Raw genomic sequence first — 57,671 nt, 5'->3', positions numbered from 1 at the left:
GAATTTCTTTATAAAAAATTCCATTATTAACGTACTAATTCCTATACTTAAACCAAGTAATTGATCTAACGAAATTACATCACAAAAAATCCAACAAATAATAAATCCCACACCAAATACTAATACAAGTAGCAAACCAAAATATTTTAGTCCTACATATACATCTTCCATACCCATCAACCCCATATTTTGGAGTACCTCCAAAAAAATTCACCTCAGATACAACAAAAGAGCCTTACCTCTGTAGGCAAGACTCCACTAGTGTAGTTATCTAGTATTTACATAGCAAATAAGAAACATAAAACATATAATACCAAGTAGCAGAACCCTAATATTCCGCCTACAGCTAGTACCTGTTTAACCCAACTCTTGTATTTCAGATTACTGTCAATAATCGCTTGCACTCTTTCCATATCCGTTTCCTCCTATTAAGGAGAACCCTTAAAGACTCTCACCTCGCTATGATACCATTAAGGAATGATTAATAGAGGTATAATTTTGTCTAAACGTATAAATATGCAATATTACATATAGAAATGTATTGTTATAAACGTAAGCGCTTACTGTAATGAGAGTATAAAGATTCACCACATGTTAATACGAAAAAAATGGAAGAAAAAGATTTAAAGTCAATATCCATTACGGAGATCACAGAAAGAGCGGATTGTAATAGAGGAACATTCTATTCCCATTACGAAAGCAAAGAAAATTTATTAGAAGAAATATTTCAAGAAAAGATGGAAGACTTGATTAAAGCATTAGTTGACTCATATCCAAACGACAAGGATATCCTATTTGAAGAAATGTCTTCTGCGGCAATGGCGCTATTCACGCACTTTTGGAATAATGTTTATTATTATCAATTAATGCTGAATAAGCATGTGTATTCAGGTTTTCAAGAGTATTTGTGTGAAACAATCAATAACCATTTTTTAAAAAATCTAAGAGCGGTACGAATAAATCCAGACCATCATATTAATCATGAGATAAATTCTTATTATACAGCCTATTCCATCTTAGGAATGCTGGTCTATTGGTTTAAAAACGACCTAGTTTACACCCCTCAATATATGGCCAATCAATTAATGAATATCCTGACAAATCATCCTTATAAAGTAAATGTCATCGGATCTGAAAAGGATACGTTAGTGATTCAAAAAATAAACCACCACATCTGAATTTAATGAAAGTAAACTTTTGGAATTTGAATTATTTATAGCTCATTTTGCAATAAATTTCTCAATATTGATATAGATGTTAAATATGGGCTTTATATCGAAAATTAATAAAAAATATAATATCATAAAAATTAAGTTGGTTTGTGTCACTTGTTTTTCCCTTATGCTTAAGATAAGATCGTATTCGCCGATCTTATCTTTTTTTATAAACAGTTCCATTATTGACTTTCGTTCTTTTTCTGTATATATGAAAAGACAGACCAAATAATTGCCATCATCACACCAAAGATAATGAACCCGCAAAATATATTTTTAACAGTTAACCAAAATACACTAGGTTGGCCGCTATTTCCATTGCTACCTTCGATCTTTTTATAAGTAGCAAGCTCCATTTCTTTCCCACCTTGCACTGCGCTATACGAAAGAGTGTTGTCTTTTTTGGGTTCGAAATATACCTATGTGATTCCTTCATTAGAGATATGGTATACATCATCTTGAGCCACCTCTAAACAACCGTTCTTTTCTTTATAGTTTACGGTGTAAACTTGATTGTTTATGTTCAATTTTGCTTGGTCGTTATCCATAATTTTAATACTATACCGAGGTTGACCATCTGCACTATACTCTCCATAATAATCCGATTTGTTGTTTCAAAAAAACATGATTATAAGAGCTGCTAATAAACCAATAGATATGTATTTCTTGTTCAATTAAAAATCTCCCCCTAGATCAATCATGAATATCCTATTTTATTATTAAATTATAATAATTAAATTGCATCATAATTCCAGAACAAAAATTATAAAAACCCGCATGAATACACAAGAAGCACGTACACTACCAATACCAAATTAATGCAAACATAGAATTCCAAAACATTAAAAATCTATTTTAGGAACTGTCAATTTTCTCGTTTTGGAGGTATTTGTATTTCTTAACTTGATAGCGATGTGGCGGGTCCTCTAAATCAGCATCTCCAAAACAAAGGGACGTGCAGAATTAAAAAGAACAGACTTTTCTTTTTTGAAAAGTCTGTTCAAAAATAAATAAATTCAAGTAATTACCATCCAAGCCAAACAGTGCCTTGGTGCCATGAACCATCTGTATTTACTAGAGTTACAACATAGCTTCCTGCTTTCATAGGACCAAAGTAATTATAAACATAATCACCACCACTCATTGGCCCTCCTGTTACATTATGGGTTACGGTGTTTCCTGATGATAAACTTTTTACTACAACTTTAAAATTAAAATTTTTATTATTTTGAATAGCTACTCCAATAGTTCCGTTGTCTGCTACAGATACAGTTTTTTTCACTTGAATTGATGTAGAAAAATTATAACTACCGGAATATCCCCAATCAAATGCTGCAGCTGCTTTTTCTCCAATAAGATTATTTTTATCAGAAAAATTTGGTACAAATGGTCTTTCGACTTCATTTGTATTTTCAACTATACTTTCAATTCTATCTGAAATAGGTTTTACTGTATCAGCTGATGCTGCACCAATCCCCCCAGTTAATGCAATACCTGTTGCTAATGCCCCGACTACTAATTTCTTGAACATAAATAATCCCCCTTTAATAGTTTTGTAACTCATACCTCAAATGTATCATTTTTTGCAAAAAAGAAAATATTTAGAATTTATAGAAATATTAGTTTAATTATTAGAAATATTCAGTCTTAAATTTATCAAAGTTTACACTCATACATTGCTGTAAAATAATAAAATTTCCGTTTTTGGGATACTTGAAATTACTAGCTTGATAGCAATGGGGCACCGCCAGCATTTTGGAAAAAACCCACGCTAAGCAAAAAATAAAATAAGCCATCCATTTGGACAGCTCATTTACATAATTATCGTTATGGGAAGCTAATTTTTAATATTGGGGTAGCACCACATCGCTATCAACCTAATAAAAAGAAAAGCCCACTAAAATGAAAAAATACGTTATTCTTTCTGTAGAATCATAGGAAAGGATGGCGTTTTTTATGTCTGTTTCTGTGTCTGACGAATTACAACTATTTGCTCAAGAGATTCAAAGCTTTTTATCTCCAAATACCTTACGGAATCTTGCCAGAGATGTTGGTTTTGTACAACGAACCAGTAAGTACCAAGCAAAAGATTTAGTAGCTTTATGTGTATGGGTGAGCCAAAATGTAGCTATGACTTCTTTAACTCAGTTATCTAGCTGTTTAGAAGCATCAACAGAAGTACTCATCAGTCCTGAAGGACTGAATCAACGGTTTAATAAGGCGGCCGTCCAACTTTTACAACACCTACTAGCCGAACTACTAAGCAAAAAATTGGCCGTATCTATGCCGATTTCTTCTACATACACTTCTGTTTTCAAGCGTATTCGTATTTTAGATTCAACTGCATTTCAACTCCCGGATGTATTTTCATCGGTTTATCCAGGTGCAGGAGGCTGCAGCCATACAGCTGGGATAAAAATTCAACTTGAGTATGATTTGTTAAGTGGACAGTTCCTTCATATTCATACAGGTCCAGGTAAACAACATGATCGCACTTACGGCTCTTTGTGTGCCCCAACTGTGACAGCGAATGATTTATGTATCCGAGATTTAGGTTATTTTCATTTAAAAGACCTTCAATATATACAAAATAAAGAGGCCTACTATATCTCTCGTATCAAGTCGAACACACGTATGTATCAAAAAAATCCTAACCCTGATTATTTTCAAGATGGAAGAATTAAGAAAGGTACAGAGTATATACAGATAGATATAGAGACGTTAATGAACTCCCTTCAACCAGGACAAACGTGTGAAATAGCTGATGCTTATGTAGGAATGAATGATAAAGTGCCAGCTCGTGTAATTGTTCATCGATTAACAAAACAACAGCAACAAAAACGATTACAAGATCAAGCTGTAAGAGAAAAAAAGAAAGGAATGAAGTATTCTCCTCGTAGTAAACGACTCAGTGGTATCAACGTATATATGACAAACACCCCTACAGATATTGTCCCGATGGGACAGGTACATGACTGGTATTCTTTGCGTTGGCAAATCGAAATTTTATTTAAAACGTGGAAGTCATTCTTTCAAATTCATCATTGTAAAAAGATAAAACCAGAACGATTGGAGTGCCATTTATATGGTCAGTTGATTGCCATTCTACTCTGTTCTTCTATCATGTTTCAGATGCGCCAATTGCTCCTCATGAGGAAAAAACGAGAGCTTAGTGAGTATAAAGCCATATATATGATTAAAGACTATTTTCTTCTTCTATTCCAAACTATGCAAAAAAACATCCAAGAGTTATCAAAGGTGTTACTTCGCCTGTTCAATCTCCTACAGCAAAACGGGCGGAAATCTCATCGATATGAGAAAAAAACGGTCTTTGATATATTAGGTGTCGTTTACAATTGTACCCTGTCTTATAATCAAGCCGCTTAATTCAAAAAAATGAAACCCGCTAGGGTTTATTTCGTATGCAAATCTTTCAATCAACTACACTTGCCCTTTAGAAAAAAGAAACAATCTCGTCTAAAATTGACTTTGCATAAGCTTAGCTTGATAGCGATGGGGTAGCACCACATATCCATCAAGCTAAGATTTTTAACACTTAAGGAATTTGTAAGTATCAAGTAAGAAAAACGAGAGCTTTGTTTCTTATAATTAAAATATAAAGTGAAGGAAGAAAGGTTGTTTCTGGGGTTAATATGCTTGTGGAAAAAGGAGAAATCTACGGTTTTTAGAGTAATAATATCAGTATGTCAAAGTTTTGGAGATTACTTGCAAATATTTTGAAGTTTTTGCACCAGAACCCTAATTACCATACCTGTTTTTTACCATCACATATTGGAGGTTAAAACATGAATAAAAAAAAGAAAATACAAAAATCAGTACTTACCTTTACCCTACTCTTTTCTTTAGGTGTTTCATCTTTCCCGCTTACAACAGCTATTCACGCAGATACACGTGAGGAGAAATCTGCAGAAAAGAAACAAATCTCTTTAACGGAGCGTACATCATTATTTTTTGAATATCTCCAGCAAGGTAAGTATGCAGAGGCACTTCAGTTGACGTCTGCTGCTTTTCAATCCAAGTTTACAGCAAACACATTACAAAACTGGTGGACACAAAGTGGGATAAAAATCATGGGAACACCTGTAATAAAAGAACGAAACTTGGTCCATCAGACGGTGGAAATTCCAGGAGCTATTGAAGGAACTACCATACCGCTACTCATTAAATTCACACCTGGCGGGAAAGTAGATGAAGTTGGAGAAAGGCCGCCCCAGGAATCTTACATTCCGCATCCTAGATATGACCAACCTGCTTCCTATCAAGAACGTGAAATCGTCATTGGAAATTCTACTTATCCATTACCAGCCACATTAACAGTTCCGAAACATAAGCCTGGTGAAAAGGTACCCGTTGTTGTTCTTGTTCATGGTGCTGGCATCCATGATCGCGATGCTACCTATTTGGGAACAAAAATCTTACGAGACCTTGCGGTGGGCCTTTCATCCAACGGAATTGCAGTGTTACGCTATGAAAAACGTACCTTAGAACATGCATTAAAGATGAGTGCAGAACCTGTTACGTTGGACCGTGATACTACAGATGATGCCATATATGCAGCAAAGTCAGCAGCGCAGCAGGAAGGCATTGATCCAAATAATATTTTCATTCTCGGACATAGCCAAGGAGCTGGTACAATGCCGCGAATACTGAGCAAAGCGCCTTCCTCACTTGTTCGAGGAAGTATCTTACTCGCACCACCTGCACGCCCTTTGACTGACACTGCAATTGATGTGAGTCAATACCTTGGGGCGCCAAAGGAAGTAATCGATGAACTAAAAAGACAGTTCGCTTTTATCCTGGATCCTACTTTCGATCCTGACCATCCGCCAGCTGGCTACAATTTTCCGTTTCCGTCTCCTCATTTTATGTATGATGTTACTAGGTGGCGTCCAGTTGAGGAGGCAAAATCACGAAAAGAGCCTTTGCTGATTCTGCAAGGGGCACGTGATTATCAAGTAACAGTAAAAGAAGATTATACAAAATGGCAGGAAGGACTTTCAAACCGCGGGAATGTTCAGTTCAAAGAATATCCGAAATTGAATCATTTCTTCACGGAGGGTGACGGGGAATTGAGTCTTCCAAGTGAGTACGAAATCCCTGCAAATGTTCCCGAGTACGTCATCCAGGACATTATTACATGGGTCAATGAGACAAAAAAATAAGAAAACATCAAAAGCCTTCATGCAATCATCATTACGTGAAGGCTTTTTTGAAACTAGTGATTCAGACATATCTATTATTTTCAACATCATTTAATATAATATTTGCCCCAAAACGAAAAATTAGAGTCTTTTATAGCAATGAAGTTCATTTTTATCGTTTTGGGAGCAACCTGTTCTGTTAGCTTGATGGTGATGTGATGCTACCCCATATTGCAGCAATCTTTCTCTCATTTTTTTAATAGTAAATAATTAATATTAGTAAATCTCCATTTCATTAACTAATTTACCTTATATGTTCCAATAGTCACTATTTATATCACTGTTATATTTATATTCAATCTTTTCTTTTCCACACTTTTCACACTTATAAAAACTAGCTGTACCGATCTGTCCTGTTTTAAAGTTTTCACTATCTTGAGTTTTAATAAAGTTATATTTATGAATACATTTAGGTTCTTTTACCTTATTTATCAATTCTCTTAACATAAAGTAATCACTCTCCTTTAAAGAATATTCCTCGTGGATTTCTGTACTTATAAAATCCTACGAAATTTTGGTGGCCCCTCCTATTTTTAACTTGCATACTTTGCAAATTTCTTATCTATGAAATGAGCAATGATAAAGATAATGGGAATAAACAGTAATTCGAGAAGGGAAATGTGTGTTATACCTGTTTTTTGAATATAAACATTAAGGAAAATTGCTATCAGTACTAGAGTAAACGTCCATTCCTTCAGGAATATTCTTCTTATAGAACCCTTTTTCATACATATACCTCCCTTTTCCTAATTGTATCACTTAGATAATACGCTTATAAGAAAATTTCCCTTGTATATTATATACAAGGGAAGTTAACATAACGTCTCAATTATCGGTAGAAATAAAAAGGCGGGTCCTTACTCTCAGAAGGAATCCCCTTTTTTATTTTCTATAACTCTATTCATCTTTTTATACATTCCTATCCTGGCATGGGTTTTAGAGTTCTCGTTTGTTACTGGATTAGCCAAAAAACTGTATAAAATCTTGCATGCTCCTAGCGTGGTTTTTTTCCGAAATGCTGATGGTACCCGATCACCACCAAGCTAACAAATAAATATACCCCCAAAATGAAAAAATGATATTCTTTCTATCTAAAGTGTAGAAGGATTATCGTTTTTTTTACTTTTATAAATGTAAAAAACTAGAGGTGATGTTCATAAAAATGGAGAACATAATTCGTATTTTACGTAAAGAACAAAAGCTTTCCCAAGAAGATTTAGCTAAATTATGTCATGTTTCAAGACAAACAATTAATGCGATTGAGAATAACAAATATGATCCTACATTGGAACTTGCTTTTAATTTAGCTAAATCCCTTGGTGTAACAGTTGATCAATTATTTATTAAAGCTAGATAAGGAGAAGAAACAAATGAAAAATGGAATTAATATCTTATTTACTTGTTTATACATTGTGATTATGGGTTTACTTGCTTTTGAATGGTATGAGAAGCAACAGCTTTCTATTACTTCGTTATTTGTAGCAACAATCATTTTGCAATCATTATTTATGAAGAGAATTTTGAAAGGTAAAAAAGAGAGCGAGAATTTTATTGATGAAATGTTTTTACATATCAGACAGAAAAGCTTATCAATTTGTTGTTTTGTAATGTATGTATTAACTTTAGGTACTTTATTTTTATCAGAAGGAACATGGAATTTTAACCATATGCATAATAAACCGTTAATCTTTCTGGTTTTCTTATATCCTATCGTTTACCAAATAAGTCATATATTCGTTTCAAGAAACAACTCTTAATAGACTATTTAAAAGTGGAAAAAAACGCTGTTCTTTCTGCAGAATCATAGGAAAGGATGGCGTTTTTTATGTCTGTTTCTGTGTCTGACGAATTACAACTATTTGCTCAAGAGATTCAAAGTTTTTTATCTCCAAATACCTTACGGAATCTTGCTAGAAATGTTGTTTTTGTACAACTAACCAGTAAGTACCAAGCAAAGATTTAATAACTTTATGTGTATGGATGAGCCAAAATGTAGCTATGACTTCTTTAACTCAATTATTTAGCTGTTTAGAAGCATCAACAGAAGTACTCATCAGCCCTGAGGGCTTGAATCAACGATTTAATCAATCAGATGTAAAATTTTTACAATATCCATAATCATTAATCACTATATCTATATTCATGATAATATTGAAAATAAAGTAATTGAAACTATTTAACACAATCAAATACTAAAAAGTTATGTCATTACCCCATTACAATGCGTAACATAAATAATTATTAACAAAATAAAAAGAACCCAATAGGTTCTTTTTATTTTTGCTTGATACTCTTAAACATAAACCTTATTAATAGCACTACAATTACAATGATAACAATTGTAATTATTGCACCTGTTAAACTGAAATTAGAAAACAAGTTTTTCACCTGCCTTCATTATTTAATTTTAGTAAGTAGCAATCGTAAATGTTCCATATTGTCCATTTACAGTTGTTTTTGCATACTTACTAGTATAAGCAACTGCATAAGCCGTGTAACCTTCACTTAAATCTGAGTAGAGATAATTAGTATTACTAATAGAATCACTTAAAGTATTACTATAAACTTTTCCAATTCCAACTTTTCCAATTCCACCTTTTCCAATAGCACCATATGAAGTAATTGTAACAGAATTTGTTATCTTATTGGCTTGTCCTGAATTTATTCTTGTTGAGAAATAAGCTCCAAATGAGTGATTAACGACACCAATATCATCCCATACATAACCATTCATGGTTGCCGAAATACCAGAACCGCCACCACCTTTGTTAAAATATTCGGATTTTCTAGCGAGAGTTGATGATTCGGATTCCCCAAATACAGTAGATTTTGCATATGTTCTTACAAAGTCTGCATCTTCTTTTGAGAACTCCACATTATTAGGATACTTTAGGTTGATTTCTTCAAATCTCTCAATAATTTGGTCTTTCGTAAGAGTTGGTTGTTTTACCTCTACTACTTTTGTGTTGCTAGTTTCTTCTGCATTTGCATTAGGTGATAGTACACCAAATGAAACAAATCCTAAAGTTAGAGCAAGTGAAGAAACGCCCAATTTTCTTAATACATTTCTCATAATCTTTCTCCTCCCCTTTAATAATATTTGGTACGCTTTTATGTTAACTAATATTTAACAAAAATGTAATATCATTCTATCAAGTGGAATATTTAAATAAATTGGATAATATTGTAATAATCTGTATTTTTATCATTTTTTATTTTTCACCTATCATCAAAGCTGTCCTAAAAGGTACACCTTTTAATGTGGTGTAATTTCTATGAAAAACAATGTGTCAAAAAGTTCGAGGTAATATTTTGCAGTACTTAAAAAATACATAGACCTTTTGAATCATTTATAAATTGCTGTAAATTAGTATCCCAAAACCGATTATTTTTGGGACATTCAAATATCGAGAGATTTTTGCTGTTGTTTTTTCGAAAAGCTACTCCAAAACAAAAAAATGTAAATTTTCTCGTTTTGGGGGTATTTACATTTCTTATCCTGAAAGTGATTTGCTGGAACCCCATAGCCATCAAGCTAAGATTAAGTAAGAATCCATTCAACTAGATTTTTTTCTGTTTACTAAAGATTTGATATGAACTATTTAAAAATTTGCATATGAAATAAACCCTAGTATAAAATTCTTGATTTCTTAAGAGAGGTATTGGAGCTTATCTTTTGTATATACGTCATCATTTCATTAAAAAAAGACAAATAGATGCCTATGGGCATCTATTTGTCTAAAAACGACTACTTATAATTATCTTACTTCTACAGTATAATTCCCTGTTCCACCGCCATATTTATATACACTTAAGTAATATTTCCCTGGCTTCGCATTATAATTTCCAAGCAATTTGTTTCCATCGCGTTTTGTTGCATAAGTTACATAATTATTTAGATCTGATTCAGAGTATAACACCCAGTTCAGTCCAAGGTTTTGTTCGTTCGTAACGGTAATTTGTAAATCTTTTGGGTCCTTTACATCGATAACAAATCTGTCAACTTGATCTTGATCACTTAAGTTTCCTCTTAATAACGTGTTCAAAGATAATGGATTCGCTGCATCAAATGAATTATTCGGTTCTTTTTCTACAGCAGTACCTTCTTCTGTATTCACTCCGCTAAACACAACATCATATTCAAATTGTCCAGCGGCATTGACACGGTAATTTACAAAATAAGCAGTTAATGTTTTGTATCCGCTCCACTCTTTTTCTGCAAGATGCTTCAGCATATCATTCGTTGCTTGATTCATCACTTTCCAATCCTCATTTTCCCCTTTTGCCGCACTTCCTGTATATGTTCCTTGTAGTGTGAAGGTATTAAAGAATTGTGATTTATTATTTGTTACCTTCACATTTTTTAACTTCGCTTCATTGGTGACATCTGCTGCAACATCCGAAAGTGGTTTCGGATTGTGCTGTGCTACATAATCAACTGATACTTGCGGAATTGTATACTTATCACGATTATCTATCAGCATTTGCATGTAAGTTTGATATTCTTCATTTAATTTATTATCTTTACTTAATGTAGAACGGTACGCATCGTAACCTGGAACAGCATTTGTACGAATTAAATCATGCACTTTATCGAACATATCAGGACGGTTATTATACATATACGATTGCAATGCAAACGAGTAATTATAAAAATCCCACGTTCCGTATTTTGCATTTAATGTTTGCGCTGCTGTGTAACGTTTCGCAGGATCATTAGACAATCCACCAATGATACTTTTTCGCGGTACTACGCTGTCTAATCGCGTTGAGCCTGCAAAAAACTCCACATTTCCTTCTTCAAACCATGTTAAGCGTTCATTTTGATACATTTCTCCTTGACCCCATAATCCTGGAACTTCGTATCTGCCCTGTAAATAGTGTGTAAATTCGTGACAAAACAATTCTTCCAAACTATAAATACTCTGCTGTGGTGTACGTTCATATGTAAAGAAGGTTCCTGTTCCTTCAATATAAATTCCACCATTATTCGTTTCATAGCCGTATAGTTGACGGTTAAATTGATATTCATCCGGACTATTATAAATAACCATTGTTAACACATCATCAGCATGTCCACTTTCGAGTGGTTTATCACTACCAACTGTACGATAAAATTGAGATCGTACTTCTTTTGCCGCCCAATATAAACGTTTAATTTTTTCTTCGCTAACTTTATCTCCCGCTTTAAAGACAATAGCCCCATCATCAAATGTATACGTTTTTGGCAAATAATGTTTCTTACCATCTTCTCGAATTTGATCTAAATTTACCGTTTTTCCATTTGCATCTATCCCGCCGTAATTAGTAGCAATTTGTTCTGCTGCAACAAAATATTGTTGCCCTAAATATGGATATACCCCCATTGCTTCTGTAACAACTTGCTGTCCTTTTGTTGGTGTACTATAAAACTTGCCAAAGCGACTAGCATAGTAAATACCATTATTAATTAGCCATCCGTTTTTGTCTGTTACTGTACCTATTAGTGCAAAACGATTTATCTCATTCAATTTTAGTACGAATTCCAATTGAACTCATGTTACTTAATCGTTCCCATCGCACCAATTTCTACATTTACCTTGACGTTTACATCGCCCTTTGCTAATGCATTATTCCATTTGTTTTGGACCTTTTTCCATTCTGGATATGTGTAAGTTCTTGCGTATCTCCCAAGCCCAATAGGGTCAATATTAGCATCTTGTATTTTCTTTATTACTTGCTTGAAATCTTCTTCTAACTTCTTTTCAATTGCCTTCTGTAATTTCTCTGCATCTTTTCTTGTATTGAACGAAAAAAGCTGTTCTGTTATGCCGACTCTCATCTTTATATCCGTATTAAATATAAATTTTTTATCATATTTTACCTTTGTTTTTACTTTAATACTATAGGTAGTAAAGCTTATCCAATCTTTTTCCTGGCTATCTGGCTTTAGTTTAATTGGAATTGTAAATGAAAACTCACCTGTAGTTCCATGCTGCAAGATACGTAATAGTTTGTTTTCATCAGACTGTAAGGTTAATTTATACTTTCCTTTTTCATCTAACAAAGCTGTACCTATCACAAATATTTTATTGTTTCTTTTCATCTCAGTAATATTCGCCGTTACCCCTTTGTCTGCTATTTGTTCATGTAATTCTTGAAGAGTTGTTTTTACTGTGATATTTCTTAATGCGGCCGTATCAACTAGTTTTGTTAAATATAAAGGAAGACGTGGCTTATCTTTTGGGTTATAAAAGATGATGTCCGAAACAGGTCCATCAACAGCAACAATCCTTGTAGTAACCGTATTTTTGGGATCTCGGTAAAATGGATCCAGATACTTTACCCAATTTTTTTGTTTCAGTAGTCGTTTTCCAACTAAAATAACCTGTGTTTTACTTCCCGAGGTAAGCGCCATAACCGTAGCATCAAATTTGTCTCTCGAATTTCGAATCGTAACAGATTTCACGCCAGTAATTTCTTCTTTTACCTTTGCTTCTTTATTGAAAACAGGGCTTGACATATACACTAATAAATTATTATTACGATCTAAATCAATACCAAGAACAAGAGTTAGAGAAACATCTTCAACATTTCTTTGATCAAAACATCCAGTCATCATGAACACCGATAACAAAATACAACATAGTACTTTTCTTTTCAATGTATCCTCCCCTGACGAAACTTCTCATATAGACAGCAATACAGCCATAAAACGATAGGTGATATATAGGTTAATCCCAAACCAGCATTCGATAATGTCTGTTGCCAAGTTTCAGCTTCATTCCAACTAGGATGAGTCCAAAATATGAGGCCGATAATGAACAATAAGAGAACAACTACATGCGAGCTGTGATCTTGTTTTCTAATTAATTGGCTTGAACAAAATACAGCGCAATATATAGCGGGAATCCATGCTGTGGATACAACGGGTAAGTAAAGGGCCAATAAAATCATGTCAAAACGTTCTAAAAAACGAAATTCTATTACTTTCAGTAAATTTAGTACCGGTTGATTATATTGCGTAATGCTCTCAGGGCTAAAATAGGCAAAGCAAACAATAGTAGCAAATAAATAAAATAACATTGTTAAAGTGTTTGCAATAACCATTCCATGGACTGCATACTGTTTTTTTTGTAAAAAGGGATATAAAAAGAAGGCAATATCAAACCCTAAATAAGCAAAAACAGTGGTCGGTACAGCCATGAATACAGGTTTCCACCCTTCTTTTAAAAGTGGGAAAAATGGCATCCAACTTCCGTTCCCTTTAAGAGGGATCAAAAAAAATAACGGAATCCAAAGAAACATACAAAAAATAAGTTCGGAGTATCGCCCTAAAATACGAGGACCGTTACGTGCAACCAGGAAGGTAGGAATCGAAAATAAAAAGATAACGACATAGTCAGGCGTTTTTGGAAGAAGCCATCCTTTAAGATAGAGCATAGCGTTCACAAGAACGCTACAAGAATAAAAAGCGAAGTACATCATGTAAATAACAACGAATGCTTTGCCTACTATTTTTCCAAATAATCGTATAAGAATGTCATAAATCGTGTCCTCGGGATATCTAGCAGCGGTTTTCACTATAAAAACACCTGATATTGTGGAGAATATCCAGCCAATCATTATAGCTATCCATCCATCCGTTCCAGCTTTTTCTGCAAGCAAGCGTGGAAGCGATAAAACGCCAGTGCCTACCTGCATTCCATTAATTAAAAGAATGTACTGTATAAGCGTAATGTCATTATAGGCATACTTTTTCATAGTTTCACCTTTTATTTTGATTCTTTCCTTGTCGAATAGATTGAATGGCTCCGGTACCTTTAGAACGCTTTCTTAATGCCCATAAAGGTAGGCGTATGAAAGTATCTTTCATATCCGCAAAGCGAAATGGTGCTAATGGCGTTCCGTAAGGAGTACCTAGCGATTCAAGACTGATTAGATGTCCAATTAAAGTCATCCAACCGATAACAAGTCCAACAATTCCAAATAAGGCAGCTGCAAGCATCATCGGAAAGCGTAATAGTCTTACTGCCGCCCCCATATCATAATTAGGGATAACAAAGGAAGAGATGGCGGTAACAGCAACAACAATAATCATAATATTGCTTACAATTCCCGCTTGAACAGCCGCCTGTCCAATAACAATACCACCTACAATTCCAACTGTCTGACCGATCGGAGTAGGTATCCGTAAAGCCCCTTCTCTCATCGTTTCCAATGTTATTTCCATAAGTAATGCTTCCATAACTGGAGAAAAGGGTACGCGCGTTCTTGATTCTGCAATAGATAAATACAGCTCTACAGGAATAACTTCAAAATTAAAGGAAATAAACGCAACATAACTCGCAGGCAGAAATAAAGCAACCATAAAGGCGATAAAACGAAGCAACCGAATAGACGAAGCAACTAACCACCTTGTACCGTAATCATCCACGCCTTGAAAAAAGGAAATAAAATTTGTTGGAGTAATTAACACATTAGGTGAATGATCCATTACAGTTACAAATCTGCCCTGTAAAATGTGAGATACAGCCAAATCAGGTCTTTCAGTTAATATAAATTGCGGAAACGGTGAGTACGGGTTATCTTCAATGAATTCTATAAGTTCGCCAGTACTAGCAACAGCGTCGACTGTAATTTTTTGAATCCGTGTTTCTAATTCCTTCAGCACATCTTCAGAAACTACATCTTTCAAATATAAAATAGAAATCCTCGTTTTACTTCGTACACCAATCACTATTTCTTTTACCATTAATTCACGATGAGGAATATACCTTCGAATCATTGCGATATTTTGACTTCCGATTTCTGTAAATCCTTGATGCGCACCTTTTAGAGCTATTTCGTTATGAGCATCTTCAACATTTCTTTGTGGCCATCCTTTCGTATCCAATTGATGTGCTGTTGTTCGACTGTGGATTAATAAAACACTATCTCCTCCAAAAATAGCATTTTCAATCTGACTCCACGTATCAATAATTTTAATTTGTCCTAATGGAATTGGAAGTTCTTTATTGGTATCAAAATCACTATTCATCAAAGGACTTAGAACATGATTTTGAATCAATTCTTTATCTGTTAATCCAGACAAATATACTAAAGCTGCTTCTAATCCATCTACTTTCATTTGAAACCGACGAATTACTAAATCAGGTGCTTGACGGAATATATTCTGAATATCAGCTATGTTTTTCGATAAATCAGCGCCTAAGAGGGAGTCCTCAATATTTTTTTTCTGAAAATGAGTATTGTCTCGTATTAAAAATGACTTAGGATTGTCTCTATATTTTAAACGCTTCAAAAATTTAGCCATGATTCCCTCACTTTCTATGTACCTTTTATGATATGTTTAGTATGCATATATTAAGAAAAAATATCCTACTAACTAGAGAGGTAACATGCGAATTATTACTATAAAGTTTTTGGTACATATTTCATAAAAATCACGTTGCTATTCTCAATAACATGAGAAAATAGCAACGTGATTTCAACTTCAAGAATAGTCTTTTAAGTTGATGGATGTGTGGTTCTGCCCCATCCCTATCAACCTAACAGAACAGGTTGCCCCCAAACGATTAAAATAAATCTTTTAGGCCTCACCATATCAAAAAAAGAAAATCTACAATTATCAAGACCTAATTTTATTTCTTATTAAATAATTTGATAATAACTCCATAAACTAAACTTACTTGTATCTCATAGGAGTGTATTATTCGTGAAAAAAACTTGGATATTCCTCATTTTTCTAATTATTCCTTTTTGTTCCACACCAATATCCATATATGCTTTTACAGATAGTCGTAAGGCGTATGAAAAAACAGGGAAGGTAATTTGGGAAGTAAATACAAAGGAAAAAATAGTTGCAATAACATTTGATGATGGGCCTCATCCTGTTTTTACCCCTCAAATACTTGATATTTTAGCTAAATACAATGCGAAAGCAACCTTTTTCGTAACAGGTAATAAAGTTAAAAGATTTCCTGCTATTTTAAAAAGGCAAGTAAAAGAAGGACACGAAATTGCTAATCATACTTATAATCATATATATGACAAAAATATTACTACCGCTAAATTAACAGCAGAATTAGATCAAACGGATAAAATTATCAAGCAAATCACTGGCTATAAACCAACTCTCTATCGTCCAGTTGGAGGCCTTCACAATGATTTAATTATTAATACAGCTATACAGAATGGAAAACTTGTTATTCTATGGTCATGGCATCAAGATCCTCAAGATTGGAGAAATCCACCAGCTAGCAAAATTTCTAAATATATAACAAAAGGTGTGAAGCCTGGCAATATCATTCTACTCCATGATTGGAATGGCAGCGAATTTTCTCAGACATCTCAGACAGTTGAAGCATTAGAAAGTATCATGAGATATTTATACAGAAACGATTATGAATGTGTGACAGTATCTGAAATGCTCTATCGTTCCATAAAAATAATCCCCTCCCCTTTTGATCCTTTTCATCAGTGAATCTAGACTTATTTACTATCTATTTTTTTAAGGTCTATCTTACTTACGGAAATTTATGAAGGTTGTCTCGAGGATAATTGTAGCTTTGAAATAAAGTTTGATTAAAAATACCTCACAAACCCATATTTTATGATAAAGAAAAAGAATCCATTTTGAAAAAAGGTGATATGCTCTACTTTTGAGATTGATTATTTATCTTTCATAAAAAAATATGATCATTTTTGTGATCTTTCCTCCATTAAAGCGCCCGATTGCGGAGATCAAAAAAATGATTATGATTGCTGCTTATAGCTTGTTGAACTAACGCACCCGTTACTTTAAGTAAATTGATTCACAATCTTACTGGGAATTCACCTAAAAAAGCTGAATTAAATTAATAAAAAAAGGACTCCCTTTTTGGGAATCCAATTCATTCAGTGTCACTTTGGTTAAATTCTAATCTTCTCGGTTCGCAACACTGTCATTAGCCTCATCGGCACCTTCGCCGACCTTGTTACCCATCGCTCCTCCTGCAACAGCTCCTGCAACGGTACCAAGTGGACCAAGAACAGAACCCAAAGCAGCTCCAGCGACAGCACCGACACCAGTTCCTACCGCTTCGCCAGCATCATTATCGACACGGTTACGTTCGTTTTTATCAGCCATTCATCTCACTCCTTATTTAGAATAGGCAAGTGCTTTCCAGCACAATACCTTACATATTTTGCCCTATAAGGACAGATTTATGTGAAGTTTAAATCTGTCCTTATAACTTTGTAATTTTCACTATCCTTCACGCTGTACAATAAGAAAAGCTGCCATAATGACAGCTAGATCTTAAACTATTACAACCTTTAGTTCAAGTAGTACAAGTGCAACTTTTATTTATTCATCTACTCCTGCATCTATTTTCCAGCTTTTTTGCAACTTCCGGATATAAATGATCTGGCCAATATGATATGCGTTATGAGTCGACACATTTCCAAGTATTGCCTACCATTTCACGTGTCCAGGATAACCATTAACTTCTCTCTCAACTTTTTCTTCAGATAATAACTCTTGCCAACGTAAAAGCACCTCTAATAGTTATTTTTTTAAGGCAGCAAAAGTATGATTTTCAGAAATAATAAAGCTGTTATTATTTCCTATTGAAAGCACAGCATCAACGTGAGATTTTTGGTACCTTGTTTGCCATGTTTGATTCCAATATAGTAGATGCTGCACAATTTCAGCAATACTATTACTTTCTTCGTTTGGCGTCCAAAATGCATGTTCCTCAGACAATCTTTCTACTGAATCTGAAAATGGTAGGTACCAACTTGGGTGATTAGCATTTGCCAACAACTGATCCGATAAAACATCTTTTGCATGAGCCATAACCAACACTCCTAATTGTATCTTTATAATAAAGTTTGATCAAAACGGATTCATTTTTTTATAAAAACCCCTTCATAAGAGAACGTATATTCGTGTATAATAAGAACGAATGTTCTTATTATTAAGGAGGCGTAAAGGTGTATGACTACTCAATTTTGCCGAATCGAATTGTTTTATGTGTAGATCTTCGAAGCTTTTATGCTTCAGTTAGTTGCATCAAGATGGGATTAGACCCACTACATACTAAATTAGCTGTAGTAGGAGATGTGAACAGGAGTGGCTCCATTGTTTTGGCTGCAACGCCACCATTAAAGGCATTAGGTGTTAAGAAAATGGCAAGGTTGTATGAAATACCACGGCGTAAAGACATTCTTGTTGTAAACCCAATTATGGGTACTTATATCAAATGCTCAAATTATATAACAAAATTAGCTTTACAATACGTTCCGATTGAGGATTTTCACCAATACAGCATCGATGAATTCTTTATGGATATTACAAATAGTATCCATCTGTTTGCGAATGAGCCTTATGAATTTGCGCTGAAATTCAAACGTGAAGTATATGAGAAAACAAGAATTGAATGCACGATTGGGATTGGGCCTAATCCTTTAATGAGCAAGATCGCTTTAGATGTGGAAGCGAAGAAGACAAAAGACTGCGTCGCATATTGGAAGTACGAAGATGTCCCCATAAAATTATGGCCGATACGACCACTTAGTAAATTTTGGGGAATTTCGAGTAAAACAGAAGTTAAGTTAAATCGAAAAGGAATACATTCAATTGGAGACTTAGCGCAATACCCGCTCAAATACTTAAAACAAAGTTTTGGAATTTTGGGCGAAGAATTACACTTACATAGTAACGGCATTGATTTTAGCCGCATTGCAGAAAAATACATACCAGCAACAACTTCAATTGGTAAAAGTCAAATACTCATGCGTGATTACACAATAGAAGAATTTCCGATTATCCTTCTGGAACATATCGAGGAAGTTTGTTATCGGCTAAGAAGACATAATAAACTTGCTCAAACCATACAATTTTCTATTGGTTATAGTAAAAATTACGCTGGCGGTTTCAGGAAAACTCACACTTTAAACCGACCTACCAATTTAACAATGGATATTTATCGAATATGTACATACTTTTTACATGAGTTATATACGGGTGAACCTATTAGATCAATTAATGTTTCTTTAACCAACTTAATCAATGAAGGCGAAGAACAAATCTCTCTTTTCGATAACATCATGCAACGGGAAAAAGAAATAAAATTAACTAAGGTAATGGATGAAATACGCACTAAATTTGGCAAGAACAGCATATTACGAGGAGTTTCTTATACAAATAGTGCTACAGCAAGATATAGAAACACATTGTTAGGAGGACATAAATCATGAACAACACTAATATGCCAAAAGGAAGAGGAATGGTAAAATGGACTCCATTTGCTGCGATGCCGGAACAATTTGCTGGTATCCGTGAGATCATTAAAGAAAAAAATAAAATAACGCGTCCAATATTAACACCAGAAGAAAAAGAACTTATTGAAAACTTATTATTATGCTCATTGCTTTCCGAAGAAGAAATATTGATTACATATTACGAAGATGGCTATCTGCTTACTAACTACATGACCGTGACTGATATTGATCCATTGAACTGTTCTATTGTATGTACAGATGCTTTTTATAACAGGATTACTCTTAAATTTATGAATGTTGTTGATGCAAAATAAAAATAGAGGGTCTACCATACTTGGGAAGATCCTCTTCTTATTTCACATATGCAGAGTCCTAATCTTTATCAAATGTCTCTTGTTATTATATATTCTTTAATAAGAATTCTGTAATCTCTTCATTTAGTTCATGATGAAAATATTCGCGATTAAAGCTAGGTGGATCTTGTGATGGAAGAAAAGATGCATTCATCATTTCTTTTGGAAATGGGCTAAGAAAAGAAAAATGGCCTGCATTCTCAACTATTCTATGTTGGATTTTAGTATTGTCAGTTATCCCGTTAAATATAATTTCTGCATGAAAATACGGTGTAAATTGATCTTTCTCCCCAACAAGCATTAAAATGGGGATGTTTATGCCTGCCAAAGCCCCTTTTGTTTTAAACCAAACTGAAGCTGGCGCTAAAAGAACTAAAGATTTTATTCTGTAATCATGTGTAACATTGATAAGATGAGATTTCTCATCCGAAGACTCATAAGGGAAAGAGGATGGTATTCCTCCTGATGCCGCCAATGCTGTGTACCCACCCATAGAATGTCCGATGACTGAAACAGAATCAGGTTTTAAAAACTTTGTAAAATCTTCACTATTAAAGAACCAATCAATCGCCATAGAAATATGTTTTGGCCTAATAGTTAGATTATCGATTGTACCTTCCAATGTATTGTCATTTCGATTATTGTATGGATGCTCAAGCATTCCCACAACAAATCCGTTACGAGCCAAGTGACGAGCAATCGTTCGATAAACTAATGGTGAACCACCAGTACCATGAGATATTAAGACCAATCGAAACACACCTTCTTGGGGTACAGCATTACTCGAAACATTCAAATGATAAGGTCCAATTTTTTCTAACTTTTCAGGAGTAATTGTTGGATACATAACAAACATAGGAAATGTTATATCTAATTGTTCATCAAAAAGCTCCACTCTTCTATAGCCTGCGAACATTACATCATTCTTTCCTATTTCTTTATTCATTAAATTCCTCTCCTATTAAACTTAAATTTTTTATCCTTATAACCTTATTTAATAATACAGTAGTAATTAGTTAACTTACAATTCCAAGTTGAACCATCTACTTTCAACTCCAGAATATGGCCCGTTTGCCTAGCAAAAAAACAGCAATCATTAAACAATCCACTATATTGTTATACCACTAGTCTTAGGGTTCCTTTTATAGAGAGAATCAGTATGATAGAATTAATGTAGATGATTTTTTTATTTGCTTCTCTAAAACGTTCTATCTCCCAATGGTACGTTTTTTATTTCTCAACAAATTAACTAAATATTCAACCTACTTTACTGTCATTCTCAATAAAGCTCTGATAAAATATGAATTACATAACGAAACATCCCTTATTTGACACCTGTGCCTCCCCGTACAGGTTTTTTTATTCTATTTTGAGTTAGATGCTCTTCTTCATATGCTGGTAATAATAACATCCAACAAACAGCTTTTCCCACTGTTTCACAAGTCTAGAACTTCCTACAAAATAAATTTCAATGTCGTCACTTAAGAGTCGTTGCATTATTGTATTCCATTTAAAAAATCTATCTGCCTGGGAAAATTTCTCTAACTGGACTTCCTGATCTGTGAATCCTTTTCTCTTAGGATAGGGTACGATTACTAATGCTTGTTCGTCCTTTTTAATATCTTCCTTACAGTAGACGCGTTTCGGAACTATCAATGCCACATTAATCCCCTCTTTCATCAATATAACGATTATATTTAAAAATCTCTTGTAGTCGATCTTGACCTTTAGTGAATTCCTTAATGGGGTACCGCCACATGCCCATCAAGCTAACCAAGTAAATTACTAGATACGAAATAATTCTTGTTTCAAAACTAGCAAGTGATAAAAAAGTAGGCACGCTAAAGAAGCCTATTAAAATGCGATTTTTTCGCTAGGCAGCTTGTCTATGCTTCACCGTCGTTTTATACACAATTCCTAGAATATCAAAGACGGTCATCTTCTTATACCTATGACATTTACGACCGTTCTTTTTAAGCAGCTGATAAAGGCGATGCAGAGTTTTTAAAAGTTCTTCTGTGCCAACGGCTATCGCTTGAAACAGTAAAGGAAAGTAATCTTTAATCATATAAATCGCTTTGTATTCACTCAGCTCCTGCTTTTTCTTTTCAAGCAGAAACTGTCGCATTTGAAACATCGTAGAAGAACAGAGGAGAATGCCGATGAGTTGTCCATATAAATGGCACTCTAGGCGTTCTCTTTTAATATTTTTACATTCATCAATTTCAAAGAATGACTTCCACGTTTTAAACAAAATTTCAATCTGCCAACGAAGTGAATATAATGAATGCACGTAGTTCGTTGGTACTTCTTCTAGCGACGTGTTCGTGATATATACATTCATGCCCATTAAACGTTTACTTTTATCCTTCATGACAATGCCTTTCTTCTTTTCACGTATCGCTTGGTTTTTCAGACGTGTTTGCGTTTGATCATCGGTTAAACGATGGATAATAACACGTGCTGGAAGTTTCTGATTTTGGCCAATGTATGCCTCGGGGATTTCTATCGTTTCACCAGGGATTAGACCAGACATCATTTGTGTCATATCAAGCTGGATGTATTCTGTTTGCTTTTTTAACATACCATTGTTGAAGTATTCTGGTTCAGGGTTCTTGATATAAATGCGTGTATTCAACTTCAACCGCGAGATATAGTAGGCCTCTTTATCATGAATGGTTTGTAAGTCTCCTAAATCGAAGTAACCAAGATCACGTAAACACAAATCACCGGCTTCTACTGTTTCAAGGCAAATGGTACCATATGTTTTATCATTATTCTTCCCTGGTCCAAGCTGCACGTTAAGAAATTGACCACTAAGTAAATCATATTCCAATTGGATTTTCACGCCTGCGGTATTACTACTCCCACCTGAGCCTTGATAGTCAGTGGCGAAATGGTCAGGCAGTTGAAACACCGTTGCATCTAAAATACGGATACGATTGAAAGTAGCGATCACGTGTGCAGAAAGTGAGTGATTTGAACAAAGTTTTTGTGTGAGAAGAGAAGTAAAGACTTTTCGAAGAAATGCGACAGCTGCTGGATTAAAGCGTTGATTCAGTCCTTCTGTACTCATAAGTACCCCAGTGGAAACTTCTAACTGACTGCACAATTGTGTAAGTGATGTGCTAGCAATTTCTTGACTGAGCCATACGCAAAGGGCAATGAGTTCGTTTGCTTGATACTTACTAGATCGCTGTACAAAACCAACTTGTTTGGCGATACCTTGTAGGACTTCTGAAGATAAAAAGTATTGTAGCTCTTGTGCGAAAAGATTCAGTTCATTTGAAATAATAGGATTCATCAAAAACGCCATCCTTTCTGTATATTTCTACAAAAAGAATAGCGTTTTTTTTGCTTTATGGATACAAATTTATCTTAGCTTGATAGCAATGGGCGGTACCCCTTTAAGGTTTAAGAAAAAATCGAGTTGAAAAAGGATTAATTGTAGTGTAAAATTACACTAAATAACACATAAGTTACTTTTGGAGGAATAAAAGTGAATAAGGAGCTTATAATCGAACTCATTTCAACGAAAATAAAGTTAATTCGCACTGAAAAAGGGTATACACAGGATAAAATGGCTGAAGTTCTCGGCATTTCAAAGAAAACGCTTGTTCAAATCGAGAAGGGGAGATCTAATGCAGGTTGGACCAATTCCGTTGCTATTTGTGCATTGTTTAGGGATAGTGAGGTTTTACAGTCCACTCTAGGGGATGATCCATTAGTAGTAATCGAAACAATGGCCCACAAAAGTATTAACAACTTCAAAGAAAAAACGTTGGGAGGAAAAGTCTGGTGGAAACAAATTCAAGAAAAAGGGCACTTTCGCTTACAACAAAATCTGATTAGTCAGCATTATCGTATTTTAGACGAACATGATTACCGTTGGTTTAGTTCGTTTGATAGAGAAGACGCACTAGATCAACTTGCTACATTAACAAGGGATCTGGAAAAGTGAAGGAATCTATAATGAAACGAATCAAAAAGATGGTAAAAAGTTATACATTTTTATCTTTCGTACTTGCTTTCTTACTTTGTTATTTACGCATGAGCGGGCTAGACCCTCAAGGTCTTATTTTTTTCGTTTTCGGATTGGATCCTTTAGTAAATCATGTAATAGATGCGGAACCTTTTAGAGATATGGTTTATAACCATCATCTATACGCACTTCGTATATTGACAGCTCTCATATACGGAGTTTTCTTTGATTGTCTAAGATATGTGATACAAAAGTATGCAACACAAAAATATGTAGTGTTTTTTAAATATCTAAAACGGGGTGTTTTGATACTCATGTTGATTGGTGTACTAACACTCGTGTTGTTTGGTATACTCATCAATTTTTTTCTCGCAATTCTAAATTTATAAGTCCTATTGTTCTTATGAAGTAGGATGCAGGGCTTTTGCCTATGATTATGTACCATGTAACAATTGTTGAAATACAACGTATCAACAAAAAGGAGATTATATATGTACATCTTGAGCCTTCTTTGGATTTACTTTATGCCTATTCTTGTATCATGTGGACTTTTTGGCAGGATTTTCCTAATCATTACAGGGGTTATATATCGTAAATTACTCGTCATTGTAATGGGATTACTGAGTCTTTTCTTTGTTGTATTACCTTTTGTTTTTTGGGGTATGGGGATTGATTGGGATGAAATTTTCCCTATTCCAACCATTCTATACTGGATCCTATTCTCTTTAACTGGGTTACTAGCAGGATTCAATGGACTACAGGCAAAGATTAAAAGCATACGCAATATGGGATTTATTATTTTTACTACTGGAGTATTTGGGACTATTTTTTATTATTTAATGTCTGTATCTCATGATTCATTTTATATCAATTAGTTCTTTCTAAACTCATATCATCTACTACCTAACAAATTTTTTCGTTTTGGGGTCGATCTGTTTTCTTAGCTTGATGGTGATGGGGTACCGCCAGCATTTTGGAAAAAAACACGCTAAGCAAAAAATACAATAAGCTGCCCATATGGACAGCTCATTTACATAATTCTCGTTATTGGAAGTTAGATTATTGTTTATTTAGTTTTAAATTTAAATTTTTGAATAGCCATTTAATCCTATCTTCAGAAGCAGTATCACATGCTGTAAAGAGATGATCTGTCTCGTACCAGATAATTTCTTTAGGTAGATTTGCACTTGTATAAAAACTATTCGCTTGATCTCTTGATACAAATTCGTCATTATAAGCAAATTGAAAGAATAAAGATGCTGGTACAGCTTTGTCTATGTAGTGGATAGCATCTAAGGGTTCGAGTGCTGAGATAAATGAATGGAATTTTTCTTCTGATAACATATTCCGAATTAATACTGCTAGAGGGTGGTCACTTGTTTTATGCCACATAGATACACTTGAGAAACCTGCCATCAAAATATATGTTTTAATACGTTTTTCAACTCCCGCAAGGACACCTCCCCAAGTAGCACCTAAGCTATGCCCAATATACGCAATTTGTTTTGAATCAACATTATTAAAAGTAGATAGTAAATCTATTCCTCTTCTAATATCGAGTATTGTTTGAATATATTTTTGAATATCAGTCATTGCTTCTACCATGTAATGCAATTCTTGCTCTGTGGAAGGGGCTTTTGGAGCTGTATCACGTACTAAAGGTGCATCAATTAAAAGAGAAAAGACACCATTTAAAGCTAATTTCTCAGCTTCTGGTAAAAAGGTTTTTCTATTACCTTGTCCTGGATGCATAAAGATAACTGCTGGTGAAGGAGTACTTGTTTTTGGAACTACTAAATAAGCAGGAACTGTCCTGCCACATGGACTTAAATAATTTATATCTTTAACTGTATGGCTGTTATAAACAACAGATGAAACTTCTTGAAAGTCTAAAGGGAGGTTACGGTCATATTCGAGCATTAATAACAACTCCTTTTTGTAGAAAATTTTACCATACATAAAGACTAGATATATATTACAGTTTCTTTTCGCATATCTTATTCATGTAGGGTTAACATAACGTCTCATTATCAGCAGTTATCAAATTCCCGAAAGCCATTTATGCCAAGATTTTTCCAGCATTCCGTTCCTTCCGCTGTATGCAAGATTTCATACAGCCCTGCCACAACAGCATTTGGCAGTTCAAACCGTTCTCGTAGCCTGCATGAAATCCTGTATATCCTTAGCGTATAAAATCCACGTTTTGTTGGCGAGACCTCAAAAAGAAGGGCGAAACGCACTTCTTTTCTTTGTAATCACTACACATCACATTATTAATATGATTACGGACAAGCCTTCTTGTTACTAAATAATGTTTCTTTAATTCTTGTTATCTAACCCACTTATTTTTCATTACTTTAAAATACAGCTTTTCAAATCCCCTAAAATACTTACTGTAAACGCCTAACGTTTCAATATATGTATTAATAACCTCGCTTAAATCAAAATGAACACCATCTTTAGCTAAGTCATAGCTATCATCCCGACTATATAAATCAAAATATTTAGCTTCCTAATACAATCCCCTGTTAACTAAAAGTCTAGTGGTACATTTAATTGATTCTTCATCAACTGTGCTACTAAACTCAAATAACTTCCCTTCAATATCATCTATCTTTGCTTTAGACATTAAGGATATCTCAATTATTTCATATGGCGGACTGTCACTTGCTTCAATCAATTTATCACACCATTGAATTACTTCAGCTTTACTCCACAACCCACAGCAAATCCCTAAGCCATAAATACGAGTTAATCTTCGAATTAAATCCAAAGTTTCTCACCTACAATTTTTCATATACATTTTTGTTTAATTTTAATAGATTATCATTCATTCATCAATTTATATATAATAAAGAACAAAGGCAACATCATCTTCTTCATTAGTATTTTCAATAACAACGTCATTCCTACTTTTTATTAAACGGTCTGGCTTTTGTTTTCTTAGATGACCAAAATTTCTAGTGATTAAAATAACAGATGCTTTTCTTTAAGAAGAGTTTTAAAGTTAATTTTCAATAGGAAATCGATTTTGTTAGCATCATAACTCAGTAATCTTGAAACTCCTTATTTTATTCGGTATTTCGTAAGTTAAGAGAACTTTAACCTGAAAAATAGAATTTTTCTAAGGACCTTACTAAAAAAATCTTAACAGTTATAAAAATTAACTAGCATCTATCCTATTGGAATTCCCTTCCCTTAACCTGCTTTAACGTCGCTACTATTAGAAAGCTAACAATCACCAATAAGAGCCATGAACTCACCTTCCCTAGATGAACGAGACTCCATGTATCGGTTTGGTTTGGGTATTGCCAAGCTCCAAAGAACGTTGCGATATTTTCGGCTATCCATATAAAAAATCCGATGAGCACAAAAGAAAGTGCGAGTGGCATACGGTAACGAGCTCCATTAACCTCGTATGTGACCCATGATTGCCAAAAAACAATAATTACAAGTCCAGATAACCACCAACGAACATCCATATGACCATTAAAAATAAAAATAGAAGCCGGTCTCAATTAAGAGAACTGGCTTCTATTTGGGTAAAACTTCTTTTCACTTTACTTCACACATATACAGAGCCTTCACTTATTTATTCTACATCGTGCTTAAAATACTTGATAAATTCATCTTCATTTACAGGTTTACTGTAGTAATAGCCCTGAATTAGATAGCATGCATTATTTTGTAATACTTCTAATTGTTCTTTCGTTTCTACCCCTTCTGCTATCACTTTCATGCTTAAAGTATGAGCCAGTGAAATAATGGTATGAATAATTTCATTTCCATCAGTAGAATGTCCAATCCTATTAACAAATTCTCTTGGAATTTTTAAGGTATCAATTGGATACAAAGGAAGATATGCTAATGAAGAATATCCTGTACCAAAATCATCAATTGATAAATGTACACCATATGATTTTAATGCTTTTAACTTCGCTAACGTTTCTTTTTCATCTACCATTGCTATCCGCTCCGTTAATTCTAAATCGATCGAACTAGCAGGTACCCCTACTTCTTCTATGATAGATATGATTGTTTGAACAAAGTTCTTCTGTTCAAACTCGATAGCTGATAAATTTATCCCCATTTTTAGATTTGCATAGCCCGCAGAATGCCACTTTTTCAATTGTTGACACGCTTCCTGTAACGTCCATTTTCCAATTGGAATAATTTGCGAAGTTTCTTCCGCAATAGGTATGAACTCAAAAGGTGAAATAACTCCCAGCTCTGGATGTTGCCAACGAATTAAAGCCTCTGCACCAATAACCTTACTGGTCTTACTATCAACTTGTGGTTGATATAATAAAAACAACTCATTATTTTCTAATGCATTTGGTAAATCTTGTTCTAATTTTAATCGTCTTGTTATTTTTTTGGATAATGTCTCGTCATACATGCAAACAGCATTGTTACCTTCTTTCTTAGCACTATACATAGCAATATCAGCATGCTGTAAAAGTGTAGTGGTATTTATTCCTCCAAACGGATATACTGCTATTCCTATACTAAGAGATAAGTAAAAACTATGTTGATTTACTACAAATGGTTCTTCAGTTATACGAAATAGAGTTTCACACAAGTCCAATAGCTGTTGCTCTGTATGGTTATGGACTATGATTGCAAACTCATCTCCCCCTATTCTCGCTAGAGGTATAGCCGGTGATAGACATGCCCTAAGACGTTTGGCAATTTCTTTTAAAACACTGTCACCAATTGAATGTCCAAGTGTATCATTAATCGTCTTAAAACGATTTAAATCTATATATAAGAGTCCAAATTCATCCTGATTTTTATGTGCACGCTTAATGGATTTTTCTAATTCTCTCTGGAAGAATATTCGATTTCCAATCTCCGTCACTGTATCATGGAATGCTAGATAGTTTATCTCATCCTGCTGTTGCCTCATTTTCGTGATGTCTTTTACCATTACATAACTCCCAAAAATTTGTCCCTCTATCATAATAGGAACAATGGTGACATACCAAAAATGTATGTCCTTCTCATTATTATTTTTCACACGTAACTGTAGCGAAGCCGAACTACATCGTTTACCTTGCTTTAGAGCTGCTTCCAATTCAGATTTATCTTCATCTAAAAAAATAGAGACGCATTCTTTACCTATTAATTCAGCACTGCTTTTTCCTAATAACATACTTCCAACCTGGTTTATATTTAATACGATGCCATTTGAATCAATCGTTAAAATAGGATCTGGATGATACTCATATAAAGACTTAAATCTCTCTTGATTTTTGACCAAATCATTAGATTTGGTGATTAAATCAGCAGTTCTTTGAGATACTTTTTGTTCTAGTTGAGTATTAAACACCTTTAATGTTTCGGTTAAATCTCTGTTTTGCATTCGTACGATAGTATGACGAATCAGTACAAATACAAATGCAATACAATTTCCAGTAATCAGTGTAGATGAAGAAGTTTGCTCTTTAAAAGTAAAACCAATTAAGATTGCAACTGCAAGATAAGGAAATATGACAAGAAGTTTTTTTCCGAATGTCGGATTGATAATGAAATAATTCCTTCTAGAAGATGCATTTTTTGGTATAGTAGCAGCAATGGCGATGAATAAAAGAAAAACCCTATACAAACATCTTAATAATATGACTATACGGTCTGATAAATCATCTTGTAAGTAAAAATACAAGTAGTCCGTAATAGCCAATCCAGTTAATACTAGGATAAAAATATATAATTTACTTTTTGCATTAAAAATAGCTGGCCGAAAGATAAGGCTAATACCTAGTAAGAGAAGCAATAAATCTATAATCGGAAAAATAAATGAAAGAAAAAAATCTCCGACTGATAAGAATAAGATATTTGCAGAAGGTTCATTAAATAGGTACCACTCTAGTGTAAAAATAGCAGTAACAACAATACATAAATCACAAAGTAAATACGCTTTTTCCCACTTGTTACATTCCATAAAGATTTTATAAAAGAACGCAAAGAGAAAGAAGAATAAGAAAAACAACAAAAACACATCAGAGATATTAAAATTTTGTATTGGTAATTCTACATTAAGTACTTGAAAAGCGGATATAAAATTCCCTATCAAGAAACACCCTACTGCAATTGTAATGCAAACCCAGAAGACTCCAAAGTTAATTTTTCTGAATAATATAGAATAAAGTAATGAGATAAATACGGTAGTTTCAACAACTAAGGATGATAGTCGGATATTAAAATCAGATACAAAATAATGATTCGGAAAAACAAATAAAAATATAAAGCAAAAGCTTATATAGAATATTAGAGCTATTGTTAATAAGATAAAATGCGAATGTTTGATCAATATATTCACCTTCTTAAGTCTTTCTTCATTTTTTATTAAGTTTGTTTCTAATTATTATTCATATTATGACCATTTCAAAAGATTTTTTTCAAAATAAAGGTAACAAGTTGATTGAATAGCTATTTAATTCAAAGAATGTTTTCTTTGAATTAATTTTATACTGCCTATATGAATCCTATAGCTTAACTAATTTTACATTGAAATTTTACGCAAAGATGATGTATGTAAGTTTGCCTCTATCTATTTATTAAAATGTTGAACAAGGATAAGAAAATCTAAACTATGTAGACATGAAAGTACCTACAAAATTTCTAATAGTAACTATTTATTGGTTTTTGTTCATAACTTTCTATAGTATTCATTAAGGATGCTAACTAAAACACCGACTTATTTATAATCCTTAATAAGTCGGCGCTAGTATACACTATAAAACTAAAAAACCATTTTAGATAACAAGCAAAAAGAAAATAGGGTGCGAAAACTAAGCGAAGTAATTAGCATATACAAGTTCAATGTACAAATATCATTTTAGTGGTTTTCTCCTGTTAACTTGGTAAACATAAATGGCTAGTGAAATCATTTATCCCCATTTAAAGTTTCTGCTAATTGTGGAGTAGTTCTCACAATAGTATTCTTAAATAAATTGCTTATTCCTAGAGTTACTAAATTTTCTTTTACTAATTACAACCTATATTCAGATACATTATTTCCTTTCCATTCATAATAATCTAAAATCCCTTCATAAATAGCTTCTGCTGCAATCTGTCTGCCGTTTGCCGTAGATAGTTTACTGTAATCGATACCATTATCTATAAAAGCAAGCTCTGTTAACACAGCTGGCATATCGTTTTCTCTTATAACGTGAAGATCTCCATGTTTAACGTCCCTATCACGTGTTTGAAGAGCATCCACTAAACGTTTTTGAATTTTTTCCGCTAAAACATGACTTTCTTCCACATGAGGATTTGTTTTTTCGGATTCAGAAGATTTATAGTAGTATGTTTCTGTCCCTTTTGCATTACCATTAAAAGCATTTGCATGAATGCTGATAAAGATATCACCCTGATTTTGCTTAGCAAATTTAACACGTTCCTGTAAAGAACTTTTTTGATCATGCCCTGGTCTAGTATCAGACTCACGAGTTAGTAAAACTGTAAATGGTGAATGTTTTTCGAGCAATTGTTGTAGGCGTAAGGAAGTGTCTAATACGATTTTACTTTCAGGCAATCCCTTTGTAGGCTTTCCAGGATCTGCACCACCATGTCCAGGATCAATAATAATCGTTTTATTTTCTAAAGGGTTATTTGGACTATATTGAAGCATATCTGTTTTTGCGGTTAGTTGTGCGGCCTCAGCGCGTGTTATGAATCTATTTGGTTGCCAACCGTTATCTGTCCCAATTGAAATTTTTAAATCAATTAAAGTATTTGCGAACTTTTCACCCCAATGTCCTTTTAAATCTTCAAATTCACTTTGCCTATTGCTAGTGTTTATATTTTGTAGTTTATATGCATTCACTAGCATGGTAGCCATAGCAGCACGAGTAACTTTTCCAGAAGGATTGAATACTCCATTTCCTTCACCTTTAACTATCCCTGCTTTTTCAGCAGCAGCAATATAAGGGGTTGCCCAATGATTTTGAGAATCTTTAAAAGAAGGTTTTGCATTTGTATCAACTTGTATACCTAGAGCTTTTGTCATAATTGTTGCTGCAGAAGCTCTATCTAATGTATCGCTTGAACCAAAAGTTCCATCTGGATAACCACTTAATACTTTTTTATCAACTAAATAATTAACGGATTTGTCAGCCCATGCAGGAACATCTGGGAATCTGTGAGTATTTGCAAATGCACTAGATGAATAGGATAGTAGACTTCCAGCAAGAATTCCTGTAGCAATTAATTTGTATTTCAAAATTTAACACCTCTAAAAAATTATTACACGTTGGTAAATATATCATTTATAGCTAAACTTATAAGTAATACGACCTAGTTTAAAGAATAGATTAGGTTTTTTATCATCGATATATTACATATAAATAATATTTAATTAATTTAAACTATTATTTCGAAAAAAAATCCACAGACATACACTTATAGTAAGAGACTATTCGATATATTCACCAACATCGTGTAACTAGCATAGTTACTTATATATACGAGTGTCAATTAAAAAAAACTTACATTTTTGTAAGATAACCAAGTTAATAATGTAGTAAGTAATTATTATATAATGTGAATAATTACTTACCATTATCAATAAATATATATCTTTTTAGATTATTTTTTTGTTGATTTTAGACAAAATAAAAAAAGCATTCCTCATTACAAAGGAAGGCTCTCTCTTTTAACTATTTTATTTCTCTTCTCTTAACAACAAATAAGACGCTAAGCCGATCACGGCAGCGCCTAAAATAGTAATAGTAAATTTAATCGATACTAATTTACACTCACATTTACTTGCTTTTTTGTTTCCAAACCCCATTCTTCTTGTGATAAGTATCCTTGCTAGTCATGAAGTGAAATGAGCTACCAGGAATATAGTATTTCTTACGTTTCTTTTTTCTTTTCTCTCTCTCCTTTTCTTTAGCAATCTCCTGTAAATCCGCTTTCCATTGTCGTATTAAATCTTTTTTTCGCATCGGACTGTGTTCCCCTTGAATTGAATTAATCACCCAAGAGATATATACACTTTTTTAACCCAATTGTCTATCTTATTCACATTACTATTTATTCTGTAATTTATATACAATAAAAAGGCACCCGTTATAGGCGCTTAACTTTTCTATCGAAAACAAAGTCAACGTCTTCATCTTTATTAATACTTTAAAGTTCACCATGCTCATTTCAGTAAAATAGTTTCAAAGTCCTTATTGTAATATAATGGTACCTTAAATACATTTTCACTTTATTTGGATATGTACTATTACATGAAATTATGTAATATTCCGTCTAAAAAAGTCTTTCCATGTCGATTAATGTAGATTAAACTTTAAATATGATGGTTTTATATTTTTGCTTCCCCCTCCTCATAGGAGAAATAAAGGGTTGTTGTCATTTTCATAATAGTAAGCGCTTATAAAATATCCAATCATTTCGATATGTAATATTTCATAAAACATTGTAGGTTTATTTTTAAAAATATTTAGGGGAAATAGACGAAATTCAACAGAATAATTTATCCGACGGGGAGAAAATGATTGTATGTATCCAAAATTTATTGATAAAATAGCCTTTTCGAAAGCGCATAAGGAGTTATTAATTAAACTGTATAATAAAGAAATTACAAGAAGCGAGTATAATCAATTGGTAGATGCTTTTTATCGTCCACAACAAAAATAAATATGAAGTACGTGTTTACTGTTTTATGTCTTTTATAATAACAAAGTTCGTTTATATCATTTTTGGGCAAGCTCTTTTGCTAGGTTGATGGGCATATGGCGGTATTCCTACTTCAATATGTTATCTCAAACTTTTTGACACATTGTTTTTCATAGAAATCACACCATTTCAAAAGGTGTACCCCTTGATACGAAAATAATTTACATATTAATGATAATCAATTAATTTTAAAGGATCCACAATGGTAATATTCAGTCTTTGTACAATTGGATTATGAAGTAATGTAGTGAAAATAATGAATGGCACAGCAAAAATATATAACTATGTATTATTTATATTTATCTTACCAGCAATAATTTATTCTTTATAAGATTCTTATCAACAAGGAAAAAACACTAGCTTAATGACAGTGTATTTTCCTTTATAATCTACCGAGCAATATATTTTATTTAACCCAAAAAGAGGATATTATGATTAAAAAAAATAGAATAGGTACAATTATATCGATTTTAATACCGGTTTTATTGATTTTGTCCATTGTTAATGTTGCATACAAAATTATTTTAACTGAATTTTTTGGAGTCTCTATACTTTTACCAGTATTTCTTTGTCCAATTGGATTTATCCTAGCTATTTTTTCTTATCGAGTAGATAAAAATATTGGAGCGAAAATCGGGATAATATTAAATGTGGTAGTATTTTTGATTCCTTTTATCTGGGTGATCGGAAGAATTATGTAGTTGAAATATAATCCGGACATATCTCCTATATCACTAAATCTATAAACAAATAACAAAGGAAGAGAATTTTTATAATCCTCTTCCTTTGTTATTTACGAGAAATTTCGTGTTCATTTGTTGTTTAGTATTTCGAAAAATGCTGTAGAATTTATCTCTATCATTATAACAGTATAAAGGATGGTTTTAAGATGCAATATTGCATATAGAAATGTATCGATAACAATGTAATCGCTCACACTAATAAAAAACATAAAACTGCATCACATCTTAACACATAAGTAGAAGAGGAAATAACATGGAAATCGCAATGGCAATTTTAAAATTTGTAAGTGGATTTCTACCATTCGTAGTAGAACTTTTAAAAGCAGTAATGTAAGTTCATTATTACCCAATTATTAGGAATAACTTTTCATACAAATGATCTGTATATCAAAGATGAATTGATGTGCAGATCATTTGTGTGAGCAAACTTTAAACAAGAAAAAGAATTCCAGAATCTTAAGGAATTCTTTTTTTATGTGTAATTATAAATTTAACATTTTTTACAAGTGATCTTAATTTTATTGTATTGTTAGCTTTATAATATCCAAATTTATCACCTATTTTTATAATTCAAGCCCCTAATATTAGGAAAAGAGAATATTTTATACATTGGTTTTCTTCTAGAAATTCATTTAAATTATTCATAATGAATAATCCTTTTAATATTTTACAATTAATTTACAGCATAAATAAAACATGAATTTTGTCCATGTTCTAAACCAAATGTATTTTGGAGGAGGCCAATTTGATTTTTTCAAAACCCATTGATCGATACGCTTTGTATGATTTGCATAAAAAAGAAGTGTAGAGTTTCAGTATGCTTCTCTTTCTAACACTTCACTAGATGTAAAGGACATAGATTCCTTTTATAAAGTAAAACCATCTGACATTCGTTTTGACGTTAAGCATTCACAACAGGAAAATGAATACTTGGTTGGACAATTCAAATATGCAAGCTCGGTTCAATCTGGTGATTCACGCAATGACTCTGTAACTGGAGAAGTATACTTACATAAAAATGAAGATAAACCTCATGTCATCTTTGTTCATGGTTGGCGAATGAATTCTAACGAACATGTAAAAAAAATATTTCACAACCATATGACCAGCTTGAGATGGAATATGTATTATTTCACTCTACCCTATCATTTTGAAAGAGAACCCAAACAATCCCTTTTCAGTGGAGAGTACATGGTAAGCGCCAATATTGAACGTACTGTACAAGCAACTAGACAAGCGGTAGCTGATTTACGAACTTTGATCAAATGGATTAAAGCAAATAAAAATGGTCCCCTAATTCTAATAGGAATCAGTTTAGGTGGGGTTCTTACTAACCTAACAGCTCTTTTTGAACCAGAGATTGATGTATTAGCATCCATTTTCTACGCTAATCGGCTTTCTCATTCAATTTGGAAGACAAATCCAGGTAAGTTTATTAGAGAAGACTTGAAACACCATGGTGTAACTTATGATGATTTAATAGATTATTGGAAAATCACTGAACCGAGTCAAGTATTACCAAAAGTAAAAAAAGAAAATATTTTATTAATTTCAGGTAAGCATGATCTATATGTGCATTCTGAGGATACGGACTACTTGTGGGAATCCTGGGAAAGACCTACACGATATATTTATACATGTGGACATGCTGGGATTGTTCTTAAACGTAAAAAAATTACAACTGATACTATCTTTATTCAGAATCGATTGAACTACCCACACTTCCCCAATGACATGCCTTAAAGTGGGAGATTACTAAGTACAGAATCTTATTGAACTCTATTTCATTAGACTCTCTCCGTATTTCCTACGTTTAAGAGACGAATAGCTTCGTCTCTTAAGTTTAGTCCAACGGTAATCTCTTTGCCGTGATGTTTACTCCAAGAAGGGAAATCCACACCAAATGATATTATTTAAGACATTCATATTAAGTATTTTAAGCCTTCAAAATATTGTATAGTTTTTCAGCAAAATCTTGATGAAGCTCTGAATTGTAGGCCCCATGATGCCCAGGAAACTCCAAAAACTTTGTTCCTAATAGTTCTGTTAGTACAACCGAGCACCGGTAAGCAAAAAATTCTCGTGATGCACTTCCGCCAGCTGGAAGCACTTGCATGGGTGAAAGTTTTAATCTAGCCTTCAATGCATCAATAGCTAGCGAATAGTTTGCTATCCCCGGAATTTCATGCTCAACAAAGTACGTCGAATTACTTAAAAGACGTTCTGTTCTCCCATCCTTCGAGTGGCCACAATTATTAGTATCCACTTCTGAAATTGATAGTAACTTTACAACCTCATTTCGATGATTCTCCTTAAGATATTCCAAGAATTGTTTTGCCTGTACAAGCTCATTGTCATATAAAAGTTGCAATAAAACCGGTTCGTGTGGGATAATCATCCGAATCTGTCCCGGATGTCGTATGCATAAATCGAGTCCGATGACAGCACCAGAGCTACTTCCAAATACGTACGCTGGTTCATCGGTCAGTTTAGCTAGTAGGCGGTGAGCATCATCACTGTGTGTCTCTACTTGATAATCCTCAGTTCGATTAGCTAGATTACTACGAGAATGTCCACGTCGATCGTAAGTAACAACAGTATACCGGTCAGCAAGATAATTGGCGACATTATGAAACTTATCAGCATCACCACCTCCACCATGGATTAAAAGAAGGAGCGGACCTGCACCTCGTACCTCATAATAGATGTTTGCTCCAGGTACTTGCAATGTTCCATTTTTTACTATGCTCATTTGTAGATCTTCCTTTCTTCTGTCATCTCCCTTAACCTTACACGATTGGCGAATGGTATAAAATATAAGGATTAACTATGAAACAAACTTGCCATATGAAAAGGCGTTACTCATCATTTCACCAGTGGCTCCTTTTTATTGACATAAATTATTGTAGTTTAAAGATTAACCCTCCTTATGCAATATTACATATAAAAATCTTTATTGCGTCTGTTATAATTTTAAGAGTAAATTATTCATCCATTAATTTACTCTATCCATATCTATAGTTATGGAAACCCTAATTACATATAAAAAGAGAGAAGGACATTGGTGAGTTCTTCTCTTTTTTATTTACTAAAAATTACTATTCAAAGTGCTTATTGCAATTGCTTTAAGCTGAATTTTAAATTATAAATTCTGATTTTCATACTTCTTCACGAGTCGATAAAAAGAAAAGAGTATCTGCTCCTTCAAAAATAAGTTATAAAAGAGTTTTGTTTTCCTGTAACACATTATTTATCCTGCTATTCGCAATCCGTAAGCTCCCGTACTGATTAAAGTTTCACTTTATAACCTGTTTGCAATATTTACACGTACCACGCCTCCGATAATAGTAAGCAATCGTGGCACCAAACAGAGCCACTCCCCAAATTGGCCATAATAACTCTGGACCTTCCCATGCCCATCCCCTATGATCTAGGCCCCCTTTATTAATAAACCCCCGGATGTACATCAAACCTGCTGAAGTAACCATAATGGAAACCAGTGAAGCAGGAATAATCGCTAATGAAAGAGGTACACGCCTGCCAGCAATAAATGGAAACCAACGTGGAAAAATTTCTCCCCAAGGCTGAATAAGACCCAGCGTAAGAATTGCCCCTCCGAGCGCTACGGTAGCCAAAGACGCGCCCATTAACCAAATTCCGGGTGAATCACGTTCAAAGGAATCAAGTAATTCTTTGGTAGTTCCCAGTGGAATGCCTATCACCCAACACCATCTTGTTATGGAATAACAGATAGGAATTATAATGGCAATGTAAGTGCACAATTTCCCCCAAGATGCTGCTGAGGATTGTGATGCCCATTTAGAGAGATTACTATTTCGGCCACAATAAGGACAAGCATCTCGCGTTTGACGTTGATAGACTAAAGCAGTCGCACTCCATAGAAATGCGCCTAGCATACTTATATACTGATTTACAATCGTCCAGTACATCATCTTTTCAAAAAATTTCACTCCATGTGGAAAATCAAATGGCGCTCCAATCAAAAAAATAAATCCATATGCTGCTGACGCCAAGACACGGTAGTCAATAACTGCAAATAATAGAATTGCTATTAACATATATACAAACATAAGTAATACTATTCGTAAAAGTCCCTTGCCCCAGCCACGAATCATCATGACAGCTACAATGACTCCCATTAATCCAAATCCAACCATTATAGGTGCACCAGTTTCAGGCCTCAGACCAGCTAGCATTGAGTATTCAGATTGTGGATCTCCGATTCCAAATGGAAAACCCTTTCCTCCCAAGGCCCAATACTGACCTAATATCAAATACATCAACGACCAAACAACCGCCGTATACCCAATCCATTTGGGCCATAATGATAACCATCTAAAAGTATGAATTCCGGTTTCGCTTTTTTTCTCAGTATTTGACATCGCGAATGAACAACTCCTTTTATTAAAAAGTAATAATGCTAAAACCTTCTACAATATTTACACTGTCCTCGCCTTCTTTGATAGTAAGCGATAGTCGCTAGCCCAAATGCAATTCCCCATGGAAGCCAAAATAGTGAAGCCCCTAATTCTCCCCATTTTTGGATAAGTGCCAATGTCAGAATGGCACCGCATATAGGTAATTCACTGATACCAATTTGATAGCAAAAAATCCAGCTTTTCATTCCTATCTTTCAATGCACCTTGTGAATAGTGATCATTCGGCCGTCGTATATGATTTAATTAAAAAAACCATATTCTTCAACTCCCCAGTGTATATTGATGAATAAGTTCATATTATGATAAGAAAGTTAATTTGAAACGGACCTCCAGAACTGTTTATAAACAGTTCTGGAGGTCCGTTTAGAAAAGAAATTCCATAATCACAGTTGTAAGGTAACAAACTGGAAATAATGAGCAATAAAAATACCAATTCCGCATAATGGAATTGGTACGAAAAATCTTCTTATCTATATTAATTACCTTCTTTCTCTATAGAATTATACTTGTGTTACACGAACTCACTATTATGTTCATATTTATTTTTTAAGATAAACAGCACCAAAATTTTCATTAAATCTCTTACACCAAATAGAAACTGAACCATATACACTTACATCTACCCCTTCAGGAATTTCGTAGTTTTGGTCTCCTTTATTTCCCTTTAATTTTCCCAGTTCAATATACTGATAATTTTTCACGTCTTCATTATTTTTCAAACGATTCGTAGGAACTAATACAACTCGCACATCCGGCCCATTAGATGTTGCAAAATTAGAAAGTCTTAAAATACGTTTTCCATCTGCTAATTGATAAATTTTTACCGTTCCAGTTGTTTCATGGACACCGTTTTGAAACTGCCCTTCACTTATTACTCGATCACTTTGTTTCTTTACTTCAGTTGACTGTACCTCTGTTTGTGGCAATGCTTCATTGACGTGCTTATCAATAAATAATTTCTCTGGTCGGAACAATGACCATAAAATCCCCAATACAATTATCAAACCACCTATAAACCATACATATTTTCTTTTCATAAAGTAAAAAACCTCCTGTAACATACTGTGTAGTATGTTAACAAGAAGGTCTTTCATTTTTCTAACGTAAATGTTACAAAAGTCTTTCAGCCGTTTTATTTTTTTCTGATGTGATGGGAAGAGTAAACCAAAATTCACTTCCCTGCTTACCGTCTGCGCGATTCCTCACACCAATTTCCCCTTTGTGCATTTCAATCAATGATTTTGCAATAGCTAATCCAAGTCCGGATCCTCCAGATTGCGAACTTCTTGATCGATCTGTTCTAAAAAAACGTTCAAATACGCGTGATTGATCATTTGGAGAAATTCCCATTCCTTCATCACGCAAAGTGAATTGGACCTGTTGAGTTTTTTTATTTTCCTCTACAGTCAATTCAATTGTTCCAGAGACAGGAGAATATCGAATTGCATTATGTAATAAATTACCTATGACCCTTTCTATTTTACAAGGCATAATCAAAAGTCGAGGTAATGTATCTGGAACATCCAATTGCACATGGATTTGTTTGTCTCCTAATAAGACAGAATGTGACTCTAATACATCTAATAGAACTTTATCTAAATGTGTGAAACTTGGGTGAAAATCTACTTGCTCAAACTCTAACTTTGAAAGATCAAATAAGTCGTTAATTAATCCACTTAATCTTTCTATTTCTTTTAAAATCGTCGCTAAGTATTGCTTTTTCATTTCAGGGTCTTCAATCAGGTTATCTTGTAATGCTTCTATCATCAATTGCATGCTAGCCATAGGTGTTCGTAAGTCATGTGAGATATTGGTAATTAGCTCCTTACGGGATTTTTCCTGTTCCTCTAACTTAGTAAACCCTTCTTCTAATTTTTTTGCCATTTGTTGAAAGGCTGTTGCTAATTCTTTAAACTCCCGTGGTTCTTGCCCAATTATATACATCGTTTCAAAGTGTCTATCACTAAATTGTTTCGTCAATTTTATTAAATTTTGTATGGATCTCATGATAGGACGTGTCATTAACCAATAAATAAACGTTGAAATAATAAATGCCACAAATGCGATTACTGTTAATAACCGCGTTTGTTCCGGTTCAAGTAACATTTTCGTCTCACTATACCATATAGCAATTACCATAATACTGGTACTTAATAAATTCATCAGTAACAATTGAATACGTAACCTCACGCTTCATTTCCCCTATTTGGCTCAAAGCGATATCCTATACCCCAAACCGTATGAATCCAACGATTCTTTATTGTATGCTTCTCGAGCTTTTCTCGTAAACGACTCACTAGCACTGTAACTGTATTTGATGCCCCTTCATGTCCAAAATCCCAAATTAGTTCAAGAAGCTGCGAGCGAGAAAATACTTGTTTTGGATGCTTTGCCATGAGATAAAGTACCTCAAACTCTTTCACCGTTAACTCCACTTCCTTATCACAAACAAGTACATATCTTGTCTTTGGATATATTTTTAAATCCGGAAATTCTATCACTTCCAATAGAGATTCTTTCGCTTGTATCGGTACCTGGCTTCCCCTTCTTAGTATAATTTGGACTCTTAATACTAATTCACGAGGGGAAAATGGCTTTGTTAAATAATCATCTGCCCCCATTGTTAAGCCTAAAATCCGATCCCTTTCTTCTCCCTTAGCAGTTAACATAATAATAGGGACATTTGATTCTTGACGAATTTCCTCGCATAATTCCCATCCATCTTTTTTCGGCATCATCAAATCTAATATAATTAAATCTGGTTGATGCGTAAGAAATAAATCCCAACCTTCTTTGCCATTTACAGCGGTATATACTTCATATTCTTCTCTTTCTAAATACCGTTTGCATACTTCTCGAATATTTGTTTCATCTTCTACGATTAAAATTCTTTTCTTCATATACTATCCTCTCTTTTTTTCACCAATAACAAAAAAATTTCTTTTTTTCTGTAATTCTATAAATATATCTTTATAGGTAAAGATGTAAAAACTGATCGCATCAATAAATCAGAATTCCAGATTTCGGTCTCTAAACGAACGAAAATTCAGAATAATGTTTATGTAATTCAGATAGTAATCTTAACATTTGATTACTTATATGACTAGATAAGCATTTAAAATAGTAGTATCTAAATCATATAAATTAAAAGGAATGAGTCCGATTCAATATCGAACTCATTCCCTATTAGTAGCCTAAATTTTTTGTATCTAACTTTTCGGATTCAGTTCATTACCGGTTCTTTTTTCAAACTTAGCAACAGAACTGTTACCTATTACTGAGCTCTTGATAGGTTCCATGCTATAGTATCAGTTCCATTCTCTCCATTACCATATTTCATATAATCGATTAAATATCCCACCTTTAACTTGTTACCATTAGATAGTATGTTCCATTGCTTATGGTGTCCAGTAAAGTTCTTTGGATATGCATGATTAAATTTAAAAGTACTTGCGTTCTGTTTTTGATCTAAATGGATATAACTATCTTGAAGTTTTAAATATGCATAATCTGAATAAATAGGACTTTGGAATTTAATTAATACCTCTTCATCCTTTTTAATTGGTTTTCCAGGTTTAGGTTGACCTACTCTTTCAATAATTACATTCACTTTTTCATCGCTAGATTTCTCAGCCCAAAGATACTCCCATTTATTCCCGGCGTGATGACTTCCCCAATAAGTTGTATTTCCATATGAAGCTACAGTATAAGGTACTCCTTCTGTAACAAATTCACCTGAATTATCTACTACATAATCTTCGAATTCTTTATTAGCTTTAATCTCTGCATCAATCTTTTGTGTAGGCGTTAGATTGTGTGCGTCATTAATTTCAAATGTAACTTTTCTGTGCGCTGCAATTTCAGATTTAATGGGGTGTATATTTTCTCTAGATTCATATGTATATCCATTCTCACGTTTAACTAGTGTTACTGTTTGTGAAGGAGCATTCCATTTCTTGCTATAAGTAGTAGGAATTTCTTTGCTCACACCAAATAAACCAGGTAAGATTGATGCCCGAATCTTTTGTGTAACAGGATCATAACTACCCTCTACTAATGTTGGTTGTTGTAGTTTTGCAAAAGCGCCGTGTACAGAGTCTTTATGTAAATAACTGCGATCCCCCTGTCCCGCTTTTAATGCGTTCAATGCATCAGTTCCATTATTATCTGAAACCACTGATACTTGATTATTACTTTTAGCCTTGTTTACAATATGCTTTACTTTATTCGTATCTATATTAATATGTTGAAAAACTTCGTTATAGGATAAGGCTGGCTTATCAGCAAGAGATTTGTCTTTAGGAGTATATATCCTAAACTTTGGTATATTCCCCATATCTGTTTCTAATTGTTCTGTAGCTGCATTTACTCTAGATTCATATCTCCCTGAATCCCCCAAATGCATAACTTCTTCACCTTTTTCGATGGATAAATCCATTGTACTTGTAGGTAAAACTTCAATCGAAAGAATTTCCCCTTGTTCAACAGCTTTCAATTCATCCAATGATAAGACAATATTCGCATCTGCTTGTCCCTCTAAACTGTCAATTACTACTTCTGTTTTATTCCGTCCACCTTTTTCTGTACTTAAATAGTTTGCCTTATAACGATCTTGTGTGGCCTTTACAGTATTAATAATTTTGTTTCCTAAACGAATATTAAAATGAGGCGAAACATTTTCAGCGGATGCTGTGCCTACATTCTTATATTCCAGATGTACCCGTAATTTTGCTGCGTTCGCTGTATCCACAGTTGTTGCGGTAGACCAATCAAAATTATTTGTATAGCTCTCCGTTTCAGTAGTTGTTTTTGAATATCCATATCCCACGTTTGCTGAAATACTTCCGGAAGGAACAGGACCGGCTGCTGAGCCTTCTACACCACCTGAACCACTTAGACCTACATTAAATGAATGTTGTGTAGATACGCTTTTTTCCCATCCTCTGCTAACTGATCCACCATTATTATCCGTAATGCTTGCAATAGGAATTACTTCAATTCGTTTGACACCAATTTGTAAATTTGGCATATTTGCAACTATCGGATTGAAATTAGTATCAGAATCATTGTTATAATTCTCAACCTCATACATATCAGTAAAAGGATCACCATCCGTATTTGCATTCATAGGATTGGATATAAATTTTGGTTTCCCTTTATCCTTCTCGGGATCCCATGCTTTCGCTTCATTTTTCCCAGTTTGTGAATTGAATTCAATTTTATATCCATTAATCTCTAAGTCGTTAGAAATGCCATCTTTGTCCCAATCGTTGTTTGCCATTTCAATATTTTGTGTAATGAGCGAACCTATTTCTCCATCAGACCCGAGCGTGAAATTCTTATCTTCTTTTTTTGCATTTGCATTCTCTTTGAAAATTTCAACTGTACTTCCTGGATCCGGCTGTTTTACATCTGCTAAAGCAGGAGATGCTAAAGTCAGTGCCATCGATACGCTACCTAATACACTAAGTGCTGGCTTCAATTTTTTCATTGTTATTTTTCCTCCTTGATTTCTAGATGAGTTAGAACACCTACTAGTAAGATTAATTTCATCATATATAACAAATCTTTCATTTCTCTCTCATAACTGTTAAAAAAGTCTCTCGTAAATATTACAAAACACTTACAGAGCTTTGTAAGGCTATATAATCTGTATATAAAACATCAAAAAAGCAGTAAAATAAACAATCGATTACACTATATACAAAAAAGCAGCTAGCCAAAGCTAACTGCTCACTAAAAATAAATTTAGTTTTTAGATATGTCCTTAACTCGATAATCTTCTAAAGTGTTTACCGTAGCAGAACTCTTTTGTTGCTCATTACTCATTTATATTCACAATTCCATTATATGGTTTCTTATGAAATTTCAGTAAAATAATCTATTAATTTTGAAATGTACAAATAGGAAGCGTGACTTCAACTATAGTTCCCTTATTCACTTCACTCTCAATAAATACCTTTCCTTGATGTGTTTCGATAATTTTATAACAGACCATTAATCCTAAGCCAATCCCCTCTTCTTTAATACTGTAAAAAGGTTCTCCTAGATATGGTATACGTTCTTTTGGAATCCCACATCCTTGATCGATAAAGCGAATGCTTATTTGATCATTATCAAGTTTATCAATTTGAATCAATATTTCTCCCCCTGTTGACATGGATTCAATTGCATTTTTTAAAATATTAACAAATACTTGTTTTAATTGATTTCCCTCACATGAAATCAATGGAATACCAGGTGTAAAATCGATTCTAATTTGTATATTATTCATCATTGCTTGAGGTTGCATTAGCATTAAAACTTGATCCATTAGCACACTAATATCATTAGGTTGTATCTTTACCACCTGTGGTTTGGCTACCGCCATAAATTCATTTGTAATACTTTCTATACGCTCAATCTCTGATGATACTATATTTATATACCCCTGATTATTCTCATTTTCCGTTGATTTTAGTAATTGCATAAACCCTTTCATTGCGGTTAATGGATTATTGATTTCATGAGCCATTGCAGTCGCTAATTGTCCTACGACAGCAAGTTTTTCAGATTTTCGTAGTAATTCTTCTGTTTTTAACCGTTCAGTGATATCACGAGAAATGCTTAGGAAAACTTTTTTACCATTTAAGTCAAAAACACGGACACTAAACTCGGTTGTTATTATTTTTCCTGTTGGAAAAGCATATTCATCTTGCAAAGTGAAGGAAGTCTGGCCCTCTCTAATTTTTTCTAACAACCTTACGATTATTGGAGAATCTTGTGGTACAGCATTTGGAAATGGCAACGAGAGCAGCTCTTCTCTACTATATCCAAATCTTTTACAACCAACAGGGTTTACCTCAATAAATCGACTTGGAACATGATCCTCATTCAGCTCTACTACATATACTGCGTCAGTTGCTTGTTCTATTAGTGCACGGTACTTCATTTCACTGTCTCTTAATTGTTGGTGTAATCGATGCCGTTCTCTTTCTGCTTGTTTTCTCTCAGAGATGTCTCTACATATTGCTGATAAAGCTATCACATTTCCTCTTACATCTAGTATAGGAGAAACTGTCAGACTGACATCAAGAAGACTTCCATCGTTACGTTGTCTAACAGTTTCTAATCTAGTAACTACGGATTCCTTCGTTAGAATTTTCTGGATGTTTCTGAGTGATTCATCCATTAAGAAATCTGGTACGCAAGGTAATCTCTTACCTATAATTTCTTGTGATGACCACCCAAATATATTTTCATAAGCTTTATTGGCTTGTAAAATATGCCCTTCTCGATCAGATATAGTAATAGCATCTACATTATGCTTTATAAATGATTCTAGTAATTCTTTGGTAGCTCTTAATTCTGATTCTACCTTTTTCCTTTCGGTTATATCGACTGTAGAACCAACAACTTCAATAACTTGTCCATTCCGTTTAATCGGCCTAAGCGCAATAAGAATAATTGTTTTATCATTTGGCCAGGGTAATTCAAATATAATTTCTTTCCCTTCCCATGCCTGAAGATAATACTTCATCAATTGTGGAACTAAATGTGGAGGAACAATAGAAGCATCAATAGTGCGTAGGCTTTTTCCTACCACCTGTTCAGAATAGAATCCGTTTTGATAATAGAACTGTCCATCACATAAAGTGTGTATAAAGTGCTTACCCACTTTTTTAAATTTAAAAATCCCCCCTTGAAGCTCATGTACGGTATCTGTGAGTTCTTGCTTCGATTTTTTTAATTCCCGATTCATTTTAGATAAGTCCTGTGTTAAATAATACAATTTCTGGTAAGCTCCCATAAGAAATAGCCCAATTAAAAGTCCTAAAGATATATATAATAGGCCTTCAGTGTAAAGCAATGTAGTATTAAAGAATACACCAACTAACCACTTTATTCCGGCAAAAACAGAAAAATATAAAGATGCACTTTTAAAAGGATGAAGGTTTTTAAAATATGTTTTAAAAGTAGTAAATAGGATACCCATACCTAAATAAGCGATCACAGGTGGTTCCCAATACCCACCAATGTAAAAGATACGCATTATAATAATGCTACTTAACGTAATCCAACCAGCAATACGACCAAAGTAAATAAAAGATAGAATAAGAGGAACAACTCGAAGATCGTAGGAAAATCCCATGTACGGAAAAGAAAAGAACATCAAAGTAATTGCGATAATCCCTCCATAGAATTTTTCGAAATACCGCCTGGAATGAATTGTGACTACTTGAATGAATATTGCTGCGCTAACTAATAAAGAAAAAATAGATAGATTGATGAAATAGTCTTTAATAATCATGTAATGTCCCTCCTTGCATTAAGTGTATTCGACAAAAAATCAAAAATTCCTACAAAAAATACAAACGGTTCAGGTGCAAAAAATTCAAAATACATGTAAGTAATCTCTAAATCTTGGACATACTGATACTGTTACTCTAAAAAGATGCGCAATCGGCATAAATATTGAAGAATTTGTACTTCTTACAAAGATATTCTTCTTAAAGGATGTCGACATGAGATTAATATTTCACAAAAAGTATCAAAATGCAGACCTGAACTGAGATTGATATATCAACAGACATTAACATGTTAACCTTCGAAATAATAGAAATGTTAACTTTATGTCAACTCCCCTTGATAATAAGAAACTAATACTACATGGATAAACCATAAATTTATTAGAACAAGAATTGAAATATATAATTTATAGAGGTTAAAAACGTCAATAAATACAATGATTCCCTATTAAAATACAAAGAATGTTTCTCTATATTTTGATAAAGTAATATATTTGGAATAAATAGTTTTTTGTAACATGTAACTTAGAGATTCTCAATCCACTATTAGATATACAATTAAAGATTTAATACTTCTTACAAAGATATTCTTCTCGCAGAGTATTGATATGAGATTGACATTTCGTGAAGCTGGATCAAAATACATAGCAGGAATGAGATTGACATATCAATAGGTATTAACATATTAGCTAAAAATAAATAAGAATGTTAATCTCATGTTGACTATACTTAGCAATAATGAAAACAAGACATTAATAAAACATCTATAAAACCATGGCTTTATTAGGCCGAAAATTGAAATACGAAAATCCACACTAGTTAAGAATCGCGCTTTATAAACCACTAGAAATTTCGAGTAGAAAAATCACTAAGAAATACAGACTATCAAACCAATCAGCTCTCATTATAGTTAATTCAATCAATAAAATAATATTAATATGAGCAAAATTACTTTGTAATATACGGCTTAGAGGTCTCAAATCTATTCTTGGGCGAATAATTAAAAGATCATTATTTTAAATGTAGAAATCCTTTCTGTAAGTATTAACATAAGATTGACATTGTGCATAATTGGATCAAAATACTCATCATTAATGAGATTAACATGTCAATAAACATTAACATGTTAATCCTCAGAACGATAATATTGTTAATCTCATATCAACTATTCTTGATTATTATGATAACAAGACATTAACAAAACATCGATGGGCATATGTCCTTATTAATAAAAACGTTAATAAACCAAGATTCACATCAGTCTTTATTGCTTATAATTAGATACTGAATAGATCCTTCTATAAAAACTTTTTTCTTCATCGCAAACACATAGAAATTAAGCATTACAGCTATTCAACAACAAAGCGAATGGGACCTTGTAGTGTTTCAAACTACTAATAGCCAATAACTCGACTAACCATTAGAATTTAACGATCATATGAACCTATATTATTTTACTAGTCTTGGAATCAGTTAAAAAGAGATACTACACTCTAATAGTCAAACAGCTATCCGTTATATGTTCTCAAGTGTTATCTATGGAAAAGGCTCATACTACACTTATTAATAATATGGACCCTTTTAATCATATTTATACCTATTTTTTTTAAAGTTTAATGCTATATACTCATAATTTATTTACAAATCGGTTATATTTACTTATCATTAATGTTATGTGAATAAAACTGTCAATCTCATAGCAACTATTTATAAGGATATGGGTGACAAAGGTACCTCATTAATCCTATATAACATTGATGCATTTCAAGTCCCAGTTAACAAAACATTAATATTTGGCGAAGATAGATAGCGACTTGTTAATGTCCTGTTAACACTTTGAGTATAACATGTTAATCTTATCTTTCATGTTAATTCCAGATAAGAAAGGGATTCCTATTAGTACCGTCGAAAAACACTTAACATATCAATCTCATATTTCATGTTAATGTCATTTATCAGCGAAATTACATACTGCTAAGGAGGTCATACTATGATTAAGCAGGAAAATCACTCAGAACAAACCATGGTAGATGATGAGAACTCATTACACGAAGACGCTTTTGAAAAGGCCTGGCGAATAACAGAGTTTTCTAAGTTAGTAGGTAGACACCATAATACTGTTTATAATTGGTTTAATACGTTAGAAGAGAAGGGGTTGCATGGGACTCTTAGAACCAATAATACAAATGAAAAGCTATATAATTCATTAGATTTAAATATAGCTCTTTTCATAAAGCAGAAAAGGGATGAAAAGTGGTCATTAGATGCCATAATTGAACTTTTACCGCATCAATTCGAACTAAGGCCAGTATCTCCTGAAAACCACTCTAACGAAATATTATCTCAATTTGATTTTCAGGACGCAGCTGAGACAATCGAAAAATTGGTGGAACAAAAGGTTCAAGCACATTTACAAAACATCGAAATACAATTTCAAGAGAAATTTGAAAATGTATTAAAAGCGTTACCTCAGCCTGAAGATCCAATTGCTATGAAAGAACGTCAAAGACAAGAAAGACTGGATAACATAATAATTGAACATAGAGCTCGTAAAGAATTAAGAAGACAAGCTGAAAAACTCTGGAATGAAAAACCTGAGGAAGAGCGCATGAAAAAAGTTGGTTGGTTTAAAAAAGAGGAAGATTTAGCAAAAAAACACCTATTTATGGAGAATTATTTAAACGAAAATATGATAGAGTATATGAAATCTATTATGACATCCGAATAAAAAAGAGGCCTGGGAATATCCCGGGCCTCTTTTTTTATTTTGATGTACCAAACATTTTGTCTGGATCCATAAATGCAGCTAATTCTTCATCATTCTCAGCATCTGCTGATGGTTCTTCATTACTTGTTCCCATATCGATGTAATCACCGAAATTAATACTGAAATCATCGTCTTGATCTTGCATTTCAATTGTACTAATTTGGGATTTTTTAAACTGAATTTGATTTTGCTTCTCTTTAAATTCATTGAATTCTTCAACTAACCCCTTAGACAAACGGGACGGTAATGCATCAGTTTTATAGAATGTATACACACTGCCCATAAAATCATTTTTACTAATTAAATACCCATTAAATACCGTACCGTTGATTGGTAATGTATTCGTAACTTCTACTTTTGCATCATCCATAAATGAATCATCAATATTCTTTTGTTCGTCTAGAATTGCAAGCATTCCAAAATGATGCACCTTAGAGGCCTCCAACTCACCATCATCGTTCTTCTTCACTAATTCTATAGGATGGTGGAAAGAGCTTCCTTTCAACGATTCTGAGAACATATCTACTATTTCTTTACTATTTTCAATTTGATTCATATTGCGAGAAATTTTATTAATAACTAGACAACCAGTTTTCTCTAATAAAATACGTTTAAAGTCCTGTGAATCTAAAATAACAGATGTTCCTGCGCCATTAGAAGCTGTATTTAATTCATGGATGATTTCACCAATGCGCTGATTTGCATAGTCTCGTGAATTAGCAATACCTTTTTTCTCATTTTCGTTTAATCCCTTAAATTCATCATAGAAATGTTGGTTATCAGCGAAAACAACGAATGCAACACCTTTTGCTGGGTCATTTGCTAACTTCCAAATCTCTTGAGAGAATTTATTTACTTGTCTTAGTACATCAGGCCCATCAGCTCTTACAGGTAGTGTTACAACAATACCCATTTTAATAAAATCTTTACGTTCAATTGCATTATTGAATGCAATTTTCGCATACCTTTGTTGATTTGCTATTAATTCCTCTCTAGGAATTTTCATTGCCATACTTTTAAGTTCTTCAGCGATTATAGGTTTATTATGAAAAGCCGAGAATTCTTCAATTGCTTTAATGATTGTAGAAGTACCTGTTCCACCGCCTAAACCAGCAAAAAATAGTACCAATTCATCTGTTGGTCTTACACGCTCTGTGATGAATTCTTTTAGCTTTTCTTTCGCTTCATCATTTGATTCTAGTACTTTTACAGCACGTTCTGGGTTCTTCCCTAATCCCCCTAATTTTAGTGATACTTGGTTACTTGTTGGTACGTTTTTTAATTCGGCTAAATCACCATCGTTACTATTTAGGGCAAGACAGTTGTACACAGATGTTCCATCCGTATGCTTATATTCAGCAAATTTATCTACCATTCTAGTTCCAGCCTGACCAAAACCAACCATTGTCATTTTTACTGCTACTTCGTTTTTAAGAAAGTTCTTCGCCATTATTTTATCTCTCCTTTTTCTTATCTATTCGTTTCTTTACGTTTTCCAAGTTCAATTAACACCTGCTGCCCTCTAATTGTTGAGATTAAAAATTTATAAGGGTGCATAATTTTTTCAGTTATTAATGACATTGAAGATAATGTACTAACACTTACTTCAGCTGATCTTCTTGATATATTGGTTCGTTCAACCTCTAATGAGTATGATTTTCCCTTTAATTTCTTAACTCTCCTATCAATTACAACATTACCTACTATTTCATTTATTGAGATGCCTCTCATATATTTCGTCTCTTGGTATTGTTTATTTACCTCAGATCCTATGTAATGAAATACATTATAAAGTATTTCGTCCTCTTCAAGAATGTCTGCAAACATGTTCACAACTTCATCAGGAAATTTAATTACTTTATACTTTTCGCTCAATACCTCGTTCAAGTTGCCTCCCCCTTAAAACGTTGGTTAATTATTCCTACGAATATATTACATTAATATAAGACGTATATCAAGTGATTATATATAGAACTTACATATAAAGCGTGTAAGTATTAAAGTTAGTTAAAATGTTGATATATAAACATGGATTTATACAGCGTACATGCACGCCGTATATAATATATATATCAATTTCAGGTTTCATGTAATTAACAACACCTTCTATAAAACTATAAATTTAATATTTAATTTGACATTCTTCTGAATAATCCTTTATAAAAAATATAAAATTACAAACATTTCATGTTAAAACACTTCACAAATCATCCATACGCTCTATTCATAAACCGTATATATACACTGTATATATAAACCCTTTAAAATAAAGGTTTTGTGGCTGCTATATCAATTTCATATCAACATATTTAACATACTTCATTTCTATACATCTTATATATAAAACCTATATATAAGATGTATATATACAGCGTGTATAAAACATGCAAAAATCATTGCTCTTTTCATATCATATGGTTTGATATGAACATTTTAGTTTAATAAATAAATCTTCGTATTCAGCTAGATTTATTAACGATTTTTCTACTATTTAAAACCATTGATAAAGGAGATCTGTCAATGTCATGTTATAAATTCTCCTCTCAGTTATTAACTCACATAATTGCAAGTTCAATATCTCAAGTGTTAGGCTCTACACATTCACTTGTTAATCTCATATGTACACCATTTTTATAATTAACATATAGAGTCAATGTTAATAAATTTATTATATTTTTGTGTAAGTATAGATTTACTAATTGAATTATACATATTACCGTAAGCTACCAACTTAACAAAGCAATAGATACATTAAATGACGATTAGTTCTTTTCAAGAAATTGGACCTGTTGTATATTCTGGCAAGAAAGGGGAAGGGGGGATTGCTGACAAGGTGGAAAGTGAAGAAATGTTAAATGGACTAATTTTGTACATTGGAACCTGTGAATCTAGCAATGGTTATTAAGTTTTAGTTTGAAGAGTTAAAAGTATATTTTATCCAATTTTCAGTTAACGTAGAGAATATACGTTCTCAACAAGCTGTTGAACGAATAGGAGCACAAAAGAGGGAACTTTTCGTAAATATAGAGTAAAGGCAGACGGAACCATTCAAGACAATATATTTTACAATATTATATAGGAAAAAATGCCTGTCACTCCCTGAGAAATGTCGAAGCTGCAAAATTCATTCGACATTTCCAGGATAATGACAATGGATTATTTTTCATAATTCTATTTTCTGGTCACCACGTTTTTCTAGATTTTTAGCAGTTTTACTTTGGGCAACATCCTTTTGGTCTTTAAAGGTGCCCATGAGAAAATCATAGGCTGGGTTCGTGACACCATACCAGTAATTTTCATTTTTGAAGTGATGCCATAAATGAACCTTTTTCATCCATCGCCCCCATGGTGATATTGGTTGAAGAGGGCGATGCGCGATATAATGCTTCCACTCATAAAATAATAAAAAGAGCATAATACCTGCAATAAATGCGTTTGTCATGACCAAGCTGGATGAAAGAAAATAAAACATTGCTCCTGAAATTGCAATGTTTGGCACACTATACCATAAGGGTAAAAATAATAAATGTAATTCATTCGGATTTGTATGGTGGTCATAATGTAGGCGCTTAAGCATTTTTAATAAAAATGCATTCTTTGGTGGCTTTAGATGAAATATAAACCTGTGAGTAGCGTACTCAGCTAAGGAATACATAATCATTCCCAAAATAAAAGCACCCAAAATTCCGATAGAGGTTAAATGTAAAATCATAAATCCAAAGCTAATGAGGAAAAGACAGCTCATGATCAAAATATCAGGATAAGAAAAATACTCTTTAAAATATTTTAGTTTCATTTATCACGCCTCCAGCTTTCTTTATTTTTTTCTATCTTTCCAGAGAGCCAAGCTTTTCTCCAATGTTGTCCTACACAATCTTTCCGCTTCAATTGCATCTCCCTTTAATGCAGCTTTTAATAAATCGTGATAATAGTTGAAGGACAACCCACGATGATCTTTTACAGAAAAATATCTTTTCGCCATATCTACATAAATGGAATCGAAGCTATTTAAAATGAGTAGAAAGATCGGATTGGCAGCAAGCCCAGCACACCTTTTTTGCAAATACCAATCAAATGCTGCATAGCTTTCTGCACTATCTTCAAGCTGCTCAAGATTGGCAAGGAGAGCAACCACTTTAGGTTGATTAAACGTAACAGCATCACGAATATAAGTCGGAGTCAACGAACTTCTAAATTCTAATAAATACATAATAAATTCATCTGTAATGGTATGATGATTCTCAACAATATTAATAAGTGTCGTTAGATTCCCATTGCTCCAATAATCATTAATAATCGATGGCATTCCTTTTCTTCCTGTTATCCATCCACTCCTTTCTAAACGTTGAAGCGCCTCCCGAATAGTTGGGCGACCAACACCAAATTCTTTCGCAAGCTCTCTTTCCGGCGGTAAAGTACTTCCTACAGAATAAACACCAGCCAATATGGATCTAATTAATTCATTCTCAATTTTATCTGAGGAGCGTTCCTTTTCTTTCAAGCCATCGTCCCCTTTATTTTTTGGTAATACATGTTAAAGATATTGGTAATACCAAAAATTATATAACGTGTTTGAATTTTCCGTCAATAACATTCATTAAAAAAGAGGAAACCATTTTCAAAGTGGTTTCCTCTTTTTTGCTTACATAGACTCGATTATCATTTGTCTCTCATACCATTTTGTTAACTTATCATTAACACTGTTTGAAATCCGTTTCATTTTCTTATTACAGAATCTCGATAGTGTAGCAGGGGATAAGCCTAACTCATCTGCTATTTCGCGCATTGTTCTATTTTGATGCATATGTTGCTGCATAATCTTCTCTCTAATTAGCTCCTCAGTACTTACTGTACTATGAGTTATCGTATTTGTAATCAAATTATTTTCTTGCTTATCCGGAGTATCAGTTACCTTTTTCTTTGCCAAACTCCCGATATTATCCATTAACTCTTTTGGTGGTAAAATGATAATTCCTAATTTTGAGTAATAATTCTTAAACCAGTTCCGTTCTCCAATTCTTGATTCATCAATTTCCTCAGCGTACTCCCAATGTGAAATAACTTTTTCTTTTTCTAAATCTATTAATACATTTTCTAATTGCTCACGAATACGGTGGGGGCGTCCCTTAGCTATATTAATCCCCATAACAGACAGTAATCCTTTTTCTCCACCAATTGAATATGGTCTTTTTAAATTACTGTACTGTTGTCGAATTCTCCACTGCCAAGATAAATAGCGAATTAGTCTCTTATGGAATTTATGTCGATAACTATTATACTCCAATGCTTTTTTAGATAATAACGCTGTTGTGCTACTAGATCCGTATAAATACATTGACAAAAAGCTACCTGGCTTTATTCTACAAGATTCAATACCTACGTAATCATTGGTATTTTTATCTCTCCAAAGAACTACAGAATCTAAAACGAAAAGTCTTTTAATTATTTCACGCTTCATTTCAAATTGCTCACCAGTTTCTGCACGATCATTTAAAACTACGACCTCATTATCATCATTTAAATAAATAAAGATACTTGCCAAGGCAGCTATACGCTGTGCAATTTTTATTTTATCTTCTGCGCGATAATACTCAATACCGTTTGCTGATGCTTTTGGAATATTACACATATCTAGTACATTTTCATAGCTGAAATCAATAAAATCATCTGGAGATTTCGCTTGATTCAGCCACTGTATTGTAATTGTATCTAAACAGTCTGCGGTAAGATCATCCATGTTACTAATAACACCATCGACTAGTATTGACCATCTTTCTGCTTCATTGGTGTTTACTAGCCTTAAATCTTCATCCTTGTGTGATGATAGCTGAGCAACTCCGCTTGTATTTTTAGTTTCTAATGGTAAAACAGGTACTGCTCCTACTTCATCTTCTTCAAAGTGATTCTTGGCTATACCATCTCGTAGTTGATAATATACCGCATCATTACTTACAGGATAGTAATCCTCTTGTAGATCACTTGAATGCTCTTTTAACTTTTCATCTGTTGTATTAGATATTATAGCCGTTTCAACTTCTTCAGATGTACTTCCAAATTCTTGCTCTATTATTTTATCGAGTACATTTCGAATCTCAATTTTATATTTATCTAGATTTGCGTATATATGCAATAATGAAATCCCTTGTTCTTGTTTCTGGCCTAACCAAGAGACAAGAGCTGAAAACGAAGGAGATATATTAGCTGAAGTTACTACTTTGTCATGATTCCCCTGTACTTCCTCATAATATCTATTCCACTTTTCCCATAGCTGCGTGTTCTTTTCATACATTGGTGCAGCAAGTAAAAGAGCATCGCTAAACAACACTAATACTTTCTCCATATTAAAAACCTCCTTACTAAATTCCCACCAATTAGAAATATAAATTATAGAACTTGAGACGTTATAGCTATATGGTGGCAACATAGCATATAAGTTGAAACATTATCAGAATAATCTATATCGAGAAATGATTTATCGAACAGTATTTGTCCCATCAAGTAAACATTCTTGTACTTGTATTATATAAGACTGTACTTATTTGTAAAATTACTACTTTACACCACAATCTCCATGCGGGAAACCCATTTGGCATTAAATAGTGTAAATCATACTTTTAAAGTGAAACGTAATTGTCCCTTTTCTTACAAATGAAATAAAACATTGTAGCGATATGATAACAATTACTTTCTTACCAAGAAACATCGATGATTTGCTAGTTTCATCTAAAAAATTATACGTATCATTCTATACAATGATACGTATATCCTTACTTTTATGAAACGTCATAGCTACATTGTGGCAAGTACTCCTTAGAACTTGAAACGTTTTAGCTTTATGATGGCAAGTATATTCGAAACAAAAAATACCGATAAACTGTTGATTTCCACTTAACAAGCATTAACGTTATTTCTTACTTCGACAAATATACCTCTACTTTTATGAAACCCTATAGCTACATTGTGGCAGTTACTATTGAAAACTTGAAACGCTTTAGCTTTATGATGGCAAGTATATCCTGAACAAGAAATACCAATGAATTTTGGGATTTCATTTAACAAGAATTAACGTTATTCCATATATCATCACAAATACTTCTACTTTTATGAAACCCTATAGCTACATTGTGGCAGTTACTATTGAAAACTTGAAACGCTTTAGCTTTATGATGGCAAGTATATCCTGAACAAGAAATACCAATGAATTTTGGGATTTCATTTAACAAGAATTAACGTTATTCCATATATCATCACAAATACTTCTACTTTTATGAAACCCTATAGCTACATTGTGGCAGTTACTATTGAAAACTTGAAACGTTATAGCTATATGGTGGCAACAACTCTTTAAATATGAAACATAAACGCACTAAAATCTGTTCATATAAAAAAAATATTTTTTATTTAAATTAATGCTAAACATTGATATAAAGCCATTCTTTAAAAAAACTAAAAAATCCCAATGAAATGCTATAGCTATATGATGGCAACAACTTTTTTTAAAAAAAACCTATGAATCCATATGTAACAAGGGTTTAGGTACATTTCAAGCGCAATGAAACATTGATTTCAAACATGAAACGGCATAGCTTTATGATGGCAACAATCTAAAAAAAACATGAAACGTATATAGCTATATGATGGCAATAGTACCTTGACGCAAATTAACATGAAAACGCTATACCACAACATTTATGAATGAAT

Annotated in this window: 42 protein-coding genes and 6 pseudogenes (1 of these 48 only partly in view); 15 read left to right on the top strand and 33 right to left on the bottom strand. The window is 33.3% G+C overall.

From position 1 onward, the window contains the following. Window positions 1-171 carry the 5' portion of a hypothetical protein gene (locus ACP6L7_RS32860; RefSeq protein ID WP_097833406.1) on the bottom strand. Its footprint begins 27 nt before the window's first position, so 171 of the gene's 198 nt are visible here — the first part of the coding sequence; the start codon lies at window positions 169-171; the stop codon falls past the left edge of the window. Window positions 172-608: 437 nt separating this feature from the next. On the opposite strand from ACP6L7_RS32860, the gene ACP6L7_RS32855 reads away from it, so the two are divergent. Further along, entirely contained in the window at window positions 609-1,178 is a 570-nt protein-coding gene (locus ACP6L7_RS32855) for a TetR/AcrR family transcriptional regulator (RefSeq protein ID WP_097833403.1), read from the top strand. Window positions 1,179-1,396: 218 nt separating this feature from the next. Here the strand turns inward: ACP6L7_RS32855 and ACP6L7_RS32850 are convergent, their stop codons facing one another. Next, entirely contained in the window at window positions 1,397-1,570 is a 174-nt protein-coding gene (locus ACP6L7_RS32850; protein ID WP_240523249.1) for a hypothetical protein, read from the bottom strand. A 668-nt stretch (window positions 1,571-2,238) separates the two neighbouring features. Continuing rightward, a complete protein-coding gene (locus ACP6L7_RS32845) occupies window positions 2,239-2,745 on the bottom strand; it encodes a hypothetical protein (protein ID WP_097833404.1) in 507 nt (168 codons plus the stop codon). Window positions 2,746-3,170: 425 nt separating this feature from the next. Here ACP6L7_RS32845 and ACP6L7_RS32840 point away from each other — a divergent pair, with 425 nt between their 5' ends. Together ACP6L7_RS32840 and ACP6L7_RS32835 are read left to right on the top strand one after the other, a co-directional pair. Then, a complete protein-coding gene (locus tag ACP6L7_RS32840) occupies window positions 3,171-4,601 on the top strand; it encodes an IS4 family transposase (protein WP_430529707.1) in 1,431 nt (476 codons plus the stop codon). Window positions 4,602-5,020: 419 nt separating this feature from the next. Then, window positions 5,021-6,397 (top strand): alpha/beta hydrolase, encoded by a 1,377-nt coding sequence (locus ACP6L7_RS32835; protein ID WP_097833460.1) that lies wholly within the window; start codon window positions 5,021-5,023, stop codon window positions 6,395-6,397. Between the two features lie 288 nt (window positions 6,398-6,685). Here the strand turns inward: ACP6L7_RS32835 and ACP6L7_RS32830 are convergent, their stop codons facing one another. Then, window positions 6,686-6,883: a hypothetical protein gene (locus ACP6L7_RS32830; protein WP_097833461.1), complete on the bottom strand. Its 198-nt coding sequence runs from the start codon at window positions 6,881-6,883 to the stop codon at window positions 6,686-6,688. 715 nt (window positions 6,884-7,598) lie between these two features. Between ACP6L7_RS32830 and ACP6L7_RS32825 the strand changes: the two genes are divergently transcribed. From ACP6L7_RS32825 to ACP6L7_RS32815, 3 genes and pseudogenes are all read left to right on the top strand, one after another. Continuing rightward, window positions 7,599-7,793 carry a helix-turn-helix transcriptional regulator gene (locus tag ACP6L7_RS32825; protein WP_098519873.1) on the top strand — a complete coding sequence of 65 codons (195 nt, stop codon included), beginning with the start codon at window positions 7,599-7,601 and terminating at the stop codon, window positions 7,791-7,793. A 13-nt stretch (window positions 7,794-7,806) separates the two neighbouring features. After that, on the top strand, window positions 7,807-8,193 hold the full coding sequence (locus ACP6L7_RS32820) for a hypothetical protein (RefSeq protein WP_002165485.1): 387 nt from the start codon (window positions 7,807-7,809) through the stop codon (window positions 8,191-8,193). Window positions 8,194-8,261: 68 nt separating this feature from the next. Next, window positions 8,262-8,548 (top strand): annotated as a pseudogene (locus ACP6L7_RS32815) (IS4 family transposase); the annotation flags it as partial. Window positions 8,549-8,843: 295 nt separating this feature from the next. On the opposite strand, the gene ACP6L7_RS32810 reads toward ACP6L7_RS32815, so the two are convergent. From ACP6L7_RS32810 to ACP6L7_RS32790, 5 genes and pseudogenes are all read right to left on the bottom strand, one after another. Beyond that, entirely contained in the window at window positions 8,844-9,509 is a 666-nt protein-coding gene (locus ACP6L7_RS32810) for a hypothetical protein (protein WP_430529706.1), read from the bottom strand. A gap of 685 nt (window positions 9,510-10,194) precedes the next feature. Further along, window positions 10,195-11,946, bottom strand: a pseudogene (locus ACP6L7_RS32805) (collagenase); the annotation flags it as partial. 29 nt (window positions 11,947-11,975) lie between these two features. Then, entirely contained in the window at window positions 11,976-13,079 is a 1,104-nt protein-coding gene (locus ACP6L7_RS32800; RefSeq protein WP_097832666.1) for a Ger(x)C family spore germination protein, read from the bottom strand. After that, window positions 13,076-14,179, bottom strand: coding sequence for a GerAB/ArcD/ProY family transporter (locus ACP6L7_RS32795; RefSeq protein WP_097832665.1), 1,104 nt, complete (start codon window positions 14,177-14,179; stop codon window positions 13,076-13,078). Before ACP6L7_RS32795 ends, ACP6L7_RS32800 begins: the two co-directional genes overlap by 4 nt. A 4-nt stretch (window positions 14,180-14,183) precedes the next feature. Beyond that, window positions 14,184-15,731, bottom strand: a complete 1,548-nt coding sequence (locus tag ACP6L7_RS32790) for a spore germination protein (RefSeq protein WP_097832664.1) — start codon at window positions 15,729-15,731, stop codon at window positions 14,184-14,186. A 402-nt stretch (window positions 15,732-16,133) separates the two neighbouring features. On the opposite strand from ACP6L7_RS32790, the gene ACP6L7_RS32785 reads away from it, so the two are divergent. Next, complete coding sequence (locus tag ACP6L7_RS32785; protein ID WP_430529705.1) at window positions 16,134-16,901, top strand: polysaccharide deacetylase family protein; 768 nt, start codon at window positions 16,134-16,136, stop codon at window positions 16,899-16,901. A 435-nt stretch (window positions 16,902-17,336) separates the two neighbouring features. Here the strand turns inward: ACP6L7_RS32785 and ACP6L7_RS32780 are convergent, their stop codons facing one another. Both ACP6L7_RS32780 and ACP6L7_RS32775 read right to left on the bottom strand, forming a co-directional pair. Then, window positions 17,337-17,546, bottom strand: a complete 210-nt coding sequence (locus tag ACP6L7_RS32780; protein WP_000764044.1) for a glycine zipper domain-containing protein — start codon at window positions 17,544-17,546, stop codon at window positions 17,337-17,339. A gap of 219 nt (window positions 17,547-17,765) precedes the next feature. Beyond that, a pseudogene (locus ACP6L7_RS32775) lies at window positions 17,766-18,257 on the bottom strand (DinB family protein). 137 nt (window positions 18,258-18,394) lie between these two features. Between ACP6L7_RS32775 and ACP6L7_RS32770 the strand changes: the two are divergent. Further along, complete coding sequence (locus ACP6L7_RS32770) at window positions 18,395-19,660, top strand: Y-family DNA polymerase (RefSeq protein WP_097832661.1); 1,266 nt, start codon at window positions 18,395-18,397, stop codon at window positions 19,658-19,660. Continuing rightward, complete coding sequence (locus tag ACP6L7_RS32765) at window positions 19,657-19,998, top strand: YolD-like family protein (RefSeq protein WP_097832660.1); 342 nt, start codon at window positions 19,657-19,659, stop codon at window positions 19,996-19,998. Before ACP6L7_RS32770 ends, ACP6L7_RS32765 begins: the two co-directional genes overlap by 4 nt. Window positions 19,999-20,083: 85 nt before the next feature. On the opposite strand, the gene ACP6L7_RS32760 is transcribed toward ACP6L7_RS32765, so the two are convergent. From ACP6L7_RS32760 to ACP6L7_RS32750, 3 genes are all read right to left on the bottom strand, one after another. Beyond that, a complete protein-coding gene (locus ACP6L7_RS32760) occupies window positions 20,084-20,983 on the bottom strand; it encodes an alpha/beta hydrolase family protein (protein ID WP_141533567.1) in 900 nt (299 codons plus the stop codon). Window positions 20,984-21,411: 428 nt separating this feature from the next. Further along, window positions 21,412-21,699: a hypothetical protein gene (locus tag ACP6L7_RS32755; RefSeq protein ID WP_002150979.1), complete on the bottom strand. Its 288-nt coding sequence runs from the start codon at window positions 21,697-21,699 to the stop codon at window positions 21,412-21,414. 211 nt (window positions 21,700-21,910) lie between these two features. Continuing rightward, the gene (locus ACP6L7_RS32750; protein ID WP_430529704.1) at window positions 21,911-23,341 is read right to left on the bottom strand and encodes an IS4 family transposase; all 1,431 of its coding nucleotides are present in this window, start codon (window positions 23,339-23,341) and stop codon (window positions 21,911-21,913) included. 195 nt (window positions 23,342-23,536) lie between these two features. Here ACP6L7_RS32750 and ACP6L7_RS32745 point away from each other — a divergent pair, with 195 nt between their 5' ends. Next, complete coding sequence (locus tag ACP6L7_RS32745; RefSeq protein ID WP_048565629.1) at window positions 23,537-23,998, top strand: helix-turn-helix transcriptional regulator; 462 nt, start codon at window positions 23,537-23,539, stop codon at window positions 23,996-23,998. 512 nt (window positions 23,999-24,510) lie between these two features. After that, window positions 24,511-24,894, top strand: coding sequence for an ammonia permease (locus ACP6L7_RS32740; protein ID WP_098519763.1), 384 nt, complete (start codon window positions 24,511-24,513; stop codon window positions 24,892-24,894). Window positions 24,895-25,078: 184 nt separating this feature from the next. Here the strand turns inward: ACP6L7_RS32740 and ACP6L7_RS32735 are convergent, their stop codons facing one another. The 6 genes and pseudogenes from ACP6L7_RS32735 to ACP6L7_RS32710 form a co-directional block, all read right to left on the bottom strand. Beyond that, entirely contained in the window at window positions 25,079-25,978 is a 900-nt protein-coding gene (locus ACP6L7_RS32735) for an alpha/beta hydrolase (RefSeq protein WP_430529703.1), read from the bottom strand. 370 nt (window positions 25,979-26,348) lie between these two features. Beyond that, window positions 26,349-26,792: pseudogene (locus ACP6L7_RS32730) on the bottom strand (protein kinase). A gap of 406 nt (window positions 26,793-27,198) precedes the next feature. Next, window positions 27,199-27,498, bottom strand: a pseudogene (locus ACP6L7_RS32725) (DUF817 family protein); the annotation flags it as partial. 113 nt (window positions 27,499-27,611) lie between these two features. Beyond that, complete coding sequence (locus tag ACP6L7_RS32720) at window positions 27,612-30,332, bottom strand: GGDEF domain-containing phosphodiesterase (RefSeq protein WP_141536816.1); 2,721 nt, start codon at window positions 30,330-30,332, stop codon at window positions 27,612-27,614. Between the two features lie 681 nt (window positions 30,333-31,013). Then, window positions 31,014-32,246, bottom strand: a complete 1,233-nt coding sequence (locus ACP6L7_RS32715) for an N-acetylmuramoyl-L-alanine amidase (protein WP_098362010.1) — start codon at window positions 32,244-32,246, stop codon at window positions 31,014-31,016. Between the two features lie 541 nt (window positions 32,247-32,787). Then, window positions 32,788-32,973, bottom strand: coding sequence for a hypothetical protein (locus ACP6L7_RS32710; protein ID WP_097833331.1), 186 nt, complete (start codon window positions 32,971-32,973; stop codon window positions 32,788-32,790). Between the two features lie 562 nt (window positions 32,974-33,535). Here ACP6L7_RS32710 and ACP6L7_RS32705 point away from each other — a divergent pair. The 3 genes and pseudogenes from ACP6L7_RS32705 (at window position 33,536) to ACP6L7_RS32695 (ending at window position 36,198) form a co-directional block, all read left to right on the top strand. Beyond that, window positions 33,536-33,673: a hypothetical protein gene (locus ACP6L7_RS32705; protein ID WP_170961062.1), complete on the top strand. Its 138-nt coding sequence runs from the start codon at window positions 33,536-33,538 to the stop codon at window positions 33,671-33,673. Window positions 33,674-34,143: 470 nt separating this feature from the next. Then, a complete protein-coding gene (locus ACP6L7_RS32700; RefSeq protein ID WP_097833330.1) occupies window positions 34,144-34,413 on the top strand; it encodes a hypothetical protein in 270 nt (89 codons plus the stop codon). A gap of 787 nt (window positions 34,414-35,200) precedes the next feature. Next, window positions 35,201-36,198, top strand: a pseudogene (locus tag ACP6L7_RS32695) (alpha/beta hydrolase). 193 nt (window positions 36,199-36,391) lie between these two features. On the opposite strand, the gene ACP6L7_RS32690 reads toward ACP6L7_RS32695, so the two are convergent. From ACP6L7_RS32690 to ACP6L7_RS32655, 8 genes are all read right to left on the bottom strand, one after another. Further along, window positions 36,392-37,207 (bottom strand): alpha/beta fold hydrolase, encoded by an 816-nt coding sequence (locus tag ACP6L7_RS32690; RefSeq protein ID WP_097833426.1) that lies wholly within the window; start codon window positions 37,205-37,207, stop codon window positions 36,392-36,394. Window positions 37,208-37,751: 544 nt separating this feature from the next. Then, the gene (locus ACP6L7_RS32685) at window positions 37,752-38,858 is read right to left on the bottom strand and encodes a hypothetical protein (RefSeq protein ID WP_098791560.1); all 1,107 of its coding nucleotides are present in this window, start codon (window positions 38,856-38,858) and stop codon (window positions 37,752-37,754) included. 38 nt (window positions 38,859-38,896) lie between these two features. Beyond that, window positions 38,897-39,100, bottom strand: a complete 204-nt coding sequence (locus ACP6L7_RS32680) for a hypothetical protein (protein ID WP_097833425.1) — start codon at window positions 39,098-39,100, stop codon at window positions 38,897-38,899. A gap of 354 nt (window positions 39,101-39,454) precedes the next feature. Beyond that, window positions 39,455-39,952: a DM13 domain-containing protein gene (locus tag ACP6L7_RS32675; RefSeq protein ID WP_097833424.1), complete on the bottom strand. Its 498-nt coding sequence runs from the start codon at window positions 39,950-39,952 to the stop codon at window positions 39,455-39,457. 73 nt (window positions 39,953-40,025) lie between these two features. Continuing rightward, window positions 40,026-41,105 (bottom strand): sensor histidine kinase, encoded by a 1,080-nt coding sequence (locus ACP6L7_RS32670; RefSeq protein ID WP_097833423.1) that lies wholly within the window; start codon window positions 41,103-41,105, stop codon window positions 40,026-40,028. Further along, window positions 41,102-41,815: a response regulator transcription factor gene (locus tag ACP6L7_RS32665; protein WP_097833422.1), complete on the bottom strand. Its 714-nt coding sequence runs from the start codon at window positions 41,813-41,815 to the stop codon at window positions 41,102-41,104. Before ACP6L7_RS32665 ends, ACP6L7_RS32670 begins: the two co-directional genes overlap by 4 nt. 374 nt (window positions 41,816-42,189) lie before the next feature. Beyond that, a complete protein-coding gene (locus tag ACP6L7_RS32660) occupies window positions 42,190-44,406 on the bottom strand; it encodes a binary toxin-like calcium binding domain-containing protein (RefSeq protein WP_098791558.1) in 2,217 nt (738 codons plus the stop codon). A 393-nt stretch (window positions 44,407-44,799) separates the two neighbouring features. Next, window positions 44,800-47,205: a PAS domain S-box protein gene (locus ACP6L7_RS32655; RefSeq protein WP_430529702.1), complete on the bottom strand. Its 2,406-nt coding sequence runs from the start codon at window positions 47,203-47,205 to the stop codon at window positions 44,800-44,802. 1,988 nt (window positions 47,206-49,193) lie between these two features. Between ACP6L7_RS32655 and ACP6L7_RS32650 the strand changes: the two genes are divergently transcribed. After that, complete coding sequence (locus tag ACP6L7_RS32650) at window positions 49,194-49,931, top strand: terminase gpP N-terminus-related DNA-binding protein (RefSeq protein WP_097833419.1); 738 nt, start codon at window positions 49,194-49,196, stop codon at window positions 49,929-49,931. A gap of 34 nt (window positions 49,932-49,965) precedes the next feature. Here the strand turns inward: ACP6L7_RS32650 and ACP6L7_RS32645 are convergent, their stop codons facing one another. From ACP6L7_RS32645 to ACP6L7_RS32625, 5 genes are all read right to left on the bottom strand, one after another. Next, a complete protein-coding gene (locus ACP6L7_RS32645; protein WP_097833418.1) occupies window positions 49,966-51,420 on the bottom strand; it encodes an FtsZ/tubulin family protein in 1,455 nt (484 codons plus the stop codon). A 20-nt stretch (window positions 51,421-51,440) separates the two neighbouring features. Next, on the bottom strand, window positions 51,441-51,857 hold the full coding sequence (locus ACP6L7_RS32640) for a hypothetical protein (protein WP_002150988.1): 417 nt from the start codon (window positions 51,855-51,857) through the stop codon (window positions 51,441-51,443). Window positions 51,858-53,133: 1,276 nt separating this feature from the next. Beyond that, the gene (locus ACP6L7_RS32635) at window positions 53,134-53,766 is read right to left on the bottom strand and encodes a sterol desaturase family protein (protein WP_097833417.1); all 633 of its coding nucleotides are present in this window, start codon (window positions 53,764-53,766) and stop codon (window positions 53,134-53,136) included. 21 nt (window positions 53,767-53,787) lie between these two features. Then, on the bottom strand, window positions 53,788-54,471 hold the full coding sequence (locus ACP6L7_RS32630) for a GntR family transcriptional regulator (RefSeq protein ID WP_097833416.1): 684 nt from the start codon (window positions 54,469-54,471) through the stop codon (window positions 53,788-53,790). Window positions 54,472-54,612: 141 nt separating this feature from the next. Beyond that, window positions 54,613-56,310: a helix-turn-helix domain-containing protein gene (locus tag ACP6L7_RS32625; RefSeq protein ID WP_097833415.1), complete on the bottom strand. Its 1,698-nt coding sequence runs from the start codon at window positions 56,308-56,310 to the stop codon at window positions 54,613-54,615. Between the last annotated feature and the right edge of the window lie 1,361 nt (window positions 56,311-57,671).

The organism is Bacillus silvicola, assembly GCF_050524305.1.
Taxonomy (GTDB): domain Bacteria; phylum Bacillota; class Bacilli; order Bacillales; family Bacillaceae_G; genus Bacillus_A; species Bacillus_A cereus_AT.
The sequence above is the reverse complement of the archived record's forward strand: the minus strand, read 5'-3'. Positions and strand labels throughout refer to the sequence as shown.

Bases quoted from the DNA above. Each gene is read 5' to 3' on its own strand.
- ACP6L7_RS32855 (WP_097833403.1), top strand. From the start codon at position 609: ATGGAAGAAAAAGATTTAAAGTCAATATCCATTACGGAGATCACAGAA.
- ACP6L7_RS32850 (WP_240523249.1), bottom strand. From the start codon at position 1,570: ATGGAGCTTGCTACTTATAAAAAGATCGAAGGTAGCAATGGAAATAGC.
- ACP6L7_RS32845 (WP_097833404.1), bottom strand. From the start codon at position 2,745: ATGTTCAAGAAATTAGTAGTCGGGGCATTAGCAACAGGTATTGCATTA.
- ACP6L7_RS32840 (WP_430529707.1), top strand. From the start codon at position 3,171: ATGTCTGTTTCTGTGTCTGACGAATTACAACTATTTGCTCAAGAGATT.
- ACP6L7_RS32835 (WP_097833460.1), top strand. From the start codon at position 5,021: ATGAATAAAAAAAAGAAAATACAAAAATCAGTACTTACCTTTACCCTA.
- ACP6L7_RS32830 (WP_097833461.1), bottom strand. From the start codon at position 6,883: ATGTTAAGAGAATTGATAAATAAGGTAAAAGAACCTAAATGTATTCAT.
- ACP6L7_RS32825 (WP_098519873.1), top strand. From the start codon at position 7,599: ATGGAGAACATAATTCGTATTTTACGTAAAGAACAAAAGCTTTCCCAA.
- ACP6L7_RS32820 (WP_002165485.1), top strand. From the start codon at position 7,807: ATGAAAAATGGAATTAATATCTTATTTACTTGTTTATACATTGTGATT.
- ACP6L7_RS32810 (WP_430529706.1), bottom strand. From the start codon at position 9,509: ATGAGAAATGTATTAAGAAAATTGGGCGTTTCTTCACTTGCTCTAACT.
- ACP6L7_RS32795 (WP_097832665.1), bottom strand. From the start codon at position 14,179: ATGAAAAAGTATGCCTATAATGACATTACGCTTATACAGTACATTCTT.
- ACP6L7_RS32790 (WP_097832664.1), bottom strand. From the start codon at position 15,731: ATGGCTAAATTTTTGAAGCGTTTAAAATATAGAGACAATCCTAAGTCA.
- ACP6L7_RS32780 (WP_000764044.1), bottom strand. From the start codon at position 17,546: ATGGCTGATAAAAACGAACGTAACCGTGTCGATAATGATGCTGGCGAA.
- ACP6L7_RS32765 (WP_097832660.1), top strand. From the start codon at position 19,657: ATGAACAACACTAATATGCCAAAAGGAAGAGGAATGGTAAAATGGACT.
- ACP6L7_RS32760 (WP_141533567.1), bottom strand. From the start codon at position 20,983: ATGAATAAAGAAATAGGAAAGAATGATGTAATGTTCGCAGGCTATAGA.
- ACP6L7_RS32750 (WP_430529704.1), bottom strand. From the start codon at position 23,341: ATGAATCCTATTATTTCAAATGAACTGAATCTTTTCGCACAAGAGCTA.
- ACP6L7_RS32740 (WP_098519763.1), top strand. From the start codon at position 24,511: ATGTACATCTTGAGCCTTCTTTGGATTTACTTTATGCCTATTCTTGTA.
- ACP6L7_RS32735 (WP_430529703.1), bottom strand. From the start codon at position 25,978: ATGTATGGTAAAATTTTCTACAAAAAGGAGTTGTTATTAATGCTCGAA.
- ACP6L7_RS32710 (WP_097833331.1), bottom strand. From the start codon at position 32,973: ATGCGAAAAAAAGATTTAATACGACAATGGAAAGCGGATTTACAGGAG.
- ACP6L7_RS32705 (WP_170961062.1), top strand. From the start codon at position 33,536: ATGTATCCAAAATTTATTGATAAAATAGCCTTTTCGAAAGCGCATAAG.
- ACP6L7_RS32700 (WP_097833330.1), top strand. From the start codon at position 34,144: ATGATTAAAAAAAATAGAATAGGTACAATTATATCGATTTTAATACCG.
- ACP6L7_RS32690 (WP_097833426.1), bottom strand. From the start codon at position 37,207: ATGAGCATAGTAAAAAATGGAACATTGCAAGTACCTGGAGCAAACATC.
- ACP6L7_RS32685 (WP_098791560.1), bottom strand. From the start codon at position 38,858: ATGTCAAATACTGAGAAAAAAAGCGAAACCGGAATTCATACTTTTAGA.
- ACP6L7_RS32680 (WP_097833425.1), bottom strand. From the start codon at position 39,100: ATGAAAAGCTGGATTTTTTGCTATCAAATTGGTATCAGTGAATTACCT.
- ACP6L7_RS32675 (WP_097833424.1), bottom strand. From the start codon at position 39,952: ATGAAAAGAAAATATGTATGGTTTATAGGTGGTTTGATAATTGTATTG.
- ACP6L7_RS32665 (WP_097833422.1), bottom strand. From the start codon at position 41,815: ATGAAGAAAAGAATTTTAATCGTAGAAGATGAAACAAATATTCGAGAA.
- ACP6L7_RS32660 (WP_098791558.1), bottom strand. From the start codon at position 44,406: ATGAAAAAATTGAAGCCAGCACTTAGTGTATTAGGTAGCGTATCGATG.
- ACP6L7_RS32655 (WP_430529702.1), bottom strand. From the start codon at position 47,205: ATGATTATTAAAGACTATTTCATCAATCTATCTATTTTTTCTTTATTA.
- ACP6L7_RS32650 (WP_097833419.1), top strand. From the start codon at position 49,194: ATGATTAAGCAGGAAAATCACTCAGAACAAACCATGGTAGATGATGAG.
- ACP6L7_RS32645 (WP_097833418.1), bottom strand. From the start codon at position 51,420: ATGGCGAAGAACTTTCTTAAAAACGAAGTAGCAGTAAAAATGACAATG.
- ACP6L7_RS32635 (WP_097833417.1), bottom strand. From the start codon at position 53,766: ATGAAACTAAAATATTTTAAAGAGTATTTTTCTTATCCTGATATTTTG.
- ACP6L7_RS32625 (WP_097833415.1), bottom strand. From the start codon at position 56,310: ATGGAGAAAGTATTAGTGTTGTTTAGCGATGCTCTTTTACTTGCTGCA.